The following is a 56,658-nucleotide window of genomic DNA, read 5'->3' as shown; positions in this document are numbered from 1 at the left end:
CCGCTGACCATCAGCGCCTCGGCCTCGGCACTGGAGGGCCAGGGGCCGATGAGCTGCACGTCACGGGGCACGAACAGCGTCGAGCTGCTCAGGCGGTAGGTGCCGCCGCGTGCGCTGGCCCGCACCACGCAGGCGGCGTCCAGGCCACCCAGCGCCACGGTGGCGGTGTTCTCGGCGCCCGCCGCATCACGCCAGCCCAGCCCCCGGTTCCTGACTTGCGGATCGAAGCCCACCAGCGCCGCCTGGGCGCTTTGCTGACTCAGCAGCGCCGCCGTGACGGCGACCAGCACCGGCAGCAGCGCCGCGAACAGCCACAGCGTCAATGGACGCACCGAGCCGGGCCGCAGCAGCAGCCCCAGCAACGCCAGCGCCATCAGCGCCGTGATGAGCAGATACAGGGAGGTCATGGCGCTGATGGTATCCCGCCCGGACGTGACCGCAGCGAACCCAGCAGCCACCGGAGGTAAAAGCGGACGTACATTGGCCTCGGCTCCGGCCAGGCCCGGAAACGGGCGTCGTAGACCACCGCCCGGTGCCACAGTGCCAGCGTCTCGGCGCTGTCCAGTTCGGTGTGGGCGCCGGGAATCCCCAGAGTGCTGAGATACACGTCGGCCAGGCGGGCGCGGAGGTCGGGCACCGCCGCCGAAATCGGCCAGGTCCGGTCTGCCGAATGGGAGAACAGCCAGCCGATATCGGTGAATGGATGCGCCACGCCCGCTTCACTCCAGTCGAACCAGCGGGCCTGTTGACCGTCCCACAAGGCGTTCATCCCGTGGCTGTCGCCGTGGACCGGGCCGTCTGGGAGTCCCAGGGCGCTTACCAGCCGGTGTTGCCGCCTCAACTCCGGCAGGGCGGCGGCCAGCTCTTTGATATTGGCGTCACTCAGCCCCCAGCCGCTCAAGGCCGCCTCATCGCGCAGCAGCGCCTCGCCCCGCTCCGGCAGGTCTGCAAAGCGGTGATGCGCCGCGTCCGGCACGCCCGCCGAGCGGTGATACTTCGCCAGCAACGCCGCCGCCCCGGTCCAGGCCCGCCACTCGCCCACCTTCTCCAGCGTCTGCCCACCGCTGCGAGTGATGATCTCGCCGCGCTCCAGGTCGGTGCTCAACACGGCTGGAAGCCATCTCGGTTGCGTGGCCCACAGCGCCGCCGTGACGGCTGCCTCGCGCCCGGCGCCGACTTTCAGAAACACCTGCGCTGCCTCCTCGCCCACGCTCAGCACCGCGCCGAGGTCGGAGGTGCTGATGAGCCGGGCCGAACCCGTCGCCGAATGTGCTCCCAACCGCGCCCAGGCGCCCGCGAACCAGCCGGGCCGTTGCCAGGGCCGGGCGTCCGGAAGCGGTAGTGGCGGCTCATTCGTCCACATCCAGCCGGGCGGCAGCGCCTTCGAGCGGGCCTCGAAGCTCAACAGTGCATTCCGGGCGCCGAACATCAGCCCGCCGTCATGCAGCAAGTCGGCGTTCAGGCCCAGCGCGGCGCTAAGTTGCCAGGGGGCGCGGTGAATGTCGCCCAGCACCATCTCTCGCCAGGCGAAGCGGCGCTGCCCAGGATGATATACGGCGACGCGCACGGCGACGGAACTCACCCGTCCAGCTCACGTGAAACGCCGCCGCTGGCCCGCCCCAACCACCCCTGCTTCAAAACGTGGCTTTCGGCTTGCCCTTCCAGGCCAGGCGCATGCGCTGACCGATACGCTTGTGCAGCCTGGGAGCGTACTTCTTGCTGAAATCCAGCGTCGCCATCTCGCTGCCCACGTCGTGCCCGTATTTCTGGCTCAGGAAGTAGCGGTGATCCATCACCCACAGGTACAGGTCGGCCTCGGTGCGGCCCGGAAAACGGTGCATCACGTCGTGGGCCTCGATGCTGTCCACGATGCGCGAATACAGGCGCCGGTACCAGCTCTCGGCGGCCTCTTCCCAGGTGACAGGCCGCTCCCGGCCCGGCTTGAGATCGAGGTAGTAGCGCCGGGCGTTGATGTGCTCGATCAGCTTGGCGTAGCGTCCCGGCTTGGAGAACATGATTTCGCGGTGGCCCGGTGAGACCTCGCTGAGGCTGGTCGAGCGCAGAAACTGGGCGTACTCGCCTTTGATAATCATGTCTTTGAGGGTGTCGCCCGCTTCCGGCGCTACGGTCACCTGCAACTCGATGACGTAGGCGTCGATGTAGAACTGGCCCAGCCGCCGCGCCACGCTGACCCGGTGGTTGCCGTCCTTGACGAAATACAGCTCGCCGACCTTGTAGACCTCGATGGGCGGCAGCTCCTTGCCTTCGAGCTGGGCGGCGCGTACCCCCACCCAGCGGTCATCGAGGTGAGACTCTTTGGGCAGGTAGTAGCGGTCGAATTCCTTGTACCGGTCCACCGAGCCGATGATGTGGTCGACCGGAATCGACTGCAAGCCGCGCTGAAATTCGCCTTCGGGCGAGAGGTGACGCACCCAGTCAAAGGGCGTGAGCTGGTTGTCCATGCCGCGCAGCACGCTGAGGAAATCGTGGACATCGGCCAGCAGCCGGGCACGCTCGACCTCGCCTCTGGCCTGATTGGTGGTTTGGACATAGGCGCACATACAACTCCTGCGGCGACCAGTGACGGGGCGGTCCAATAACGGGGGGGTCCAGTAACGGGGCGGTCCAGCGACGGGGCGGTGAGGGAGAGGGTCGCCTTGCCCTCCAGTCTACCCCAGGCCACCGACGGAAGAATGACCCGGCGCGGTGAGGCCGGAGTCAGCCGCCGGACTGGCTGGATAGACTCCGGATGTGGCGCGTGCCGCGCGGCGCTGGCAAGCCTGCTCGGAGGCGTTGCTGGCGAGGTCGCTGAGGAAACCGGAGCTGCGGACGCTCACGGCCCGGTATCCCGCCAGTCCTGATAAACTCCCCACCTATGGATCTCAAGGCCCAACTCAAACTCGCCGTGGAGCAGGCCGCCGCCGCCCTCGTACCCAATGCAGGAGCCGCGCCCCATACTCCACTTCCCGAAGTGGTCATTCAGGAGACGCCCCCGAACAAGCCCGGCGACTACGGCACGCCCGCCGCCTTCGCGCTGGCCAAGGCGCTGGGCCAGAATCCAGCGCAACTCGCCAGTACCCTGGCCCAGACCGTCGTCCTCCCGCGCGGCGTCGCCCGCGCCCAGACGGCAGGCCCCTTCCTGAACTTCTTCGTGGACGCGCCCGCCTTCGTGCAGGGCGTGGTGAGCGACCCGGCCACGCCGCAGCAAGCCGAAACCGAGACGACTGGCGGCAAGGTCGTCATCGAGCACACCTCGGTCAACCCCAACAAGGAACTGCACGTCGGGCACGTCCGCAACGTCGTGCTGGGCGACAGCATGGGCCGCATCTTCCGCGCCGCCGGGCATCAGGTCGAGATCCACAACTACATCGACGACACCGGGCGCCAGGCCGCCGAGTCGCTGTTCGCCGTGCGGCACTATAACCTCGTCTGGGACGGCGCGGTGAAGTACGATCAGTTCATGGGCGAGGGCTACGTGCGCCTCAACGCCGACCCCGCAAAACCAGGTCTGGAAGAGGGCATCTCCGCCATGCTCCACCGCCTTGAGGCCGGGGAACTCAGAGGCGAGGTCGAGCAGATCGTCAAGGCCCACCTGGACACCTGTTTTCGTCTGGGCGCCCGCTACGACCTGCTCAACTGGGAATCCGACGTGGTGGGCGGCGGCCTGCTGAGTCAGGCCATGACCATCCTGGAGGCCAGCCCGTTCACCGCCCGCCCCACCGAGGGCAAATTCGCCGGGGCCTTGGTGATGGACGTCTCCTCCTTCATGCCCAACCTGGAAGAGAACAACGTCGTGCTGATGCGGACCGGGGGCACGGCCATGTACACCGCCAAGGACATCGGCTACCAGTTCTGGAAGTTCGGGCTGCTGGAGGGCATGAAATTCAGGCCCTTCCAGACCGACCCTGGCGGACACGAAGTCTGGACCTCGGCCCCCGACGGCCAACCCGACACCGAGCGGCGCTTCGGTCACGCCGCAGAAGTTATCAACGTGATCGACTCGCGCCAGGAGCACCCCCAGAAGGTCGTGAGGGCCAGCCTGGGCGTGGCAGGGCACCCCGCCGAGGAGGCCCGCAGCATCCACCTCTCCTACGCCTTCGTCACCTACGAGGGCCAGACCATCTCCGGGCGCAAGGGCATCGGGGTCAGCGCCGACGCCGTGCTGGACGAAGCGCAGACGCTGGTCACCGAGCTGATGAACAGCCTCAAGCCGGACATCATCGGCACCGAGGAGGGCCGCGAGATCGTGCGCCGGATCGCGGTGGGGGCGGTGCGCTTCGCCATGCTCAAGGCCGAGCCGACCCGCCAGATCGACTTTCGCTGGGACCAGGCGCTGGCCCTGACCGGCGACACCGCGCCGTATGTCCAGTACGCGGCGGTGCGGGCGGGCAACATTCTCAAGAAAGCCGCCGAGGCCGGGTACGCCACAGACGGCAGCGGCGCCGACTGGTCGCAGGTCACCGAACTCGATCTGACGCTGGCCAAAGCCGTCGCCCGTTTTCCCGAAGCCGTCGCCGCCTCGGTGCGGATCCACAGCCCGCATGTGGTCGCCCAGTACTCGCTCGATCTGGCCAGCGCCTTCAACGGCTGGTACAACGCCAAGACGCCGGAAGGCAGGCCCGCCACCAACGTTCTTGCCAGCGCCCCCGGCCTGCGTGAAGCGAGGTTGGCGCTGGTGGGTCGTCTGCAACGCGCCTTCGTCCAGACGCTCGATCTGATCGGCATCGAGGTGCCGAGCGCGATGTGACGAAGAGCGATTTGAGCCTACGTGAAGGGGGGCAAGAAAGCTGAGACGCCGCCCCCGAAGCTACGGCCACCAGCTCTCGACGGCCAAAACCTCACGCAGTTTGGGTCAGTCGTGCAGCTTCATATCCAAGCCCAGACTCGAACTCTTCGACACCGAATTTCCCCCGACGCTGACGTTCTCGTCCACCGATGCGTCGCTGGGATCGGTGCCCTGCTCCCCCTTGGCGCCCCGGCCAGCGACGGAATGCATCTTGGCGGCCTCGCTGCTCGACAACTGCTCGGTGTCGGCGGTCATTTCGGGCTGCTCGGCGGGCTGGTCGCTCTTGGCACTGTCATTTCGGGTCATGGGTCAAGTCTAGAAACCCGCGTCGCCCGGCTGTCCCGAACGCCTTTATTCGGCGCCCCTTCAACCTCTACCCAGCCTTCATACTACTCGTGTTCAAGCTGTACGTGGCCCCAGTCCCTGCACCAGCAGCCGGACCAGGGCGCTCGCCAGGTCGGGGCGGCCCACCTGCACCGGGCTCTCGGCGAACTCGGAGAGCAGGCCCATGAAGGCCCAGGCGCTGAAACCCGGTGCGTGCGGCGCAAATTCCCCGCGTTCGATGCCCGCGCTCATGACCGCTTCCACCGGGGCGTACATCCGGCTCAGAAAAATCTGCCCGATGCGTCCGGCGTGCTCCGGGGCCAGAAAGCGCAGGGTGTCGCGCAGCATCCGCTCGGTGTGGCGCCGCTGCGAGAACATCCAGTCGGCCAGCGCCTCAAGCTGCCCGGTGGCCGTCGGCGCCGAGGCGATGGCCTGGGCCATGCCCGCCGCGTCGCGCTCGATCATCCGCTCGGCCACGCCCAAGAACAGCGCCTCCTTGGTGGGAAAGTGGTGGTAGAGGCTGGCCTTGCTAATACCCACGCCCTTGGCCACGTCGCTCATCGAGGCCGCCACGTAGCCGTGCGATTCCAGCAGCACCTCGGCCATGTCGAGGGCTCGCCCGGCGGTAGCCTGCTCACCTCCCTGCCTCAAGGGACGCCCGGCGCCGCGCCTGAAAGCAGGTTCCGTTCCGGTCATGTCCGCGATTCCCATTCGGCCTGAGTATAGACGCCCACTGTGAGCCCTCTGAAGCCGGTCACGTCGTAATCTACCGAGCGGTCGGTAGATTATGTCCACTGAAATTTTTGGCGGAGAGAACCCTCATCATGTCTGAATACCTCGCGGAGTGACCGGAATCGTTGCGAGCGCCGACACTCGCCTCAGCCGCCCTGTTTCAGACTGTCGCGTTCGCTCAGGTTCAGACTGTCGCGCTCGCTCAGGACACGCTGGCCCGGCGCCTCCTCATCTGGTCGCAGCGCTGGAACCGGTGCTTGCCTCACCCCCTCGGCGCCGTAGACCGCCAGTCCGGCCAGAATGCCCCAGAACGCCGCGCCGACGTGCAGAAAACTCACCCCCGAAAGCGTCACCACCACGACCACGGCGGCGGCCAGGTTGCTGCCAGCGGGCCTGAAGGCCGTTTGCAGCGAACTGCTCATGGCGCCCAGCAGGGCCAGCCCGGCCAGCGCGGCGGCGGCCTCGGCGGGCAGCAGGGCCAGCAGGCCCAGGAAGGTGCCCGCGAATAGCCCGAAGGCGATGTAGAACACCCCAGCCCAGACGGCAGCCGCGTAGCGCCGCGCCGGGTCGGGGTGCGCCTCCGGCCCGCTGACGATGTTGGCCAGCAGCGCCGCCAGCGTCAGGTTATGCACGCCGAACAGCGCCGCGAAGGCCGCCACGCCCCCGGTCAGCCGCACGATGGGCGCAGGCCGGGGCAGATAGCCGTTGACCTTGAGGATTGCGAAGCCCGGCAGATACTGGCCGGTGAAGGCCAGCAAGGTGAGCGGCAGGCTGATGCTGACGACGCTGCTCAGCGAGAACTCCGGCATGGTCAGAACCCAGGGCGTCAGCCCCAGCGGCACGGCGGCGCTGTGCGTCAGGCCCAAGGCCAGGCTGAAGACCACACCCGCGAAGAGTGCCCCGGTCACCGCCCACAGCGGCGCGAATTTCCGCAGCGCGAAGTAGCCCAGCACCATCATCCCGACCAGCAGCGGCTGGGTGCCCATGCCCGTGACCAGATGAAAGCCGAACGGCAGCAAGATGGCCGCGTTCAGCGCCGCCGCCAGGTGCCCCGGAATGCGCTGCACCAGGCCGAGCCACTTCTCAGAACTGCTCAGCATGACCACCAGCAGGTTCGAGACGATAAAGGCGCCCACCGCTTCCGGGAACGGTACGCCGATCAGCGCCGTCGCCAGGTAAGCCAGCCCCGGCGTGGACCAGGTGATGATGATCGGCACACGCGTGCGCAGACTCAGGAGGATACCGACCACGCCGCACAGCACCATGTCGGCGGCCACCCAGGAGAGCACCACCGCCTGCGGCAACCCCGCCGCCCTCGCCGCCGCGTAGATCAGCACGGTGGGGCCTGCCAGCCCGACCAGAATGGCGATCAGGCCGCTGAGGACCGTCTGCGGCGAGGAGTCCTGCCAGAACGTCGGGCGCTGGCCAGCCGAAGGTGGGAGGGGCGGGAGTGTCAAGAGGTGGACCTCATACGGCTCAGTCTGGACCCGAACTGGACTGCTTTCCAGGGTCAATCTGTGTACAGGTGGACTGGTCCAGTCCGGCACGACTTTGCTAAAGTGGCTTATATGGCACCGGTCCAGCCCTCGTCCGATCCGCTCAAATGGGCGGCGCTGCTCGCCGACTGGCGCTTGGGCAACGGCGCCCTGTACCGGCAGCTTGCCCGCACCGTCCAGAATCACATTCGCAGCGGTCACCTCGCTCCCTGGGAACGCCTGCCCGCCGAGCGCACGCTGGCCGCGCAACTGGGCGTCAGCCGCAGCACGGTGGTCGCCGCCTACGACGAGCTGGTCAGCGGGGGCTGGACCGTCCGGCAGCGCGGCAGCGGCAGCCGGGTGGCCCGCAGCGCCCCGCGCACCGCCACGCTGCTGACCCTGCGCAGCCCCCCCTCCGCCGGTGGGGTGATCGGCGAGATCGACCTGACGATTGCCGTGCCGTACCTGTCGCCCTCCCACCAGCAGCGGCTCCAGGCGGCCTCGGCCCACGCCTTTACGCAGTCCCAGTACCACCCGCCCGGCCTGCCGGAGCTGCGCGCTTACCTGGCGCAGATGTACAGCGCCCAGGGTTTGCCGACCACTTACGAGCAGGTGATCGTCACCAGCGGCGCCCAGCAGGCCATCTCGCTGGTCGCCACGGCCCTGCTGCGGCCCGGCGACGTGGTGGTCATGGAAACGCCGACCTACTTCGGCGCCATCGACGTATTCCGGGCTGCCGGGGCCGAGCTGTGCGGCGTGCCGGTGGGTGAGCGCGGCGTGGATCCCGACGTCTTCGCCGCCGCGCTGCGTTTCTCCCCCCGGCTGGCTTTCCTGACGCCCAGCTTTCAGAATCCCACCGGCCTGGTGATGCCCGCCCGTGCCCGCCAGCGCGTCGCCCGGCTGGTGGCTGACCACAGGCTGCCGCTGATCGAGGACGATTCCCTGATCGACCTGACCTTCTCGGAAGACGGTCTGCCGCCCCGGCTGGCGCAGTACGAGCCCGGCGCCCAGATTCTGAACGTCGGCTCGCTCAGCAAGGTTTTCTGGGCCGGGCTGCGCGTCGGCTGGCTGCGGATGCCGCATACGCTATGCGCCCAGCTCACCCAGCACAAGACCCTGGCCGACTTCGGCTCCTCGCTGCCCGGTCAGGCGATGGCCCTGGCGCTGCTGCGCGACCTGGGCAGCATTCGCCGCGAGCGCCGCGCGGCGCTGAGCCCGGAGCGCGACCGGCTGGCGAGCCTGCTGAGCACCCACCTGCCCAACTGGCGATTTACCATCCCGTCCGGCGGTCAGTTCCTGTGGCTGACGCTGCCCACCGAGCAGGCCACCGCCTACACGCATCTGGCCCGGCGCCACGGGGTGCGCCTGTTTCCCGGCGCCGCCATGAGCGTCGGCGCGGCGCCCGACAACACCTTGCGCCTGCCCTTCACCCTGCCCCCGGAGCAGCTCGAAGAAGCCGTGCTGCGCCTGGCGCGGGCCTGGGCCGAGTTCGTGGAGAGGGTGCCGGTGGAGCGGCTGGCGTGAGGGCGCTATGCGCCGGGCTTGTGGCGCGTGGCTTGTGGGAAGGGTATGAGCTGGTGCTCACTTCCCCTCACCCCGCTGCTGCGCAGCGCCCCTCTCCCAGAGATAGAGGGGTCAGAAATTCGCGCCCAGTAAGCGTTTTTGACTGAAGTAAACCACTCCCCTCCAGCGAGGTCAGTTATGGGCAGATGCGGCGCACGGGCGCCCTACGGAAGCGGCCACGATGTGGAGAACGCGGCGAAAGATAGTGCGGCTGGCACGAATGGGAAGTACCATCCTCAGCGGAGCGCCAACTCCCTCGCCCCACCGGGGCGGGGGCGTCTTGTTCAGAACGGCACCTATCGGGCCTTCTTGGCCAGAACGGACTGTCGTCGTGAACGGAGCGGGCAGGCGTCCCCAGGGGCGTCCGTTCTGCCCAAGAACGCGCCTGGGCACGCCACTCCTCCCCATGAGGACGCCTGGCCGCTGCCCGCTGGGGGGTGGGGGTGCATTCGCATCAGCGACGCGCTAAAGCCTAACAACGCCGCGTCCCCGCCAACACCAAAACCAACTGCACAGACGTAAAGCCACAGCCATCAACGCGAACGCCTGACAACGCCGCGCCACCGCCCCAGTCCCATCAACAACCAATCAGTCCACCACCGCCCCGCTCGCCTCCAGTTTCTCCAGGTACGCCGTGCCCCCCTCCACCGCCGCGCTGAAGCCCGCAGCCTCCCCGAACACCAGCGTCTCCGCCAGGGTCTCGGATTGCAGGTACTCCTGCCACGCCTGCGCCGCCTCACGGGCCAGACCTGTCAGCGACAGGTGCAGCGAGATTCGGTCCTGCACCTCGAAGCCTGCCTTCTTGCGGGCGTCCTGCACGCCGCGCACCAGGTCACGGGCCAGGCCCTCCAGTTCCAGCTCGCGGCTCAGCGTGGTGTCGAAGGCCACCAGGTAGCCGCCCTCCTCGCTGGCCGCGAAGCCCTCCGGCGACTGGGCGTCGACCAGCACCTCGTCCGGCCCCAGCTCGAAGCGGTCCTCGCCGTGCGTCACCTCGAACTGCCGTCCATCGCGCACGGCGCGGGCGACCTCGGCGGCGTCGGCGGCGCTCAATGCAGCCCGGACCTGCGGCACCGCCTTACCGAACTTCTTGCCCAGCAGCGGCAGGTTGGGGCGCAGCGCATAGCGCACCAGCTCGGCGTACTGATCGAGAAGCTGGACTTCCTTGACGTTCAACTCTTCTTTGATTTGCTCCTCGAACCGCCCCAATGCGGCAGTCATCTCGCTCGAACGAGCCCGAAGCAGCACGCGGGGCAGCGGCTGGCGCTGGCGTATCCCGGTCTGAGCCCGCACGGCCCGGCCCAGCGACACCAGCCGCAGCACCGCGTCCATCTCCCCGACCAGAGAAGGGGCGCTCAACGCCGCGTCCATCACCGGCCAGTGTGAGAGGTGGACACTTTCGGGCGCATCAGGTTCCACATTCCGCACCAGATTCTGATACAGCGTCTCGGCCAGGAACGGTGTGAACGGCGCCGTCAGCAGCGTCACCGTCTTCAGCGCGGCGTGCAGCGTGGCGTAGGCGCTGGTGTCCACCTTTCCGTCGCCCGACCAGAAGCGGCGGCGGTTGCGCCTCACGTACCAGTTGCTCAGGTCCTCGGTGACGAATTCCTGGATGGCCCGGCTCGATCCGGTGGGATCGTAATGCTCCAGCCGCTCGGTGACGGTGCCGATCAGGGTTTGCAGCTTCGCCATCAGCCAGCGGTCCACTTCCGGGCGCTCGGCAACCGGGGGCGCCGCGCTGAGGTCCGGTTTGTCCAGATTGGCGTACAGCACGAAGAAACTGTAGGTGTTCCACAGCGTCAGGAAGTAGCTGCGAAACGCCTCGCCCACCAGGTTCATGCCGAAGCGGCGGCTGAGTTCCGGCGGCGCCGAGACGTACATGTACCAGCGGGCCGCGTCGGCGCCGAAGCTGTTGAAAACTTCCCAGGGGTCGACGATGTTGCCCCTGCTCTTGCTCATCTTCAGGCCCTTCTCGTCCAGGATGTGCCCGGAGCAGATCACCGACTTGTACGCCACCGAGTCGAAGACCATCGCGGCGATCTGGTGCAGCGAGTTGAACCAGCCCCGCGTCTGGTCGATGGCCTCGGCGATGAAGTCGGCGGGAAAGCCGCCCTGCTCGAAGGTTTCTTTGTTCTCGAACGGGTAGTGGTGCTGGGCGAAGGGCATGCTGCCGGAGTCGTACCAGACGTCCATCACGTAGGGCACGCGCTTGAAGGTCTTGCCGCCCCTGGTGAAGGTCAGCTCGTCCACGCCGCCCGGTACGCCCCGGTGCGGATCGAAGTCGGCGCCTTGCACATGCGCCTTGCCGGTCAGCTCGGCCAGCTCGGCAAAGCTGCTCACCACCACGTACTCGCCGTCCTCGGCTTCCCAGATCGGCAGCGGCGTGCCCCAGTAGCGGCTCCTGCTGAGGTTCCAGTCCAGAAGGTTGTCCAGCCAGCCGCCGTAGCGCCCGTTTTTGATGTGCGGCGGGTGCCAGTCGATACTTTGATTGAGTTCGATCAGCCGCTCTTTGAGACTGGTGTTGCTCAGATACCAGCTCTCGGTGGCGTAGTACATCAGCGGCGTGCCGCAGCGCCAGCAGTGCGGGTAGGAGTGGACAAACGTGGTATCGCGCCACAGGTGGCCCCTGGCACGCAGATCACGGATGACCGGAGTACTGGCGTCTTTGAAAAACAGGTCTTTCCACGGACCGAAGCGGTGTTTGCCCTCCGGGTCCACACCGACCACCACCGGGAAATCGTATCTCAGGCCCACCCGCAGGTCGTCTTCACCGAAGGCAGGTGAGTTGGGCACGATACCACTGCCGTCGGTATCGGTGACGTAGCCGTCAAGCCCGGCAAACCAGACGGGCTTACCCTCGCCCTCGGCGTCGTAGCCCTCCCGGTATAGCGGTAGGTACGGTACTCGTTCCAGCTCCCGCGCCTGGAAACTCTTCACGACCAGAGCGTCTTCACCAAACAGGCTGGTTTTCAGGCGTTCGGCCACGATCAGCACCTTGCCGCCCTGCGGGTCTTTCACGGCCACATATTCGAAATCTGGGTTGAGCGTGATCCCGGCGTTGTACGGCACCGTCCAGGGCGTCGTGGTCCAGAACATAAAGGCGCTCCCGGCGGGCAGGCCCAGGGCGTCCGGATCGGCCAGATCAAGCGTGATGTACACGCTCGGATCCTGAATATCCCTGTAGCCCTCGCTGACCTCGGCGTTGCTGAGCGTCGTGCCGTCGCGGGGGCAGTACGGCGCGACCCGGAAGCCCTTGTAGAGCAGCCCCTTTTTCTGCAACTCGCCCACGCTCCACCACACCGACTCGATGTAGCTGGCGTTGAGCGTCATGTACGGATCGTCCAGATTGACCCAGTAGCCCATCCGCTCGGTGAACTTGCGCCACTCGCCCTCGTAGATAAAAACACTCTGGCGGCACTCGGCGTTGAATTTGTCGATGCCGTAGGCCTCCACCTCGCGCTTGGAATTCAGGCCGAGTTTTTTCTCCACGCCCAGCTCGACCGGCAGCCCGTGCGTGTCCCAGCCCGCCTTGCGCGGCACATGGTAGCCCTGCATGGTCCTGAAGCGCGGAAACAGGTCCTTGAAACTCCGCGCCTGGACGTGGTGGATGCCCGGCTGCCCGTTGGCGGTGGGCGGCCCCTCGTAGAAGGTGTAGCGCGGCCCGCCCTCGGTTTGCTTCAGGCTCCGCTCGAAAATCTGCTTGTCTTGCCACCAGGCGAGGGTCTGCTCCTCCAGCGCGGGGAAGTTCGGACTGGGCTGCACCGGGTTGAACATCGTCGTTTTCGGTTCGCTCGTCATGCTTTGCTCCAAGAATATATACAAGAAGTGATGGGGTAAGTGCAGGCCACACGCCCTAATCCACGATAAACAGCCTCGCCCCGCCCACCGTACTCGACCGATGCGCCTCGGCCCCGTCCGCCACCTGATAGCTCATGCCCGGCGTCAGCGTCACTGTTTGCCCGTCATCTAGCTCAGTCATCAACTCACCCTCCAGCACGAACAGGATGTGCCCCTTACTGCACCAGTGATCGGCGAGATAACCCGGCGAATACTCGACCTGCCTGACCCGGATCTCCCCAAAGTGGCGGGTTCGCCACGTCGCCTGCCCGTGCTCGCCTGGATGGAGTGTCGCCTCCACAGCGGCCCAGTCGGTCACGCTGAAGGGAATGTCGGTCATCTTCATACGCTCTCCCTGTTGCCGGGGAGCGCCAAAAACGCCCCAGCAAACCGTCTGCTGGGACGCCAAAAAGTCTTAGCGTGGTGCCACCCAACTTCATCAGGGGAGTCCCTGACCTCGCTGCGGCCCTCTGCCGGGGGGTGTCCGGGGCGGTCTAGTCAGCTAAACAGCGCAGCTTTTCTTCGCCCGGCGCGGGAGGTGATGTTCGGCTGGGGTGCTCGCTGCCGGGCTTCCACCGCCCCCGACTCGCTGCTTGCCGCCTGCCCCGCTTACTGTCCCCGCGTTCGCCTTGAGTTGTGGTGGCCCAGACCTGCGACCTCCCTTCATGCTAGGCGCCTGGCGGGGCTGGGTCAATCGCCCCCTTCACGCTTCACGGTCCTGGGCGCTAAACTTAGCTCAGATCCCGCAAAGCTGCCGTGCGCTGTTCAAGTTCTGCCCGCGTGGCTGCGGGACGAGCCATTCTATTTCAAACTCGCCACGAGGCAACCCTGTGAATGACCACCTGAGTACCGAGACCCTGCCTTACCACGAACTCCAGCAAAAAATACTGCCGGAACTGCATCTGATCGCGGCGCAGACCGGCATCGACAATTACCGCAAGCTCAAAAAAGATGCCCTGGCCCTGGCCATCATGGAGCGTCAGGCCGAGCGAGGGGGCCAGACCCTGGCGCGCGGCTTCCTGGAGATCAGCCCCGACGGCTACGGCTTCTTGCAGGGCGACCTGCTCGATCCGTCCTCGCGCACGGTGCTGGTCACGGCGGGGCTCATCAAGCAGTTTTTCCTGCGCAGCGGCGACGAGATCATTGGCCGCGCCCGCCACCCCCGCGAGAGCGAGCGCTACGGCACGCTGGTGCAGGTCGAGGCCGTCAACAACCTCTCGCCCGGCGAGGCCCGCAACCGCCCCCGTTTCGACGACCTGACCCCGACCTTCCCCGACCGGCAACTGGTCCTCGAAGAACCCGGCGTGGAGGGCGGCGTGAGCCTGCGCGTCGTCGACCTGCTGGTGCCCATCGGACGCGGCCAGCGGGCGCTGATCGTGGCGCCGCCCAAGGCTGGCAAGACCACTTTGCTCAAAAAGATCGCCAACTCGATTACCCGCAACTACCCCGACGTGACCGTCATCGTGCTGCTGGTCGACGAGCGCCCCGAAGAGGTCACCGACTTCCGCGAGAGCGTCCAGGGCGCCCAGGTGGTCGCTTCGACTTTCGACGAGCCGCCCCAGCATCACATCCGGGTCGCCGAGTTCGTGCATGAGCGCGCCCGCCGCCTGGTCGAGGACGGCGGCCATGTGGTCATCTTGCTCGACTCGATCACCCGGCTGGCCCGCGCCAACAACCTGGTCACGCCGCCCACCGGGCGCACCTTGTCCGGCGGTCTGGATTCCAACGCGCTGCACTGGCCCAAGCGGTTCCTGGGCGCCGCCCGCAACATCCGCGAGGGCGGCTCGCTGACCATCCTCGCCACCGCCCTGGTCGAGACCGGCTCGCGCATGGACGACGTGATCTTCGAGGAGTTCAAGGGCACCGGCAACGCCGAGCTGGTGCTGTCTCGCCGCCTGGAGGAGCGCCGCATCTTCCCGGCTATGGACATCACCAAGTCCAGTACCCGCCGCGACGAACTGCTGCTCGACCCCGCCGTGCTGCACAAGATGTGGCTGCTGCGCAAGGTGATTTCCGACATGGACCCCGCCGACGCCATGGAGATGCTGCTGGGCCGCCTGAACAAGACCCGCAACAACCAGGAGTTTTTGTCCGCGCTGGCGGGAAGCTGAGGGAGGGCTGGGGCAACAGCAGGTCTGTGTTTCCCGGCGAGCAGACATTGAATTGCAAGAGCGGTCCCGTTAGCATGGCGGAGTCTTGAGCGTTCATGAAGCTTCCCGCCGCTCCGCTCGCCAGTTTAGCCTGGCCGCTCTGTCCCTCCTGGGCAGCGGCCTGGCGGCGCCGGTCACGCTGCTCCCGGCGCTGAAGTTCTCCAGCCTGGAGTTTGCCAACCAACTGGCTCCCAACCAACTTGCTCCCAACCAACTGCTGCCCAACCAACAGCTCGCCCAGTTGCCGCGCCCGTTCGCGCCGCCCACGACGTTCGGGCGCACAGACCCGCCCCGGCCACGCAGCGAGGTGGCCTTCGCGCTCATCATCGCCCGCCGCGCCGAGCGCCCCATCCAGATCGCCGAGCGCTACGGCGTGGCGCCCATCGCCCTGCGGCTGCTCGGCGGTCCGGGGAACACCCGGCAGCAGCAGATTCCGCCCCGGTGGCCGCTGCGCGAGGGGCAACTGGTGCGCCTGGCCCTGCCGCTAGAGCGCGCCGGGCGCCGCCCCCTCAGCGTGCGCCGGGTCACGGTGCGGCCCGGCGACACGCTCAGCTCGCTGGGCGCCTTGCACAACCTCAGCGAGCGTGAGCTGATCAGCGCCAACCTGGAACTCGGCAGCCTGGACAAGCTTTCGGTGGGCACCGTCCTCAACATTCCCACCCGCGAAACGGGCCTGCTGATCCGCATCAAGCCCGGCCAGAGCGCCGCCGACCTGATCGAGGGCTACCGCGCCGATCCGCTGCGGGTGGCCCGCGCCAACGCCCTGATCTTGCCCACCGAACTCAGTGTCGGCGACGAGCTGCTGCTGCCCGGCATCTTCGCCGCCTCGCGGCAAGGCGAACTGCTGGCCCGGCGCCTGCGGGCCATTCAGCAGGCCCGCGCTGCCCGCTTGCTGGCCCAGTACCAGGCGTACCAGACCTGGAAAGCCGAGCGACTGCGCGAGCGACAGCAGCAGTTCGACAACTTCCAGGCCTGGCTGCGCAGCCCGGAGCGCCAGGCCGCCGTGGACCGCTACAAGCGCCAGGCCGAGTACGACGCCTGGCTCTCCACCCAGGCCGCCGAGGACGCCAGAGCCGCCGAGCAGATTCGCGCCGAGGTGGTGCAACTCGCCCGGACCGACCCCCGCCCCCAGATGCAGGCCGCGCTGAATGCCGAGCAGGCTGCTCCGAAGCTAGAATTGCGCTGGCCGCTGGATCATCCGCGCCTGACCAGCCGCTTCGGCGAGCAGGACATAGAATTTCACCAGGACGTCTTCCACGGCGGCCTGGACATGGCGCAGCCGACCGGCACCCCGGTCTACGCCGCCCACGCTGGAACCGTCACCCAGAGCGGCGACGGCGCCTACGGCACCAACGTCTATACCGTGGACGAGGCGAGTGGTCTGAGCGTCATCTACGGGCACCTGAGCGCGGTGTCGGTCACACTGGGCCAGGTCGTCAGGCCCGGCGACCCCATCGGCCAGGTCGGCTGCACGGGGGACTGCACCGGCCCGCACCTGCATTTCGAGCTGAGGTTGTCAGGCACCCCGGTCGATCCGCTGGTTTTTTTGCCGTGAAGCGCCCGCCCCAGATACGCCCGCCGCACCTGCCCGAACGGCTGCCTTACCTGCTCGAACGGCTGCCTTTGACCCTGCACCCGGCGGGCCTCGGTGTCGAGGCGGCCCTCAGTGGCGCGGCAGCTCCGCCGCTTTCCCAACGGTCCGCCGATCATCTTTCCGGGTGACGCGGCGAGCGAAAACCAGCCACCCGCCGCGCCCACCGAGGCCACGTTCGTGTCCCGTCTCCGGCCCAGCAGCTAAGCCAGCACCAGCAGCTAAGCCAGCATCTGAACTGGCTCCATTCAGCCTTCCGTTCTGGCCCTGTTCATAGAGCCAGTTTCGGTTTATGCTACCCCTCATGAGCGATCAACAGACCCAGCAGGGCACCACCGAAATCAAGTTCGGCTTTGCCGAGATGTTCAAGGGCGGCGTCATCATGGACGTGGTGACGCCGGATCAGGCCCGCGTGGCCGAGGCCGCCGGAGCCACCGCCGTGATGGCCCTGGAGCGCGTGCCCGCCGACATCCGCCGCGACGGTGGCGTGGCCCGCATGAGCGACCCGTCCATGATCAAGGAGATCATCGCGGCGGTCAGCATTCCGGTGATGGCCAAGGTCCGCATCGGGCATTTCGTGGAGGCGCAGATCTTGCAGGCCCTCGGCGTGGATTTCATCGACGAGTCCGAGGTGCTGACCCCCGCCGACGAGAGCTTTCACATCGACAAGCTGAAATTCAAGGTGCCCTTTGTCAACGGCGCCAAGAACCTCGGTGAAGCGCTGCGCCGCGTCGCCGAGGGTGCCAGCATGATCCGCACCAAGGGCGAGGCCGGAACCGGCGACGTGGTGGAGGCGGTGCGCCACGCCCGCGCCATCCTGGGCGAGATTCGCGCCATCCGGGTGCGCCCCTTCGAGGAGCTGATGAGCGTCGCCCGCGACCTGGGCACGCCCTATCACCTGGTCCAGTACGTTCACGCGCACGGCAAGCTGCCGGTGGTCAACTTTGCCGCAGGTGGCATCGCCACGCCCGCCGACGCGGCCCTGATGATGCAGCTCGGCCTGGACGGGGTCTTCGTCGGCAGCGGCATCTTCAAGAGCGGCGGGGGTGATTTGCAAAAAATCGAGCAGCGCGCCCGCGCCATCGTCAGGGCGACCACCCATTTCGATAACCCCGACATTCTGGCGGAGGTCAGCGAGAACCTGGGTCTGCCGATGACCGGCATCAACATCGATTCGCTGATTCCCGAAGAGCGCCTGGCCAGCCGGGGCTGGTAAGTACCAGTCAGGTGAGTACCAGTCAGAGTCTCAGAATCGGCGTGCTGGCCCTCCAGGGCGCCTTCCGCGAACATAAACGCCTGCTGGAGAGCCTGGGCGCCTGGGTCACCGAAGTCCGGCTCCCCCAGCAACTCGAAGGGCTGTCCGGCCTGATCCTGCCCGGCGGCGAGAGCACCACTATCGGCAACCTGATGGTCGAGTACCACCTCGACACCGCCATACAGGATTTTCACGCGGCGGGCGGCGCCATCTTCGGCACCTGCGCAGGCGCCATCCTGCTGGCCCGCACCATCCACGGCACGCCGCCGCAGTTCGGCGTGCAGCCCAGCCTGAATCTGATGGACATCACCGTCCAGCGCAACGCCTTCGGGCGTCAGCTCGATTCGTTCCGCACCCTGCTGGACGTATCCGGCTTCGGTGCTCCCTTTCCCGCCGTCTTCATCCGTGCCCCGGTTTTTAAAGCGGTGGGGGAGGGCGTGCAGGTGCTGGCTGAGCACGCCGGGCAGATCGTCCTGGCCCGCTGTGGCCGCCTGCTGGCCGGAAGTTTCCACCCGGAGCTGACCGGCGACGCCCGTATCCACGAGCTGTTTTTGAGCATGAGCCGGGAGGCGCAGGCGGCGGCAGCGGTCTGAGGCTAAGTATGTCCTTGCTCACGTCCCTGGCTTCCGCTTCCTGGGCACAGCGGCATTTGCATGGCTTTGCCTCGCCTCGCCTCGCCGCCTGCCCGCAAACAGCGCTCCATCCCTCTCCCTCGGAGCTTTGCGAGTCCACTCCCGCCAGGACATACGTGGTGGTCTACTTCAGTCAAAAACGCTTACTGGGCGCGTGCTGTTGACCCCTCTACCTCTGGGAGAGTCGAAGACCTGAGGAGTGGCGTGCCCAGGCGCGTTCTTGTCCAGAACGGCACTGTCTTGAGCACAACGGCACTATCTTGAGCACAACGGCACCTACCGGGCCTGCTCGCCTATCGGGCTTTCTTGGGTAAAACGCATTTGCGGCGTACTCGCCAGTCCACCGACCCTGCGCCGCGCTATGCTCGCGGCCATGCGCCCGACATCCTGCACTTTCACCGACGGCACGCGCACGCTGCGCTATACCCGGCAGGGCAGGGGTGAGCCGGTGATTCTGATTCATGGGCTGAGCGGTTCGGGGCGCTGGTGGCGCTCGAACGCCCCGGTGCTGGCCGCCACGCACGAGGTGCTGACCCTGGAGCTGCTCGGCGGCGTGGGCGTGCAGGACGCGGCCCGGCTGATCGTGGCCTGGATGGTGGCCCTGGAGTTGCCGCCCGCCGCCGTGGTGGGTCACAGCATGGGCGGTCAGATCGCCATGTACGTGGCGGCGCAGGCACCCACGCGGGTGCGCAAGCTGGTGCTGGCCTGCGCGTCGGGGCTGCTGCACGCCAAATGGTGGAAGGTGGCGCTCAATTTGCCGCGAGCCGGGTTTTCCAGCCGCCGCCGCTTCGTGCCGGTGGTGGTCCGCGATTCGCTGCGCACCGGGCTACCCAACCTCTACCGCGCCGCCCGCGACCTGCTGCGTGACGATGTGGCCTCGCTGCTGCCGGGCATCCGGGTGCCGACGCTGGTGATCTGGGGCTCGCGCGACCCGCTGGTGCCGCCGCAACTGGGCAGGGTTATCGCCCGGAGCATTCCCGGCGCCCGCTACATCGAAATCGCGCACGCCGGACACGTGGTGATGGTCGACGAGCCCGCCGCCTTTAACCGGGCGGTTGTGAAATTTCTGGAGATGCCGGTTCCGGATTCGGTTCCGGATTCAGTGCCGGATTCGGCGCAGACTGCGCGCTCCAGTTGCCCTGGCAGCCCGCCGTGAGCATGCCCCCGCGCCGCAGCAACGCCCACGCCTCGCGCCCGACCTCGCCCGGCAGGTCCGTGTTCTGCACGCTGGCCGGGCTGCGCACCCACGCCCGCGTCTACGGTAAGGAGCACAGCGAGCACATCGTCATCGTGCCGGGGCTGGGCTGCGCCTCGTGGATGTACCGGAGACTGGCCCGCACGCTGGCCCGCTGGCGCCGCGTGTGGGTCTACGATCCGCCGGGCCACGGCTTCTCGGCGGGGCGGCTGGACTACCCGGTGCGCATCGAGCAGCTCACCGACCACCTGGCGCTGTGGCTGGTCGCCAACAACCTCGGCGGCGTTGCACTCCTGGGCCACTCGCTGGGCGGCGAGGTCATCATCGACCTGGCGGTGCGGCGCCCGGACCTGGCCGGGCCACTGATCGCCTGCGCCCCCACCGGTATTCCGGAAAACCCCAGCGTGGCCCGGCAGTTCTGGCGACTGCTCAGCGACCTGCCCCGCGAGCGCCCCGGCCTGTGGCCTTTCGGGCTGGCCGCCTACTGCCGCGCCGGGCCGCTGCGCTTTTTTCAGCTCGCCCGCGACCAGGACGCCCACAACACCGGCCCGCTGCTGCCCCGCGTGGGTTGCCCGGTGCTGGTCATCGACGGCACCGCCGACCCCGTGATCCGCACCTGGACCCTGGAGGAGCTGACCCAGGCCATTCCCGGCGCCCGCACGGTGCAGGTGGTCGGCGGCGGCCACGCCCTGACCGATTCACACCCCACCGAGGTGGCGATGCATACGCTGGATTTTTTGCAGGACCTGGCGGGGCGCTGAGCGTTCGCCGCACCACCGCTCAAACCGGTCCATGACCCCACCCGGCGGCGAGGTCTCATACGGACTCTGCTAAATTCCTTAACTTCCGAAAAGGCGCCGGAAGTTAATCCATACCGCAGAGTCCGTAGTTGCTCCTACTCCCGTTGCCCCGGTTTCATCGTTTTTACAAAACGATTCAATCGGAGTCCGTATCACCTGTCCCTGGTGCGCTGCCCACTGCGCTGGCCTAGTTCGTGCCGCTGCTCGCTCAGCCACGACTGGGCCGCCACGACTGAGGCTGTGGTCTTCCCCTCATAAGCCCGCCTGCTAGAATGCGGCCCGTGTACATCAACCGCCGCGCAAATTTTGAATATGAACTGCTGGAGCGGTTCGAGGCGGGCATCAGCTTGACTGGCAGCGAGGTCAAGAGCATCCGCGCCGGGGGCATCGATTTCCGCGACGCCTTCGCCCGGCTCCAGGGCCACAACGTCGATCTCGAAGGGCTGTATATCCCCGAATACAAGGACGCCAGCTACAACAACCACACCCCCCGCCGCGTGCGCAGGTTGCTGCTGGGCCGCACTGAAATCGAGAAGATCGAGCGCCAGCTCAGGGTCAAGGGCCTGACGCTGATTCCCACCCGGCTGTATCAGAAGGGGCGGTTTTTCAAGGTGGAGGTGGCGCTGGCACGCGGCAAGAAGCTGCACGACAAGCGCCGCGCCGAGGCCGAAAAGGAAGCCCGCCGCGAGATCCGCAGCGCGTGAATGGTCCCCGCCTGATTTCTCGCCGCCGCTTGCCCCCCCGCGTCCGGACGGCCCTGCTGGCCGCGCTGCTGCCGGGCCTGCTGATGATCGGTGCCGCCGGGGCGCAGTACGCCTACAGCAAGCTCAAGTTGGCGGGCCGTGACGCCCAGGCCACCCTGCTCGGCGGCGCCGAATACGCCTCGGAGACCGAGCTTCGGGGGACCCTGCGCATCATCCGCGAGTCTCCCTACGTGCGGGTCCAGGGGCTGGGCCACGATCTGCTGCTGCCCATCGACCAGGACCCGGAACGCGCCGCTTCCACCTACAACACCGTCCAGCTCGACACCGTGCGGCTCCAGGCCCGCACCGCCACACTCCTGAACGGCGAACTCTACCTGCCGCTCGACACGCTGGCACGCGGCCTGGGCGCCCAGTACAAGACCGGCAGCTTTTCCCTGCCCGCCGCCGCCATCGCCAACGTGTCCTCGCGCTCCGGCAAGGACACCGACCGGATCGTGCTGGACCTGACCCGCGACGCCGAGGTGAGCGCTGCCCTCAGCGGCGACGTGCTGAAACTGCTGCTGCGCGGCGTGACTACCCAGGCCAGCAGCTACGCCACACGCGGCGCCTTCGTGCCCAAGTTCTCGGTCTCCGGGGGCCAGGGCGGCGCGACGCTCAGGGTGCCGCTGGGCGCCGGAGCCGGTTACCGCTACTTCAAGGTGGTGCGCCCCGGCAGCGTCCGGCTGGTGATCGACGTGGGGCCGGGCTTGCCGCGCAACGTGGCCAGACTGGTCGACGAGCCGCGCAGCCCGCTGATCGTGCTCGATCCGGCGCCCGCGCTCGGCGGCAGCGACCTGCCGCTGGAAGTCGCCCGCACCACCGGCGAGCTGCTGAGCAAGGCCGGGTGGCAGGTCAAGCTGACCCGCAGCGCCGCCGGACGCCTGAGCATCGCCGAGCGCGAGCAGATGGCCCGGCAAAGCCAGGTGTTCGTGACGCTGAGCCTGGGCCGCTTTCCCGGCACGCCCCGGCGCGGCCTGACGCTGTACCAGCCGTCCGGTGAGCCGGACGCCCTGATCGTCAGCGCCCTGCGCGAGGCCCAGAGCGACCCGCTGGCCGCCGCCGCCGTGGGCAACGGCGGCGAGACCAAGCGGCTCTCGGAGTTGCTGCTGGGCGAACTCGGCACGCGGGGGCTCAAGGTCGCCACCCAGGCGCTGCCCAGGCTGTATCTGAGCGGTGAGGCGCCGCACGCCGCCTTCGAGCTGGAACTTGGCTGGCCCCAGAACGCCGCCGACCTGGCCAATCTGCTCACGCCCCAGCGCACCGCCAAGGTCTCCGAGGCGTTGGCCCTGAGCGTGGCGACGTTTCTCAAGGCCCGGCTCTCCAATACGGTCGGGTCGGACGGCGCCAGCACCGGAGGCGGGCCGTAATGCGGCGCCTGATGACGCCCATCAACATCCTGGGTCTGCTGCTGCTGGCCATCACCATCGGCGTGCGCGAGGTCGTCTCCCGGCCCCCCACCGCGCCCAGCTTACCGCCCCTGCAACTCGAAGCCGTGCAGCCCCAGAGCGTCACGCTGTACTTTTCCAACGCCCAGGTCGACGGCTACGTCAAAGAGCAGCGCACCCTCCAGGTCGAGGGCAAGTCGCCCGGCAAGGTGGCCCAGGCCCAGCTCGGCGCCTGGGTGCGCGGCCCGCTGTCGGGTAAGGGCCTGCGGGTGGTGCCCCAGGGCAGTACCGAGCCCGACGTGTGGGTGCGCGGCCCGCATTTCGTGGTCAATCTGCCCCGCAGCTACGCCGCGCTGAGCTACGGTCTGGGCGGCGAGCGCCTGATTATCTGCACCCTGACCCGCACCCTGCTGGAAACCGGCGGCAAGGACGTGCTGTTCCTGGTCGGCGGACAGGGCGCCCCCACCCTGCTCGGCCACCTCGACCTGCGCCGCCCCTGGGACAAGGTGGACTGCGCCGAGTAAGCCCCCTGGCCGTTGACGAGGCCAAGCGGCAGGGCGCCCAGTCTCTGTTGAGAAGCAGTTTCTCATTGAGAAGGCCAGCGTGAGAAGGCCAGCGTGAAGCTTGCCCAGGCCATCTGGGGCCTCACCACCGACCGCAGCGGCGCCTGACCCACCCTGAGTACCCGTCAGGGCGAGCACGGCTGAGCAGGGCAGACAGGGATATAAATAAGAAGTCGACGGGGCCGTGGGACTGCTCGAAGGCTGCTTTCCCTGGACCGATCAGCACCCCGTCCCAGCCGTAACCCACGCCACCGACTCCATTCCGAGAACCTGCCGCGAGAACGCCCGGTCCGGCGTCCGGGGACGCTCAGGGGCGGGTCAGGTGTACCTGGGACAACCAGCAGGCCGATCTGCCGCGCCGGATCAATCTCGACTACGTTCGGCTCGACTATGTTCGAAACGTCGCGGGCCTGAAACGTCGCGGCTTGAAATATTGCGTGGCCGTCGCCCTGAACACCGCGAAGTACCCCATCAGGAAGACGCTCGAACTAGAATATATACATTAAATCAGGACCGCTGCTACAGCGCCGCCGCCATAGCCACCACCGAGGCGACGTCTAGGCTGGCGCCGCCGACCAGCGCCCCGTTGACGTTCGGCTGGGCGCAGATCTCGGCGATGTTGCCGGGCTTGACACTGCCGCCGTACAGAATACGGACGCCGCTGGCGTACTCGCGGTACAGCCCGTCCAGGGCGCCCCGGATCGCGGCGGCCAATTCTTCAGCGTCGGCAGCGGTGGCCGCCAAGCCTGTCCCAATGGCCCAAACCGGTTCGTAGGCGATCACCAGGGCGCCTGCGTTGTCGATAGAAACCTGTGAGAGCGATTCGCGAAGCTGGTCGAGGGTGTACTCGATCTGTCCGCCGCGCTCGCGCACCTCCAGACCCTCACCGACACAGACAATCGGCACCAGACCCGCCGTGAGAGCGGCCCGCGCCTTGGCGGCCACGACTCCGCTCGTTTCCGCGTGGTACTCGCGCCGCTCGCTGTGCCCGACCACGGCGTAGCGGGCGCCGACGTTCAGTAGCATGCCCGCACTGATCTCGCCGGTATGGGCACCCGATTCGTGCTGCGAAACGTCCTGACCGCCGAGGGCGACCGCTGTGTCTCTAAGAGCCCAGGCCAGGGCTGACAGATCGACGGCAGGCGCCATGATCGCCAGCTCAGCACCTGTCCGGGGTAAGTGAGAGGCCAGTTCGGTGGCCCAGGTCGTCGCCTCGGCGGGCGTCTTGTTCATCTTCCAGTTGAGGGCGAGCAGGGGAGCGGGTTTGGACATGGAGACTCCTTCTGAGAGGCTGTGGGCTGTAGGGTGTGAGAAAGGCTTGGGACGGCTGGGACGAGCCATATCAGCTTGACCCTACGCCATCGCCTCCACACCCGGCAAAGTCTTGCCTTCCAGCAGCTCTAGGCTGGCGCCGCCGCCGGTGCTGACAAAGCTGACCCGCCCGGCCTGACCGGACTTGTTGATGGCGCTCACCGAGTCGCCGCCGCCGATGACGGTGTAGGCGCCGCTGCCCAGATCGGCCACGCCTTTGGCCACCGCATTGGTGCCGCCCGCGAACTTCCCGAATTCAAAGACGCCCATCGGACCGTTCCAGAAGACCGTTTTGGCGCCCTGGAGCGCGGCTACGAAGGCGCGTTGGCTGTCCGGGCCGATGTCCATGCCCTCCCAGTCGCCTGGGACGGCATTCGTGGGCACGACTCTGGTGTTGGCCTCGTTGGAAAAGGCGTCCCCGACCAGCGTATCGGTGGGCAGCACGATCTTGCCCGCGTACTTGGCCAGCAGTTCACGCGCCTTGTCTAAAAAGTCGTCCTCGTGGATGCTTTTGCCGATCTGGCCGCCCTGGGCCTTGACGAAGGTGTAGGCCATGCCGCCGCCGATCAGCATCCGGTCCACCACGGGCAGCAGGTTCTCGATGACCTTTAGTTTGTCGCTGACCTTGGCGCCGCCGATGATGACCACGTAGGGCTTGGCCGGGTCGCGCAGCAGCTTGCCCAGCGCCGTGACCTCGGCCTCCAGCAGCAGCCCGCCCGCGTGGGGCAGCAGTCCCGCCACACCGCTGACGCTGGAGTGCGCCCGGTGGGCACTGCCGAAGGCGTCGAGCACGAAGGCGTCGCCCAGCCGGGCGAGTTTGGCGTTCAGCTCGGCGTTATTATTTTCCTCACCCGGCTCGAAGCGCACGTTCTCGATCAGCGCGACCTCGCCGGGCCGCAGCGCCTGCACCGCCTGGAGGGTCTCGCCCGAACTTGGCAGGCTGCCGAAAAAGCGCACCGACTGGCCCAGCAGCTCGCTCAGCCGCATGGCGACCGGATAGAGGCTGTATTTGGGGTTCGGCCCGCCTTTGGGGCGCCCCAGGTGGCTCATCAGGACGACGCTGGCGCCGTCCGCGAGCAGCCGTTTAATCGTCGGCAAACTGGCCTGGATGCGGGTATCGTCCTGAATCACGCCGTCCTTGATCGGCACGTTGTAATCGACGCGAACCAGCACGCGTTTGCCTTTGGTGTCGAGGGTATCGAGGGTCTGCATGGGGTAACTCCTTGGGAGATGGGCTTGTGGGAAGTGGGGTGTGGGGAGGTGGGAAGTGGGAAGTGGGCTTGATCTTTTCCCACTTCCCACCTCCCACGACCTGCTTCCGGTTTTAGATGCCTTTCTGATCCACGAACTGCACCAGATCGGCGATGCGGCTGCTGTAGCCGGTCTCGTTGTCGTACCAGCTAAAGAACTTGACCAGCGAGCCCATCGCCATGGTCAGGCCGCCGTCGATGATGGCGCTGTGGGTGTCGCCCACGATGTCCTGGAGGACGATGGGGTCTTCGGTGTAGCTGATGATGCCCTTGTGGGAACCCTCGGCGGCGTCTTTGAAGACCTTGTTGACCTCGGCCACCGTGACCTCGCGGCCCAGGATCACCACCACGTCGCTGATGGAGCCCACCGGGGTCGGCACGCGCAGGCTGGTGCCGTCGAAGCGGCCCTTGAGTTTGGGGTAGACCTGCGAGACGGCCTTGGCGGCGCCGGTGCTGGTCGGGATGATGTTGATGGCGGCGGCCCGCGAGCGGCGCAGGTCGGGGTGCGGCAAGTCGAGCACGCGCTGGTCGTTGGTGTAGCTGTGGACGGTGGTCATGATGGCCTTCTCAATGCCGAAGGCCTCGTCGAGCAGCTTCATGGGGGCGCCGAGGCTGTTGGTGGTGCAGCTCGCGTTGGAGATGATGTGGTGGCTGGCCGCGTCGTAGTCCTGATCGTTGACGCCCATGACGATGGAGAAGTCCTCGTTCTTGGCAGGCGCGGTGATGATGACTTTCTTGGCGCCGCCCGCCAGGTGCTTGCTGACGCTCTCACGGTCGGTGAAGATGCCGGTGGACTCGATTACCAGGTCCACGCCCATCTCGCCCCACTTCAGGTTAGCGGGGTCGCGTTCGGCCAGGGCTTTAATGGCTTTGCCGTTCACATGCAGGTTGTCCGCGTCGTAGGTGACGGTGCCGCTGAACTTACCGGCGGTTGAGTCGTACTTGAGCAGATTGGCCAGCGTCTTGTTGTCGGTCAGGTCGTTGATGGCGACCACATCGACGCCGCGCTCGGTCAGGATGCGGAACACCAGACGGCCAATCCGGCCAAACCCGTTAATGCCTACTTTCATATCTTCCCCTTTGCGCCGCCGCCGAAGCTCACGGCGCCTGTGCCTTGCGAACTCGCGCCAGCAGTGTAGCTCACCGCTGTCAGGCTACGCCTTGCCCGAATCGTCAGACGAGTAGACAGGGACGAATCAGACAGGGACGAGTTAGCGGTCGCCCGGCTTTCCTTTAACCGCAGGTTCAAGCCGCTCTCAGCCCATCCTGCCGGTTTTAATCACGTCCGCGATGACCGGCGGCAGGTTCCAGGCCATGATGTCGAAGGCCGCCGAGGAGTAGTCGTACGGCACTTTGTGCAGGCTCACGCGCGGGCGGCGACCGGCGCAGTCGACGATGGTCACGTCGGCGCCGGGTTCGTGGTTCAGCGTCAGGCCCACCGAGCCGGGGTCCACGAAGATGGTGTCGCCGATGGTGCGGATAAACGGGACATGGGTGCCAGCGGCGATCACCACGCGGGCATTGAGCCCTTCGGCCAGGCTCTGCATCTGCTCCTCTTGGTCCATCAGGTCGAGTCTGATCTCCGGGTCGTGCGGGGCGCCGTGAAAGTAGCGCACCCGCCCCACCGGGGTCATGATCCGGCCCCCGATGGGCAGGCGGCGCAGGTATTCGAGCTGTTCGGGCGCCAGCGTCTGACGGGTCCAGTCGAGCACCTGATCGGCCACGCCGCGCCGCGACTCGCGCCCGCCGAGTTCCATTGAGACCCGCAGGTCGCTGCTGCCCAGGCCGACCTTCCAGCCCTCGTGCTGCACGAAGTCGATCACCGGTCCAGGGCTGGCGCCGTAGCCGACCAGATCGCCGACGACCACCACCTGATTGACGATGTGCTCGCCCAGAAAGCGTTTGACGGCGCTGAGCGCGTGAATGTTGCCGTGAAGGTCACTGAGAAAAGCAATTCGCAAGGTCTGTTCAGCCTAGCGCACCGTGCCCCGCGTCGCAGCGTATGCCCCCACCGGAGCCACCCACCGCCGCAGATTCGCCTCACACCCGCGCTTGCTACACTCCCGGCGATATGTCTCGCCTGAATTCGTCACGCCCAGGTCTGTCCATCACCTTGACCAGTCTGCTGCTCGGTGTGCTTCTGGCCCTGTGCGGTCTGCCGACGCCCTGGAGCGTCCTCACGCCGTTGCCGCTGGCGCTGCTACTGGCTCACCTGAGTCGCCAGGCCAGCCCCCGTGAGGTCGCGGCGCAGACCTGGTGGGCCATCTTCGCCTACTTCGCCGCGCAACTGTCGTGGCTGGTCGCCTTCATGCACAACCTGATGCTGGAGGGCGGGCTGCCCAGCCTGCTGGCCTGGCCGCTGGCGGCTCTGGCCCTGAGCGTCCTCTTCGCGCTGGAGGGCGCCTTCTGGGCCGTGATGGCCTGGCCGCTGGCGCGGCTGTTGCACACTCCGGGGGGGCGGTTGTGGGGCCTGGCGGGCGGCTGGGTGATTCTGGAGTGGACCCGGACGCTGGGCGCCCTGGCCTTTCCCTGGGCCGGGCTGGGCTACGCGGCCATCGACACGCCGCTGATGCAACTCGCCGAGCTGGGCGGGGTGCTGCTGCTCTCGCTGGTGATGGCCGCCACGGCGGCGGCGCTGGTGAGTGCCGTGCGTGAGCGCCACCCGCGTCCCTTGCTGCTGGTGGCCGTGGTCTGGGCCGCTGGCTCCGGCTACGGCCTGACGCGCACACCTGGAGCGGGGCCGAAAGGGCAGGCGCTGCTGCTGCGCACCGATGAGGACTCGTTCGGCAAGGCGACGGGCAACACTTTTGGTGACCAGTGGGCCGCCAAGCTGCGCCTGAGCGCCCAGCGCCGCCCCGGCGAGATCGTCATCTGGAGTGAGACCGCCGTCGCCCGCCCCGAAGACCTGACGGGCCGCGACCTGACAGGTGACCGGGATACCCGCGACCCGGCGCAGCTCCGCCGCCTGCCCGGCGTCCCGGCGCCCGGCATCTACGGCCTGTACCAGCAGCCCCGCAACACGGCCATCGGCTGGGACGGCGCGGGGATCACCGGCAGTTTCGACAAGGCCCACCCGGTTCCGATGGGCGAGTATTTTCCGCTCTCAGGTGCGCTGCGGCCCGTCTACGAGCAGATCTTCACGGCGCTCAACTTCGGCTTCTACCCCCAGTTCCCGGCCCAGTCGTACCCGCCGATTGCCCTGGGGGGCGTGCTGTACGGCGTCTACATCTGCTACGACAGCATCGTCGGTCAGGTGGCCCGCCAGCTCACGCGGCGGGGTGCCCAGGTGCTGGTCAACATCAGTAACGACGGCTGGTACACCGGCTGGGGTGTCTGGCAGCATTTCGACATGGGCCGCGTCCGCGCCATCGAAAACCGCCGCTGGGTGCTGCGCAGCGTCAACAAAGGCGTCGCCGCCGTCGTCGACGACCTGGGCCGAAGTGTCCAGACCCTGACGGCGGGGGAAGGCGTCCTCCACGCCGAATATATACACCTAAGTGGGCAGACCCTCTACGCCCGACTCGGCGACCTCCCCGCTCTCCTGCTCGCCGTATTGCTGATCGGCTACGGTTTCAGACTGGACCGGCGCGGGCCGAATCACCGCCCCTTAGCGCCTCCGCTGCCTCCAGCGCCTCGCGCCTGACCTCGGAATCCATCTTGGCGTAGATGGCGCTGGTGTTCACGCTGGCGTGGCCCAGCACGTCGGCGACCACGTGCAGGTCGCGGGTGGCCCGGTAAAGCTGGGTGCCCGCCGTGCGCCGCAGGGTATGCAGGCCCCACAGCTCCGGCGGCAGCCCCAGCGCGGCGTAGTAGCGGCCTGCGATGTCACGCGCCCCCTTGGTGCTCAGCCGCCCAGCAACATTGCGGTGGCTGAGCGAGAGCAGCAATGCCGGGCTGACCGAGGCGGGCCGCAGCGAAAGCCAGCGCCTCAGCGCCGCCGCGACGGTGCAGGTCAGCGGGAGGCGCCGGGTTTTGCCCCCCTTGCCGCGCACGGTGAGCTGGCCCTGGGTGAGTTCGGTATCGGCCAGGTCCAGCCCGACGAGTTCCGCCGCCCGCAGGCCCAGCACAGCGCCCAGCAGCAGTAGCGCCGCGTCCCGGCTGGCCCGCACCGGATCGTCCGGGTGAAGCTGGTCGGGCAGGGCCAGCAACCGAGTCAGGGTCGCCGCGCTCAGGGCCGACTTGCGGGTGTGGGCCGCCTGGGCCTCCGCTGGAGGCCGCACGCCCACCGACGGATCGTGGCCCAGCACCCCCGCCCAGACCAGTGAGCGCATCAGGTTGCGCACGCCGTAGAGGTGCCGCTTGACGCTGGAGGCCGACAGACCCTGAGCCTGCAACACCAGCAACCAGACCTCGAAGACCTCGGCCTGGAGCTGGTTGAGCGCGTACTGGGGTGAGTCTGGTGGGCCGGTGAAGGCCAGGAACTTGCGCAGCGACTCGGCATAGTGCTCCAGCGTGAGTGGGCTGATGCGCCCGCCCTTGCTGGATTTCAGCCGCAGGTAGGTGTGCAGCAACTCGGTGAGGCTGTGCGCGTCCTGGGCGTGGGCGGCCCGCAGCCCCTCACGGCGCCGGTTGGCCGGGTTGGCCCAGCGCGAGGCGAGGACCAGCGCCTGACCCTGAATGCCCGTCATAGCGGTCTCGAACGGCTTTTAGGTTTCATAAGTGAAATTATAGAACATAAAACATAGAATACAAAATAGGGCCATGCAGGTAGTGTCTAGCCCCCAGAGGTAACTCATTCGCACCTGCTTCCCTTCGTCGTTCCCACCAGCCGCAAGCCGCCCTCAAGTATTCAACTCCTCGACCCCCAGCGCACTCAGAAAGCAGGCCGCGCCCGGCAAAATGCGCGCCGTGAAGGGCGTGGTTTCCTGGTGCATCTCACCGTCGTACTGCACCGGGAACGGCTGGGCACTCTTGACCGTCACCTGCCTGGCCGTGAAGGTCTCCATAGTGTTACGGCCAGGTCCGGTGGACAGGAAGCTGAACACCGGCTCGCCCAGATGCAGCCTGGCCCGCAGCGAGTCCGCCAGGTGCGGCACCAGGGTCAGCAGCGATCCCGGCTTGAGCACCAGCACACTCAGCAGGCCGTCGCTGGGGCTCACGCCTGCGGCGATGGGCAGCCGGAAATTGGCCATCCCGAAGTTGGCGACCATCACCGCCATCGCCTCGACCTGGCGCCTTTCACCGTCGAGTTCGAGCGTGAAGGTGGTCGACTGCGGGTTGAGCTGCTTCATGGCGCTGACCACGTAGGCCATGGCGCCGAGCTTGTCTTTGAGACCCTCGGCGCCTTTGATCATGGCGGCGTCGATCCCGGCCCCGACGGTCATCACGAAACCGCGCCTCTCTCCGGCGACCTCCAGCTCGCCCAGATCCAGCCGGACGCTGTGCCCCGCCTCGACGACGGCGGCCAGTTGAGCCGGGTCTTCGGGCAGCCTCAGGTTCTGGGCGATCAGGTTGGCGGTGCCCGCCGGGTAGGCCAGCAGCGGCGTGCCGGTGCCGCGCAGCGCGTAGGCCAGGGCGCTGACGGTCCCGTCGCCACCGGCAGCGATGACGACCCGGTGGCGCCCCCCGGCCACCAGCGCGTCGAGGTCGGTGTCGGGCTGGAGTTCGGTGGCCTCGACCATCCAGCCCAGGGCGCCCAGGGCAGCGACAAACTGCGGCAACGAGCTGTCGCCCCGGCCCGACCTGGGGTTGAAGATCAGCAGGGCCTGTTTTGTGGGCACAGTGGTCGGTACAGTGGTCGGTGCGGTGGTGGGCACAGTGGGGGGGGTGGTTTCGGAGGTCACCTAACCATTAGACTGTGCTCACGGAGGCTTTGTCATGCGCATAATCTTGCTTGGTTCTTTACTGTTGGTCGGTACGCTGGCCTCGTGTGCTCCCCGCGTCGGCACGGTCGCGGGCGTCACCCAGACCCCGGTGCTCGTCAAGGTGTCGTCCGGCGCGGCCAAGGGCGAGGCCGTCACGGTCCAGGGCCGTTACCTGGGTGGCCCGACCACCGGGCGCATTCGGCTGGGCGCCGATGAGAACGGTCAGGGTGGTTACCTGATTCCCAGCGATTCGGTCAGGTCGTGGACCGATTCCGAGATCGTCTTCAGCGTGCCGGTCACCGCCGCAGCGGGTGGAAGTTGGTTGTACATCGAGGTGAACGGACGCCAGAGCACCGGTTTACCGTTTAGCGTCAGCGGTCAGTAAGCTGAGGGGATTTCTCGTGTGGGAGGGCACCTGTGTGGGTGACCCTCCCCTTTTTGTTGTAATTTTGGGATTGGTTTATGTCGGTGGGTGTCGGTGGGTGTGCTGAAGCCTGAGCGGGGGTTTGGGCACTGAACTGGTAAGAGGGTTGAAGAATGCGCCATTGGTCTCGATCACCTATCAACTGCTAGAATATGAGTATATATTCTCTACTCTTGCAATCGAGTTGCACGGCGCGGCACACGCCCGCCCTGCTAGACTCGCGCTCATGGCATTACAGCGGCCCAAGGGCACTTCAGACCACCTACCGGACGGCAGCCCCAAACTGTCGCTCGACACCCAGGCCCGCGCTTTCCAGCGCGTCACCGACGTCGCCAGGGGCGTACTGGAGCGTTCGGGCGCCCAGTTTATCGCCACACCGATCTTCGAGGAACCCGAACTGGTCCGGCGAGGCGTGGGCGAGACCAGCGACATCGTGACCAAGGAGATGTTCACGGTCTATTATTTCGGCGAGCACGGAGGCTTTATCTTGCGGCCCGAAGGCACCGCCAGCGTGATGCGGGCCTACCTCCAGAACGGGCTCAAACAGTTGCCGAGCCCGCTTAAACTGTGGACCCAGGGGCCGATGTTCCGGGCCGAAAACGTCCAGAAAGGTCGGCTGCGCCAGTTTCACCAGCTCGACTACGAGGTGATCGGCGGTGACGACCCGCTGATCGACGCCGAGGCCGTCGCCGTGATGATGAGCGTGGTGGAGGCACTGGGGCTGCGGCAGGTCACGCTCAAGCTCGGCTCCGTCGGTGATCCGGCGGACCGGGAGCGCTACAACGCCTACCTGCGCGAGCAGTTCGGGAGGCGGCGGGCTGACCTGTCGCCGGAATCGCTGCTGAGGCTCGATCGCAACCCGATGCGGATTCTGGATTCCAAAAGCGCCGAGGATCAGGCCGTGGTCCGTGAACTGGCCGTGCGCCCGATGCTGGATTTTCTGGGCGAGCAGGCGCAGGCACATTTTGCCTCGGTGCGGCGCTATCTGGACGCCTGGGGCGTGTCCTACCAACTCGATCCCGGCCTGGTACGCGGGCTGGATTACTACCGGCGCAGCGCCTGGGAGCTGCACCACGCGGGCGTCGGCGCCAAGTCGGCGCTGGGCGGCGGCGGGCGCTACGACGGCCTGGCCGAGCAGCTCGGCGGGCCAGCGACGCCGGGCATCGGCTGGGCGCTGGGCATCGAGCGCCTGCTGATCGCCATGACGGCGGAGGGTCTGGAGTTGCCTCTTTCTCCGGGGCCACACGTCTACCTGGCGGCGCTGGATGGGGCGCTGGTCGGGCAGGTCGCCGAGCTGGGGCTCCAGTTGCGCTCAGTCGTGCGAGCGGAATTCGCGTACCGGGCACTGAAACCGGCTGTCGCCCTTCGGGACGCGGGGCGGCGAGGCGCGGTCTACGCGGCGCTGATCGGCCCGGAGGAGGCCGGGCGGGGTGTGGTGGCCCTCAAGCACCTGAGTAGCGGCGTTCAGCGCAACATCGGGTTAGATGAACTCAGGGACGTACTGGGTGGTCCGGACTTCGTGAATCCGGACTTCGTGAATCCAGACGCTGACGACCGTACAACCCACCCTCAACCTTCCACCAATCAGGAGCAAGCATGAAGCGCAGCTCTTACGTCGGCGACCTGCGGGCCGAGCACGCCGGGCAGCGCGTCACGCTGCAAGGCTGGGTCAACCGGGTCCGCGATTTTCCGGAGCAGTATTTCGTGATCCTGCGCGACAGAAGCGGCCTGGCGCAGCTCACCGTCGAGGCGGACAGTCCGGTGTATCAGGTCGCCGGGACGCTCAAAAGTGAGTACGTGATCGAGGTGAGCGGCACCGTCCGGCTGCGCGGCGAGGGCCAGCGCACGGGGGCGTACCCGACGGGCGAGATCGAGGTCATCCCCGACAGCCTGGTTATTCTGAACAGGGCCACCGCCCCGGCCTTTCCGGTGGACGGCTCACCGCTCACGGCCTCCGAGGAGCTGCGGCTCAAGTACCGCTACCTTGATCTGCGGCGCCCGGAGATGTTCCAGCGGCTGAAACTCAGGTCACAGGTGCAGGCGACCATCACCGCCTTCCTGAACGCCGAGGGCTTCCTGAACGTCGAGACCCCGCTGCTGACCCGCTCGACCCCGGAGGGTGCCCGCGATTTCCTGGTGCCGTCCAGGTTGACGCCCGGCGAGTTCTACGCGCTGCCGCAAAGCCCGCAACTGTTCAAACAACTGCTGATGATCGCCGGGGTCGACCGCTATTACCAGTTCGCCCGCTGTTTTCGGGACGAGGATCTCAGATCGGACCGCCAGCCGGATTTCACCCAGCTCGACCTGGAGATGAGCTTCGTGACCCAGGAGGAGCTGCTGACGCTCAACGAGCGCCTGATGCGTGAGGTGTTCACGCAGGTGCTCGGCGAGGCGCTGCCCGACCCCTTTCCCAGATTGACCTACCGGCAGGCGATGGACACCTACGGTTCGGACAAACCGGATCTGCGCTACGGGTTGCCCCTGGTGGACGTGACCGACCTGTTCGCCGAGACCGGCTTTGCGGCGTTCGCCGGAGCACACACCGTCAAGGTGCTGGCGACCTCGGCGCTGAGTCGCAAACAGATCGACGAGCTCGAACGCCTCGCCCGGCAAAACGGCGCGGGCGGCCTGGCCTGGACCCGGCGCGAGGGCCAGGCGCTGACGGGCGGTATCGGCAAGTTTCTGGAGGCGCAGACCGCCGAGCTGATCGCCCGGACTGGAGTCGTCGAGGGCGGCACGCTGCTGTTGACGGCGGGGCCGTGGAAGAAGGCGGTCTCAGCGCTGGGGGCGGTGCGAACGGCCCTGCGCGACCTGTTCGGTCTGGCGGCGAACGGGGCGAAGTTCAGTGTTGCCTGGATCACCGAGTTTCCACAACTCGAACGCATTGAAGGGGACACCGAACAGGGCGGGGAGCGCTGGACCTTCATGCACCATCCCTTCACCGGCCCGCATCCGGACGACATCAAGCTGTTCGGCACCAGCCAGATGGGCGAGATCAGGGCGCAGGCGTACGACCTGGTGCTCAACGGCTTCGAGGTCGGCGGCGGCTCCGTGCGCATCCATGACCCGGCAATCCAGGCGCAGATGTTTCAGGCCATCGGCTTTAGCCAGGCCGCCGCCCGCGACAAGTTCGGCTTTTTTCTGGACGCGCTGGCCTCCGGCACGCCCCCGCACGCCGGGATCGCCTGGGGTTTTGACCGCCTGCTGATGGTCATGAGCAATGCTGCGAGCATCCGCGAGGTCATCGCCTTTCCCAAAAACAACCGGGGCGCCGATCTGATGGCGCTGGCCCCGTCGGGCGTGGACGCCGCACAGCTCGCGGAGCTGGGTGTGGCGCTCGTCGGCGAAGCGGATAGGCAGTGATACGGCCTCCGACCAAATCCCGCACAACCTGCGGCTTCGATCCGACAAAATGCGGATTCTGCGGTGTGAACGCGCAGGCGGCGCTTTTCCGACTGTGCTGGAATGGAGCAAAGTCCGTATGAGGTGGGCCTGGTGGGGACGGGCGTGGCGCTAGACCGGCGGACGCAGGCCTACGACGAGGCCGGGCGGGTCGCGGAGGTGGCGCTGCTGGGGCAACTCGACGGGTCGTTCAGCTTCATCGGGCCGCTGCGGGCCTGGAACGGGGGCGGGCGCTTCACACTGCACGCCAGGCCGGATGCGCTCAGCCCGCAGGTCAGCGAGGTGCTGCCGGGCGAGGCGCTGGAGACAGTCCTTCGGCGGCCCGACGGCTGGGTCTGGCTGCGGACGCTGGCCGACGGCTACCTGGGTTACGGCTACCTGGCTCACGGGCGTGCCGGGTGGCTGCTGGATACGCCGCCAGGGCAGAATACGCCGCCAGGGCAGACCTGGGCTGTCACGGCGCTGCGGGGGCACGTCTATGCCGGGCCGAGCATCCAGTCGGCGCGGCTGGGAGAGGTCGGTCTGGGGGCCATCGTGTGGCCGCTGGAACCGGCAGGGACTGTACCGGGTTGGCGGCGGGTGGCCTGGGCGGGCGACGGCGGCTACGTCGCCGAGGTCATCCTCTCTCCCCTGCCGGACGACGGCCCGGCTGACCTGGCGCTGCGGCTGGTGGGCACACCGTATGTCTGGGGCGGGCGCAGCGGCTGGGGCCTGGACTGTTCGGGGCTGACTCAGTTGGTCTACGGGGCCTTCGGACAGGCCCTGCCGCGTGACAGCGACCAGCAGCTCGCGGCCCTGACGCCGGTTGAGCGGCCCAGGCGCGGCGACCTGGCTTTTTTTCCGGGGCACGTCGGCCTGATGCTCTCGGCGGTGCAGATGGTGCATGCCAACACCGCCGCGATGGCGGTCTCGGTCCAGACGCTGGGTGAGGGTGAGGACGGAGACCGGTTGCAAACCGAGTTGCTGGGGTTCGGACGATGGGACCGGTGACGCCCCGCCCGGTGATCTCCTGGGAAACCCTGGAGTTGCGCACCGCCCAGCCCTTCGGTATCGCCCGCTGGACGGCCAGCAGCTACGCCCGGACCATCGTGGAGTTCAGGCAAGGCGAGTTTAGCGGACGCGGCGAGGCGGCGCCCAACGCCTACTACGGCGAGACGGCGGCCACGGTGGCGGCAATCTTGCCGCTGCTGAGCGGGGCGCTGGTCGATGCCTGGGACTGGCAGGGGCTGGAGGCGAATCTGAAGCGCCTGTTGCCGCAGGGCCACCCCAGCGTGCGCTGCGCCCTGGAGATGGCGGCGCTGGAGTGGTGCGCCGTCTCGGTGGGACGCCCGGTCTGGGGGCTGCTGGGGCTCTCACCAGTGGCGCTGCCAGAGACGAGTTTCAGCGTGGGCCTGGCCGAGCCGGAGGTGATGCGTGCCCAGCTCAAGGCTGCCCTGGGGCGCGGCCACCGGATCCTGAAGGTCAAGCTGGGCGGCCAGCGGGATCAGGCGGTCATCGAGTTGCTGCGCACCGAGGCGCCGCAGGCCGCCATCCGGGTCGACGCCAACGCAAGCTGGACCAGGGCACAGGCGCGGCGGATGCTGGGCGTGCTCCAGGCCGCCGACATCGAGTTGCTGGAGCAGCCGCTGGCGGCCTGCGACCTGGATGGGCACGCCGAGCTGCGGCGCATCAGCCGCGTGCCGATCATCGCCGACGAGAGCCTGCACCACCTGGGCGATCTTCGGGGGCTGGCCGGGGCGTTCGATGGCGTGAATTTCAAGACCGCCAAACTGGGCGGGCCGCTTCAGGTGCTGCGCGGCATTCACCAGGCCCGCGCCCTGGGGCTGGGCGTGATGCTCGGCTGCATGATCGAGTCCTCGCTGGGCGTCGCCGGGGCGGCGCACCTGGGCGGCCTGGCCGACTGGCTGGACCTCGACGGTGCGCTGCTGCTCGAACACGATCCCTTCGGGGGGCTGGAGTGGCAGGCCGGGGTGCTGGAGCGGCCCAGCGCGCCCGGCTGGGGCGTGCACCGGGTCAGCTCCTGACGCGCCTGGGTACCATCTGATGCGCGTCGCGGTGATCGGCTGCGGCAACCGGGGCGCGGACGTCTACGCCCGGCTGCTCTCGGCGCGGGGTGCACAGATCAGCCATCTGGTCGAGGCCCGGCCTCAGCGGCTGAGCGAGGTGGCGGCGCGGCATCCGGGGGCGCAGACCTTTGCGGATTGGCCTGCGTTTTTTAAGCGGGGTAAGCTGGCCGACGCACTGGTCATCGCCACGCCGGACGATCAGCATGTTCAGCCGTGCCTGGCGGCCCTGGCGCTGGGCTATCCGGTGCTGCTGGAAAAGCCGGTCTGCCTGGACGAAGGCGAGCTGGACCTGCTGATAAGCGCCGAGACGCACAGCGCGGGCTCTGTCACGGTCTGCCAGGTGCTGCGTTTCGCGCCGATGTTCCGGGCCTCGGCGGCGCTCGTGCATGGCGGGCGACTGGGGCAGGTCATGGCGGTGGAGGTGCAGGAAAACGTGGCCTGGTGGCACTACGCGCATTCCTACGTGCGCGGCAACTGGCGGGCCACCCCGCTGGCGGCGCCGTTTATTCTGGCCAAGAGCTGCCACGACCTCGACCTCCTGCACTGGCTGGCAGGCAGTGCGCCTGTACGGGTGCAGTCGCAGGGCGGGCTGCGGCACTTCAGGCCCGATCAGCGGCCAGCCGGGGCGGCGCGGCGCTGCCTGGACTGTTCGGTGCCTTGCGCCTACGACGCCCGGCGCATCTACGGTTCGCGTTCGCCGCAGACCTGGCCGGTGACGGTCCTGACGGCAGGCGGGCAGACGCTGGAGGAAGCGCTGCGCAGCGGCCCCTACGGCGAGTGCGTCTACCTGGGCCTGAATAACGTGGCCGACCACCAGAGCGTGACCGTCACCTTTGGGAACGGCGTCACCGGCGGGCTGGTCAGCAGCGCCTTCACCGCCGAGAATACCCGGCATCTGCGGGTGCTGGGTTCGGCGGGCGAGCTGCGCGGCGAGCTGAACAGTGGACGGATTGAAGTGACTCATTTTTTGAGTGGCGACACTGAGGTCATCGACCAGGGGGTGACCGACCAGGGGGTGATCGGCAACCACGGCGGGGGCGACGCCGGGCTGATCGACGCCTGGCTGCGCCACCTGAATGGAGAGACCGGGGCGGTGGCCAGCCTGGCCGAGTCGCTAGAGTCGCACCGGATGGCCTTCGCGGCGGAGCGCTCACGGCTGGGAGTGTGAGGAGCTGGGTCGCCGCCCGGTCGAGAAGGGTTGGGGTCGAGAAGGGTTGGGGTTGTTGGGCAGGGTAAAGCGACCTAAGTATATATTCTCTCAAACGAACGGGCGGCAGGTGGCGGGGCGGGCGGTCCCCCGCTCAGCCGCCAGACTGGGCCGCCAGACTGGGCCGCTAGACTGGGCCGCCAGACTGGGCCGCTAGACTGGGCGGATGCTTGGAATGATCGCGGTGGATGTGGACGGAACGCTGGTGGGAACGGGCAATATCGTGCTGCCGGAGGTCTGGGCGGCGCTGGCGCGGGCGCGGGACGCCGGGATGCGGGTGGTGCTGTGTTCGGGGCGCCCGGCGGTCGGGCACGCGCTGAAGTACGCCCGGCGGCTCGACCCGGACGGCTGGCACGTCTTTCAGAACGGGGCCAGCATCGTCAAGGTGGACACGGGCGAGTCGGTTAGTGAAGAGTTGCCGCCTGAGCTGCTGCTGAAGCTGGTGGAGGATGCACGCCGCAGCGGGCGCATTCTGGAGGTCTACACCGATACCAAGTACGCCGTCGAGGACACCTCTGCCCCGTCGGTAGACCACGCGGCGCTGCTGGGCGTACCGTTCGCGCCGCGTGACCTGCTGAGCCTGCCGGGCACCGTCGTGCGGGCGCAGTGGCTCGTGCCCGCCGGGGACAAGGCCGCCGTGATGGCCGAGGCTACACCGGGCCTGCAACGGCATCCGGCGCTGAGTCCGGTGATGCCGGGCATTCTGTTCGTCAGCATCACCCGTGACGGCGTGAACAAGGGCAGTGCGCTGCGGCGGGTGGCGGCGCTCTACAACCTGACCCTGGACCGGGTGATGATGGTCGGGGACGGGCACAACGACGTGACGGCGATGGAGGTCGTCGGTTATCCGGTGGCGATGGGCAACGCCGATCCCGAAGCCCTGGCCGCCTCGCGCTTTCAGGTCGGCCATGTCGATGCGGGCGGGCTCGCCCAGGCTGCCCAGATGGCGATGGAACTGTAGCTTGGGCACCGCACTTCGCTTGGGATCTGGACCGGGTGCGACGACACGATTATGTCTTGACCGTAACGCAATTATGTTATAGACTAAATGCATGAAACTGAGCGATGTCCAGAGACGACTCCAGGCCCCGTTTCCCGCGCATCAGGTGAACTGGAAGCCCCAGGCCTTCACGCAGGGTCGCCAGCGGGCATTGTTGCTGGCGCACATCGACGCCCGCGCCGTGCAAGACCGGCTCGACGCCATCTGCCCCGACGATTGGCGCTTTGAGATGGAGCCGGTGGCGGGCACGGCTGCGCCCACCATCAAGGGCCGCCTGACCATCCTGGGCGTCACCCGCGAGGATATCGGCGAGGCGCAATCTGAGACCGGCATGGGCGGCGGCACCTTCAAGGCGGCGGCCAGCGACGCCCTCAAGAGATGCGCGGTGCAGTTCGGCGTCGGGCGCTACCTCTACGACCTGCCCAAGCTGTGGGCCGACTGGGACGACGAGAAACGTGCCCCGGTCAGTGCACCTGAGCTGCCCCAGTGGGCCAGGCCCGACCACGAGCGCAGCCCCGGCGGCGCCCATCTGGTGCAGGCCATCGAGCAGCTCCGCTACGAGTTGCCCGAAGACCTGGAGTTGCAGCGCGAGGTCTACAAGCACCTCAAGGCCGCCCTGCACAGCCTCCAGCCTGCCGGTGCCGGGCGGGCCGCGTGACCACCCGGCGGGAGATGGTTCAGGCCCGGCGCACGGCTCAGGAGGGCGATCCCGGCGTCTGGTTGCTGGCACTGATCTTGCCGCTGATGATTCTGGGCGGCTGGCTGGCACAGTTTATTTGAGCAGCACCGAAAGCGGTGCTGGCCTGTGGCGCGTGGCTTGTGGCGTGAGGGAACAGATGAAAATGCGAAACGAGGTTACCTGGCGGGTCAACGCGAACAACGCGGCGTGACCTGATCTCAGGCCCTTCGCCCTTCCCACAGGCCGCAAGCCTCCCCTACTTCCGGCACCCGCTCACGATCTTTGCCGCCAAGGCCCCCAGATCGTCCCCCGCTTTCAGGGCGTTGATAAAGGCGCTGCCGACCACCACGCCGTCGGCGCCCGCGTCCACGGCCACGATGCGGGCGGTGGCGGCGTCCTTGACGCCAAAACCCACAGCCACCGGCAGGTCGGTGTGGGCGCGGGCCAGGGCGATCAGGGCGGGCACCTCGCTCAAGGCGCCGCCGTCGCGGGCACCCGTCACGCCGGTCACGCTCACGGCGTAGACGAAACCGGTGCAGGCGCTGGTCACGACCCGGACGCGCTCCGGGGTGCTGGTCGGCGCGATCAGGAAGGTCAGGGCCAGCCCGGCCTCGGCGGCCAGGAAACGGATGCCCAGGTCCTCGTCAGGGGGCAGGTCAGGGAGAATCAGGCCGTCCACGCCCGCGTCGACGCACAGGCGCATGAATTCCTTGGGGCCGGTGGCGTAGACCGGGTTGATGTAGGTCATGACGACGATGGGCTTGTCGGTGCGCGCCCTGAGCGCCTTGACGGCTTGCAGCGTGGCGCGGGTGCTGGTGCCGTGTTCGATGGCCTCCTCGCTGGCGCGCTGGATGGTCGGGCCGTCGCCGAGCGGGTCGGAGTAGGGCAGGCCGACTTCGAGCAGATCGGCGTGCTCCAGCAGTTGCAGGGCCACTGCGGGGAAGCGTTCGGGGGTCGGGTAGCCCGCCGTCATGAAGGGGATGAAGGCGGCGCGGCCTTCCGAGGCGGCGTGCTCGAAGGCGGCCCAGATGCGCTCTGGGCGCTCGGCGAGGCGACGGGCGGTGTCGGCGACATCGTTGTTCAACGTGCTGGTCATGCCTGGTCACCCAGTTCAGAACCGGTCAAACCAGGGCCAGTCAAACCAGGACCGAGCAGGCGCATCACCTCGGCCACGTCCTTGTCGCCGCGACCCGACAGATTGACCACGATGACCTTGCCCTCACCCAGTTCGCGGGCGGTAATCACCGCCTGGTGGATGGCGTGGGCGGTTTCCAGCGCGGCGATGATGCCCTCGGTGCGGGCCAGCAGTTGTAGGGCGCTCAGCGCCTGGGCGTCGGTGACCGGCACGTAGCGGGCCACGTTGTGGTCGCTGTAGTAGCAGTGCTCCGGGCCGATGCCGGGGTAGTCGAGTCCGGCGCTGATCGAGTGGGCGGCCTGAATCTGGCCCTCGTCGTCGTGGAGCAGGTACATCATCGAGCCGTGGAGCACGCCGACCTTGCCCCCGGCGACGCTGGCGGCGTGGAAACCGGTGTCCACGCCCTGCCCGGCGGCCTCGGTGCCGATCAGTTGGGGGCGCTGGTGTTCGGGCAGGTAGGCGAACGGCGCGAAGATACCGATAGCGTTACTTCCGCCGCCCACGCAGGCGATGATGGCGTCGGGGACAGCGCGGCCCTCGGCGGCCTGGAGCTGCCACTTGGTTTCCTCGCCGATCACGCTCTGGAAATCGCGGACCATCGCCGGATACGGGTGCGGGCCGACCACGCTGCCGAGGATATAGAAGGTGCCCCGCACGTTGGTCACCCAGTCGCGGATGGCCTCGTTGGTGGCGTCTTTGAGGGTGGCGGTGCCGGAGGTGACTTCCCGGACCTCGGCGCCGAGCAGCTTCATCCGGAAGACATTCAGGGCCTGGCGGCGGATGTCCTCACGGCCCATGTAGACCACGCACTCTAGCCCCAGCAGCGCGGCGGCGGTGGCGGTGGCGACGCCGTGCTGCCCGGCGCCGGTCTCGGCCACCACCCGCTTCTTGCCCATCCGCACGGCCAGCAGCGCCTGACCCAAACAGTTGTTGATCTTGTGGGCGCCGGTGTGGTTCATGTCCTCGCGCTTGAGGTAGATTCTGGCGCCCCCGGCGTGGCGGGTCAGGTTCTCGGCCAGGTACAGACGGCTGGGGCGGCCCACGTACTCGCGCAGCAGGGTCTCGAAGCTGCTCAGAAACGCCGGGTCGGTCTTGGCCTCGGCGTAGGCGTCACGCAGGGTATCCAGGGCCGGAATCAGCGTTTCGGGCACGTAGCGGCCACCGAAGACGCCGTAGCGCCCGCGTGCGTCCGGCAGCGGATAAGTAGGCAGTTGCATGTGAAAATGGTAGGACTGAAACGAGGGGGTTGAATGTGAAACTTAGACAACTTGTATAACTGTGTCTAGGTTACGTTACGGGGCGGGTGGAGGTGACCTGTTGGGAAGTGGGCGGAGGGAAGTGGGAAGTGGGCTTGATCTTTCCCTACTTCCCACTCCCCACTTCCCGGTACACCGGAATTAATTCCGCCGCGCTGACCTCCTGCGGCACGTTCCAGCCGAGGCTGCGGGCCAGGTCGGAGAGAACGCGCTTCGGGGACAGGCCGCTGTCTCGCAAGGCCTGGATGCTGGGGGCGCCGCTGCGCTTGGCGAGGCGCACTCCGCCGAAGTCGGTCATCAGGGGCGTGTGGAAGTAACGCGGCAGCCGGTAGCCCAGGGCGCCTTGCAGGGCGATCTGGCGCGGCGCACTACTGAGCAAATCAGCCCCGCGCACGATGTCGGTCACGCCCATCTCGGCGTCGTCCACCACGGCGGCCAGGTGGTAGGCGTAGACGCCGTCGCCGCGTTGCAGCGCAAAGTCACCGACCTCGGTCGGCAGGTGCTGGCAGAGGGTCTCACCGCTCCAGCCGTCGCTCAGGCAGATGGTGGTGTCGGGGACGACCCAGCGCCGGGCGGCGGGGCTGCCGGTGGAGGTCCGGTGGCGACAGGTGCCGGGGTAGACGGGCTCACTGCCGTGTGGGGCGCCCGCGCTGGCCTGGATGGCCTCCTGAATCTCGCGGCGGGTGCAGGTGCAGGGGTAGGTTCGCAGGCGGGCGAGGGCGGCGGCGTAGTGGTCCAGCCGCTCAGATTGGCTATATTCAGCGTCCCAGTCGAGGCCGAGCCAGGTGAGATCGGTTCGGATCAGGTCGCTCATGCCGGGGCGGATTCTGCCGGTGTCGAGGTCCTCGATGCGCAGGAGGTGCCGCCCACAATGTAAGCGGGTGTGCAGCCAGGCCAGCAGGGCCGTGCGGGCGTTGCCGGGGTGCATCGGGCCGGTGGGGCTGGGGGCAGTGCGGCCTGTGAACATGCTACCTGTGACCATACTGCCTGTGACCATACTGCCTGTGACCATATTGAGGCGAGCGTGGTGCATCGGGCCAGCGCTGAGGCTGACAGGCGCACTTTCACGGTTAGTGAAGTGCCTATCGGGTGACAGGCGCTTCAACGCCGCTCGCGGCAAAATGGCACGCCGCTTGCGGCAGAATGGGGGACATGACGACATCTCCCCTGGTGCTGACGCTGGCACTGCTCTCCCCCGCTGCCGGAGCCGTATCCAGCCCAGCCGCGTTATCCAGCCCAGCCGCGTTATCCAACCCAGCCGCGTTATCCAGCCCAGCCGCGTTATCCAACCCAGCCGCGTTATCCAACCCAGCCGCGTTCGCCGGTCAGGTGATCTACCAGGTGATGCCGGACCGCTTTTATGACGGGGATTACACCAACAATGCCGGGGCCGATCCCAAAAATCCGCGCGCCTGGCACGGCGGCGACCTGGCCGGGCTGACCCAGAAACTGGACTACATCGGCAAACTCGGCGCCAGCGCCATCTGGCTGACGCCCCTCTATCAGCAGCAGCCGGGGCGCAGCTTCGAGACCGACGGCTATCACGGCTACTGGCCCGCCGATTTCCAAGGCGTCGATCCGCATTTTGGCGACCTGGAGGGGTTTAAAAAGCTGCTGGACGCCGCGCACGGGCGCAAGCTGAAGGTCGTGCTCGACCAGGTCATCAACCACTTCGGCTACACGGCGCCTGCCGTCAGGCAGCATCCGGAGTGGTTTCATAGCCAGGCCGACTGCGACGCGGCCAGTGGCACCGACAGGGAGATCGTCTGCCCGCTGGCCGGATTGCCGGACCTGAAAGTCGAGGACAAACCCGTGCAGGACCTGCTGTTTGCCAACGCCGACTTCTGGCGCGGGGTGGACGGCTTCCGCTACGACGCCATCAAACATGTGCCGCAAAGCTTCCTGGGGGCGCTGCTGGCGCGTGACCAGAAAGCCGGGACGTGGACGCTGGGCGAGTCCTTCGGGGCAGGCGCGGACGTCATCGCCGCGCAGCAGCGGGCGGGCTTCAGCAGTCTGTTCGACTTCGAGTTGCAGGCCGCCATGCGGGCCGCCGTGATGGGCGGCAGCGGGCTGGGGCAGGTGCGCAGTGCGCTGGAGAATTTGGCCAGCGTGCCGCGTCCGGACGAGGTGGCCCTGTTTTTAGACAACCACGACCTGCCCAGATTCGCCCAGGGCAGCCTGTTCGAGGATCAGGGCCAACTGGGGGTGCGCTACGGCCTGCGGGCGCTGATGACCTTGCGGGGCGTGCCGATCATCTGGCAGGGCACCGAGATCGCCATGCGCGGCGGGGCCGATCCCGACAACCGGCGCGACATGCGCTTTGAAGGCCAGTGGACGCCCGGCGAGCGGGCGGTGTTCGAGACGGCTGCCGACGCCATCCGGGTGCGGCGCGAGCATCCGGCGCTGTCGGTGGGCAATCAGACGTTGCAAAGCGTGCCGGGCAAGCTGGAGGGCGATCTGCTGCTGCTGGTGCGGGCCGACCAGGTGAGCGGCGAGCAGGTGCTGGTGGCCTGGAACAACGCCGCCAGACGGACGACCTACTCGCTGCCGAGCAAGCTGGGGGCACAGGGGCTGACGGCGGGGCTGTTCGGTGATCCAGCCGGGGAAGCGCCGCAGAGGGCGGGGATGAGCGTCTCAGGGGGCTACCTGCACCTGAGCCTGCCGCCGAAGACGGCGACGGCCTTCGTACTTAAGTGACACGTGATAAAGTGACACGAAGAATCCGGGCCGTTTTATTTGACCGCGACGATACCCTGAGCGTCACCGACCCGGCGGTCTACCAGGCGGCGGCGGACTGGGTGGCCGGGCGGTTCGGGCTGGACGCGGGCCTGGTCCACCGAGCCCTGCTGCGGCAGTGGCACGAGGCCTTCGGCAACTGGTGGGCGCTGCGGACCCTGGAGGACGAGCGGGTGTTCTGGCGGCGCTACGGGCGTGAGCTGGGCGGGGCGCTGGGCCTCAGTGACGTCCAGGGCGAGGCCATCGTGGCGCAGTTTCCGTACCAGGCGTTCATGAAGGCGGCGCCGGGGGCGCGTGAGCTGCTGCGAACACTGCGCTCACGGGGGCTGAAAATCGGGGTGCTGAGCAACACCCTGCCCGACATCTGGCCCACGCTGCACGCCACCGCGCTGGGCGAATACGTCGACGTGGCGCTGAGCAGTTGCGCCCTGGGCATTCACAAGCCCGACCCCGCCGCCTTCGAGCTGGCGGCCCAGGCGCTGGGTGTCGGCGCGGACGCGGTGCTGTTTTTGGACGATAAACAGGAGAACGTGGACGCGGCCAGACAGGTCGGCATGACGGCGGCGCTGGTCGATCTGGAGGGCCGGGCGCCGGGCGCCATCAGCGACTTGGGGGACGTTGTGGCGCTGCTGGACGGGCTGGAGGCGGCGGCAGGTGAGCCGGGGTAACTGGTGGTGGGAGTAGCTTCGGAGCCTGCAAATATATATTCCTTGGGAGGGCCGGTCAGGCGGCTACCGGGCGGCGGCAAGTGCGCTAGAATCTTCGGGCATCATCATCCCAGGAGGAAGCCCCACATGACCGAAACTGCACTGCTCACGCTGGAAACCGTCGCCAAGTACTTAAAAGAGCGCGAGGTCCAGTTGGATATGGAAGAGAACAACGGCCAGCGGTTCATCCGCATGGGCTGGCGCTTTGAGATGGGCGACGCCGCCGTGCTGGTGAGCGTCAACGACGGCCCCAACAACACCAGTCGCCTGGAAGTCACCTGCGTGACCCAGAAGACCTACGTGGCCCGCAAAACGGAGATCATGGGCATTCTCAACGAGCGCAACCGCGAGCGTGCCTTTGCCCGCAGCATCGACGCCGACGGCAACGTCTGGCTGGAGTACGTCGGCTTTTACCCGACCCTGGCCGAGATGCCCCAGGAGACCTTCGACACGCTCTTCGGCGGCGTGCTGATGCACTTTCAAGACGATTACGCTTTTCTGGAAGGCGTGCAGATCATCCAGCCCCAGCCGCAGGCGTAAATGGGGAAATAAGAAGAGGCGGAATGACTCCGCCTCTTTTTGTGGGGTGAGTCAGCGAAAGAAATCACGAGTAGGACTATTTGTGATCGAGAGGTCGAGATTGGAGTGTTGAGAATGGTCGTTCAGCTCCGGGTGGCGCTCACCCCGCTCAGGGCCGGGCGCCGGGGACTCAGGCCAGGCTGAGTGTGGCGGCGGCCAGTGTGCCTTGGTCGCTCAGGCACAGCCCGGTGCCGCTAGGCTGGCCTCCCCCCTCTTCTACACCGCACCCGCTGGACTGGCCCTCTCTATACTGTCGGGCATGGCTTCCACCCAGACTCCGATTTCCAAGCTCAGTGAGCACATCGGCCAGGACGTGACCCTCAGCGCCTGGCTGACCGACAAATCCGGCAAGGGCAAGCTGATATTTCTCAAGCTGCGCGACGGCAGCGGCTTCGTACAGGGCGTGCTGAGCAAAAACGACGTCAGCGAGGACGTCTTCGAGGCCGCCAGACACCTGACCCAGGAAAGCAGCCTAAAGTTGACTGGCACGGTGCGGGCCGACGAGCGGGCGCCCGGCGGGGTCGAGTTGTCGCTGAGCCACGTCGAGGTGGTGGGCGGCTCCGGCGAGTACCCGATCACGCCCAAGGAACACGGCATCGACTTTTTGCAAGACCACCGGCACCTGTGGTTGCGCCACCGCCGTCCCTGGGCGGTGCTGCGGCTGCGGGACGCCGTTCAGCGGGGGCTGGCCGACTTTTTTCACGGGCGCGGGTTTATCCGCTTTGACTCGCCGCTGTTTACTACCAACGCCGCCGAGGACACCACCGAGCTGTTCGAGATCGATCTGTTCGGCGAAAATAGCGCCTACCTCTCTCAGACCGGGCAACTGCACGCCGAGGCCGGGGCGCTGGCCTTCGGCAAGGTCTACACCTTCGGGCCGACCTTCCGGGCGGAGAAGAGTAAAACACGGCGGCATCTGCTCGAATTCTGGATGATCGAGCCGGAGGTGGCGCCCAGCGACCACGCCGCCAACATGCAGCTTCAGGAAGACATGGTGGCCTTCGTGGTGCGCCGGGTGCTGGAGACCTGCGCCGAGGAGCTGGGCATTCTGGGCCGCGATCTGGATAAGCTGCGCCCGGCTGCGTCAGGCCACTTTCCCCGCGTGACCTACACCGAGGCGCTGGAGATCATCCGCAGCCGGATCGAGTCGGGCGACCTGCCGCCGAACGTGGCACCGGATACGCAGCCGGTGGCGTGGGGCGAGGATCTGGGGGCGCCGCACGAGACCATCGTGGGTTCCCAGTTCGACCGGCCCGTGATGATCGAGCGCTACCCGGCGGCCATCAAGGCCTTCTACATGCAGCCGGACCCACTCGATCCCCGCGTGGCGCTGTGCGACGACATGATCGCGCCCGAAGGCTACGGCGAGATCATCGGCGGCTCGCAGCGCATCCACGATTACCACCTGCTGAAAAACAGAATCGAGGAGCAGGGCCTGCCGTTAGAGCCCTTCGAGTGGTATCTGGACCTGCGGAGATTCGGCAGCGTGCCGCACGCGGGCTTCGGCATGGGCCTGGAGCGCTTCGTGGCCTGGATCAGCGGCATCGACCACATTCGGGAAGCGGTCGCCTTTCCCCGGATGCTGACGCGGATGTACCCGTAAGCCTGTAAATGTGAACGCAAGCGAGCGGCGAACCCTGGGTGGTGGGGTTCGCCGCGTGTGGGTGGGCAGTGCGGAACATCAGGCGGGGGCGGGCTGGTCGCGGTGGGCCTTGCCGGTCAGGCGCTGCCAGAGGCGCACGATCAGGCTGGGGGCCTTGGCGGCGTTCAGCAGGCGCAGCGTTCTGCGCACACTCGCCTCGTCGCGCAGGCTGTCGATGCGGGCCTGGGCCGCCCACTCGCAGGTATGGAAATCGGTGATCATGGGGGCTTTCTCCTGCCAGCGGAGGGAGCGGTTTCCGGCTGGTAGGAGTATGGTGCGCCGGGCGAGGCACTCGGCGCGTCGGCCAGGCGGCGCAGCGGACGGCTGGCCAGGTGGCTTAGCGGCGGCGCACCAACTTAAGTTGCAAGGTCTGATCCGAAGGTCCTGATCTGACTCGGCCTGCTCCACTCTGTCCATACTTGATCCATACTTGACTTGTTGTATATATTCTAGAGAGATAGTGAAGTGCTCGGTGCCGAACGGGCCATGCCTGCCCGGTCAGCTCGCCACAACCGCCGCGTCGAGCCCGAAGGCCGTATGCACCGTGCGGGTGGCGCCGTCCACGTCGCGGCCCTCGATGGCGACGCTGATGTTCAGCTCGCTGCTGCCCTGCGAGATCATCAGGATGTTGATGTCGTCACCGGCCAGGGCGCCGAACAGCTTGGCCGAAACGCCCTTGGTGCCGCGCATGCCCGCGCCGACGATGGCCAGCACGGCGACCTCACGCTGCACGTCGAGCTGCATGGGCCGCCCACCCATCGGCCTGCCCAGCGCCTCCAGGGTGCGCTCCTCGTCGCTGCTCAAGATGGCCAGCGAGACGTTGCTCATGCTGCTCGACTGCGAGACCATCAGCAGGGTGATGTTCTCGCGGGCCAGCGCGGCGAACAGATCGGCCACCACGTCGGGCACGCCCAGAAACCCGGCGCCCGACACGTTGATGATGCTCACGCCCCGGATGGCCGTCACCGCCTTGACCGGGTGGGCGCTGTCGGTGTCGGGGCTCGCCGTGACCAACGTGCCGGGAAAGTCGGGGTCGGCGGCGCTCTTGACCCGCAGCGGAATTCCGGCGTCTTGCAGCGGCGTCACGGCCAGCGGGTGCAGCACCTTGGCGCCGAAGTAGGCCAGCTCCATGACCTCGCCGTAGCTGAGCTGGGCGATGTTCTGGGCGCCCTGCACGGCGCGGGGATCGGCGGACATCACGCCGTCCACGTCCTTCCAGGCCCACACCTCGCTGGCGTGCAGGGCCGCGCCCACGATGGTCGCCGAGTAGTCGGTGCCGCCGCGCCCCAACGTTGTCGTAGCGCCCTTCTCGGTTTCGCCCATGAACCCGGCGATCACGGGGGTCAGTCCGGCGTCGAGCAGGCCGCCCAGGCGGTCACGGATGCGGCCTGCGGTGCTACTCAGGGGCCGGGCGCTGCCGAAATGAGCGTCGGTGACGATGCCCGCCTGGCCGCCGGTCAGGTGGTGGGGACGGTGGCCGCTGGCTTCGAGCGCCAGGCTCATCAGCGGGGCCGAGAGGCGCTCACCGAAGGCCACGATCAGGTCGCGGCTCCGGGCGGTCAGCTCGCGCAGCAGGTACACGCCGTAGACCGCCTGGCGCAGCGTTTCGAGCAGTTCGCGCAGCTCGCGCACGGTGGCCGAGTCGGGCGCGGCGCCGAGTTCCTGGGCCGCCGTGAAATGGCGGGTGCGCAGCGCGGCGATCATGTCGTTGGCCCCGGCGATGTCGCCCTTTTCACCGGCCTCGGCGACGCCCAGCAGCAGGTTGGTGACGCCGGACATGGCCGAGACGACCACCACCACGCGCACCTCGGCGTTCAGGCTGCGGGCGACCAGGCTGGCCGAATGACGGATGGCGGCGGCGCCCTGCATGTTGGTGCCGCCGAATTTCATGACCAGGAGGGTGGGGGTGTCAACCATGCCTGCCAGTCTACGCGGGCCGCCAGGTCGGGGGCCGGGGCGTGTCTGGACGTGGGCGCGGCGGGCTTTACCTGGCCTCCTGCACTCAGGTGTTGCGAGACAGTGACCAGGCTGACCCGAATCGGCGGCCTTTGTGTAAGCCAGGCCCGCTTCGGGCCGAACCTGAGACGGCAGATTACCGTTTTGCTCATCAAGCCGTTTCACAATGAACCATGAAGACGACTTTCTGGTCCGCCGCGCTGCTCAGTTCGCTGCTGGGCGCCTCGCTCGCCGCCCCCTACACCGCCGCTGGTGGCCAGGCGGTGTTCGACTACCGGGTGACCTTCATCGGCGTGCGCGGCACCACCCCGGACGTCAAAGCCTCGATGAACATCGACCCCGACAATCTGGCCAAGGTGAGCGGCACGGTCAACGTCACGGTGGCGACCTTCAAGACCGGCAACGGCGTGCGCGACGGCCATATGCGGGGCGCCCTGGGCGCCGACGAGTTCAAGGACGCCGTGTTCACATTGAGCGCCGTGCAGGGCCTGGGCAAGCTGCCGGAAGGCCAGCAGGTCAGCAGCACGGTGGTCGGGCAGCTCAGCCTCAAAGGGGTGGCGAGGACGCTGAGCGCTCCGGTGAAGCTCAAACGGGTCGGCAACACCATCGAGGTGGCGACCCAGTTCAAGTTCAACCCGCACGACTTCGGCGTGGACTACTTCGGCGGCGCCAACGACATCGCCATCAACGTGAGCTTCAAACTGGGCGGAAGCTGAACTCAGGCCGTCGCCAGCACGTCCCACTCCTGCGCCAAGGCGGCCTCGAAGGCGCGGCCCAGGCCACGGAAGCCCAGGATGTCTTCCAGCGCGCTCATCAGCACCCGGTAGGGCGCCGGGCGGGCGGCCTCGCCCATCAGGCCCAGGCGCCAGATCAGACCCGCCGTCGGGCCGAGGCCGCCGGTGATGCTGATTTCGCGGCGGCGCAACTCGGCCCGCACGCCCGCGTCGTCTAAGCCTTCGGGGAGGCGCAGCGCCAGCACGGTGGGCAGCCGGTGTTCGGGGCTCCGGACATAGTGCGAGAAGCCGTGGGGCGTCAACGCCGCCGTGATCGCCCGGCCCATCGCCGCCACGCGGGCCTGACGGGCTTCAAGGCCCTCTTCCAGCGCGGCCCGCAGCGCCTGCTCGAAGGCGAAGTGCAGGTTGACCGGGACGGTGTGGTGGTAGGTGTGATCGGTCCAGTAGTCGCGCAGGCCGCCAAAATCGCAGTACCACAGCGGCGTGGGCGTGCGCCGGGCGGCGTAGCGGGCAAAGGCCCGTTCACTGATGGCGATGGGCGCCAGGCCGGGCGGGGCCGAGAGGCACTTCTGGGCGCCGGTGTAGGCGTAATCCACGCCCCACTGCGCCATCTGGAAAGGTTCCATGCCCGCCGTGGTCACGGCGTCGACGGTCAGCAGGGCGCCGCTGGAGCGGACCAGCTCGGCGATGGCGGGCACCGGGTTGAGCACGCCGGTACTGGTCTCGCCGTGGACGACGGCGACCATCGCGGCGCCGGGCAGGTGCTCGGCCAGGTCGGCGGGGTTGATCGCCTCACCCAGCGGCGCGGTGACCAGCCGGACGTGTCCGCCGTAGCGCGTGACCATCTCGGCCATGCGGCGCCCGAACGAGCCGTTGGCGCAGACCACCACCTCGTCGCCGCTCTCGACCAGGTTGGCGAATCCGGCCTCCATGCCCAGCGAGCCGGTGCCCGCCAGCAGCGCGGTGAAGGCCCCCGGCGCGGTGCCGTACATCTGGCGCAGATCACGCTGAATGGCTTCGTTGACCTTGAACACCTCGGCGTCCATGTGGCCCAGCATCGGGCGGGTCAGGGCCTTCATGGCACGCGGATGAATAGGAGTAGGGCCGGGCGTCAGCAGGGTGTGCTCCGGGTAGTCGGACTGTTGGAGCTGGATTTTGGTGGGGGCATCTAGCAACTTCATGGAGGCAGTATAGGGGATGAGCGAGGATCATTGCGCCCGAAGTCGCCTGGCTGACGGTTGACGCAATAAAATTGCTCGAAGTTCCAGATTCGCCGAATGATCGGGCACGCTCTGGGGGAGGGAGACGCACACAAGTCAGCCCGCACAAGTCAGCCCACACAAATTAGCCCAGCAGCAGGCCCAGCCACCAGACGCACAGCCCGGCTCGCACAGTCCAAGCCAGGGTCCGAACCCAGTTGGTCGAGACGAGGCGGGCGTGCAAGCCTGCGTCGAAAGCGGGCGAGAGCCGCCCGTGGAGTGGCGACTGGATTAATCCGGTAGAAATCCAGATGGCGAGGGTCAGCGCCAGGCCCAGCCACAGGCTCCACAGCGGCAGGCCAGCGACGGGGCGGTACACCAGCCAGGCGGCGCTCAGCAGCTCGGCAAGCATCAGCGGGCCGACGAGGAACGCGATGCGGGACTGGTGTTCGCGTTCGTAGACCGACCAACCTGCTTCTCCGACTTTTGAAAACAGCGGGTAATGCACGAACTGGATGGTCAGAATCAGGCCGAGCAGCGCCCAGGTCACGGCGGCGTGCAGGATCAGGAGCATGTGTGGGCCACGATCTGACGGGCGGTTTCTTCCGGCGACCAATGATCGGTGTGGAGCATCAGCGCGTCCGGTGGCGGGGACAGCAGGGCGCCGTACTGCTCCAGCATGCGGGTCAGACCGGCCTCGTCGCGCATCTTAAGTCGGGCGCGGCGGTCGTCGAGGGGAATACGGCGGCGGAGTTCAGGTTCACTGCACAGCAGCCAGACGGGGACGAAGCGGGCATTTCGGGCGTCAGCCAGACGGCGGCGACTCTCGAAGGTGTCCAGCTCGCCGGGCCGCTGCACCAGGACGTTGGTGAAGATGAAACTCAGCTCCGGCGGCGCCAGCATCACGGCTTCGAGCACCGCCGCTTCGACCCGCCCGACCAGCGGCCAGGTGCCTTCGGGGAGCGGGCCGACGCCGGTAGCGCCGACCGCCTGGAAAATCGGGTCATTGATGAGGTGGTTGTCGAGCAGCCGCGCCCCGGTGAGTGCGGCGAGCGCCAGGCCCACCGTCCGTTTGCCGGAGCCGGGCCACCCGATCAGGTAATAGACGGTGCTCAACTCAGCACCTGCCGGGTCTGCCGGGCGATCTCGCCCTCCTCGTCGGTGGGAATGACCAGGGCGGGTTTGCTGCCGGGGGTGGATATTCGGCGTTCCTGGCCGCGCACGTCGTTGGCGGACACATCCAGCTCAAAGCCCAGCCAGGCTAGGCCCGCGAGTACGTCGGCACGGAGCTGAATGTCATTTTCACCCGCGCCTCCCGTGAACACCAGGGCGTCCAGGCCGCCCAGCGCCGCCGCGTAGGCGCCGACCTGTTTAATCAGGCGGTAGGTCATGACCGCCAGGGCCAGTTCACTGTGCTCCGTTCCGGCTGAGCGCACGTCGCGCAGGTCGTTGGAGACGCCGGATAGACCCCTCAGGCCGCTGCGGCGGTTGAGCAGGGCATTCGTCTCGTCCAGCCCGTACCTGTTCGCCAGCCACAGCACCGCGCCGGGGTCGAGGTCGCCGCTGCGACTTCCCATGACGAGCCCTTCGAGCGGGGTCAGGCCCATGCTGGTGTCGATGCTGAGGCCGTTTCGAATCGCCGCCGCACTCGCCCCGTTGCCGAGGTGGAGCGTCACCAGCTTTTCGACCCCGCCCAGGAGTTCATTGGCCCGCCGCGAGACGCAGGCGTGCGAGGTGCCGTGGAAACCGTAGCGGCGCACGCCTTCGGTGGCGTACAGCTCGTGGGGCAGCGCGTAGTGGTAGGCGTGGGGCGGCAGCGTGGCGTGGAAGGCGGTGTCGAACACTGCTACGTTGGGCACGCCCGGCAGGGCCTTGAGGGCGGCCTGGATGCCCTGGACGGCGGGCGGGTTATGCAGCGGCGCCAGGCTGGAGAGGTCCTGAATGGCCTGGATGACCTTCGGCGTGATGACGGTAGCCTCGCGGAACGCCTCGCCGCCGTGGACGACCCGGTGGCCGACGGCCTGCACGGTGACGGTGGCGGGCAATTCGGCCAGCACCCGCACCAGGGCGGCGGCGTGGTCAGGATCACTGCCGCCCTCACCGATGCGCTCGATCAGGCCGCTGGCGTGTCTGGCGCCGCCCGCACCGTAAAGCTGGTATTTGAGGCTGCTGGAACCGGCGTTGAGGACGAGCACGGCTTGGATGGTCATGCGGCCATGCTAGCGGCTGGGGGCTGGATGACTGTCCGTAAGTCGTGATGAGATTCACGAGCAGTTTGTAAAAGATTTTCCGCCCAAGCTCGGAGCCCCGTTCGCCTCCGCTTTTCTCCAGCGCGATCTGAGCTACCCTACGGAAATGGAAGAGCATTACAAGGGTTACCGCATCAACATCGAACGCCCCGCCCTGCCCCAGTTCAACAACGGGCCGCTGCGTGGCGCCGTCGCCCAGACCTGGAAAGTCCGTATCGACGGCAAGGACATGGCCCGCCATATCGTCAAGCGCAAGATGGACACCACCGACACCGTGCTGGACGCCGCCAAAAAGTACGTGGATAGGCTGCCGGTGCGCGAGGAGAAGGTGGCGCAAGCGGCGAGCTGAGGGCCAGCGGGGAAATGAGATCAGCGGTCAGCTCAGAGCTCCGCTGATTTTTCGTTGATCCAGGTCGAGGAACGCCGTCTACTTCGCCCGCTGGTGCGGGGACGCCGCCCGGAGGCCTCGCCGCTTCGCAGCACCCTGCAAGGGGCGAGGGGTCAACCGCGTTTCGGCATGCTTGCTGAACATCACGCTCAACTCAAGACTTCTCGCCGCTCAGCGCCACGATTCCGGCCCGCCCGGCGCACTAAACTGTGTCAATGCATTTCGACGACCTTCCGGTGTTGCCGACCACGCCCGGCGTGTACCTCTTCCGGGGCAAGGGCGGCACGCCGATCTATATCGGCAAGGCCAACAACCTGCGCAGCCGGGTGGGCCAGCATTTCAAGGCGGGCGGCAAGAGTGGCCGCTTTACCCGCGAGGCGCTGGAACTCGAATTCATCTCGGCCCGCAACGAGGTCGAGGCGCTGGTGCTGGAAGCCAACCTCATCAAGCAGCACCGGCCCCATTACAACGTGCTGCTCAAAGACGACAAGCACTACCCGTTTCTGAAGCTGACGCACGAGACCTACCCGATGCTGATCGTCACGCGGCGGGTCATCAAGGACGGCGCGAGCTACTACGGGCCGTACCCGGACGCCTCCGCCGTGCGGCGGGTCAAACATTTGATCGACACCATGTATCCGCTGCGAAAGAACTCCGGACTGCCGATGCAGCGCAAGCCGAGGCCCTGCCTGAACTACCACATGGGCCGCTGCCTGGGGCCGTGCGTGGGCGCCGCCGATGTGACCGAGTACGCCAAAGTCGTGGACGACGTGAAGGCGCTGCTCGAAGGCCGGGCGGCGGGCGTGCTGGCGCAACTGGGCGCCGACATGAAGGTGGCCGCCCGGTTGCAGGACTTCGAGCAGGCGGGGCGGCTGCGCGACCGACTGCAAGCCGTGGAAAAGCTGTTCGGGACCGAGCAGGCCGCCATGCAGACCGGCACCGAAGACCTTGACTTTTTAGGCTACGCCCAGGCCGGGGCCTTCGCGATGGTGCAACTGTTCCGGATGCGCAGCGGGCGGGTGGTCGGGCGCGACAAGCGCTTTCTGACCGGCGCCGAGGAATCCGAGCCCAGCGAGATCATCGGGGCCTTCGTGCAGGATTATTACGCGCTGGCGACGCATGTGCCGCCGCTCATTTTGCTGCCCGCCGAGTACCCGGACGCCGCGCTGTGGACGCAGCTCCTGAGTGAGCGGGCCGGACACAAGATCGAGATGCGGCTGCCTAAACGCGGCGACAAGACCGAGCTGACCGAGATGGCGCTGCGCAACGCCCAGACCGGCCTGGACTCCGAGCTGGCGCTGCTGGAGCGCCGGGGCGACCACCCTGGCCTCGACGCCATGCGCGAGGTGCTGGCCCTGCCGGAGCGGCCCTGGCGCATCGAGGGCTACGACAACTCCAACCTGTTCGGCACCAATATCGTGTCCGGCATGGTCGTGTTCGAGGGCGGGCGGTCCAGACGCAGCGAGCATCGCCGCTTCAAAGTAAAAGGGCTCGACAAGCCCGACGATTACCTCTCGATGCGCCAGACCATCACCCGCAGGTTTGCAGGCAGCCTGGCCGACAAGTTGCCGCTGCCGGACCTGATGCTGATCGACGGCGGGCGCGGGCAGGTCAACGCCGCGCTGGACGCCTTAAAAGAGGTCGGCGTGCAGGTGCCAGTCGTCGGGCTGGCCAAGCGCGAGGAGCGATTGATCTTGCCGGGCCGCTACGGCGCCCAGTGGTGGCTGAGCGGCGGCAGCGAGATCGGGGTGGACCGGGAGTTGCTGCTGCCGCACACGCATCCGGCGCTGCGGGTGCTGATCGGGGTGCGCGACGAGGTGCATAACTACGCCGTGACCTACCACCGCAAGCTGCGCGGGCAAGACATGCTCCGCAGCGTCTTCGACGACCTGCCCGGCATCGGCGA

The 56,658-nt window shown here is 67.4% G+C and carries 52 protein-coding genes (1 of these 52 only partly in view); 29 read left to right on the top strand and 23 right to left on the bottom strand.

Going from position 1 to position 56,658, the window contains the following annotated elements; all coding sequences use genetic code 11:
• The 3 genes in view from Q0R23_RS07275 to Q0R23_RS07265 are tightly spaced (at most 52 nt apart) and all read right to left on the bottom strand, a layout consistent with a single transcriptional unit that may run on beyond the window.
• Positions 1-407, bottom strand: the 5' portion of a protein-coding gene (locus tag Q0R23_RS07275; RefSeq protein WP_293911784.1) for a hypothetical protein. It extends 40 nt beyond the left edge of the window; 407 of the gene's 447 nt are visible here — the first part of the coding sequence; its start codon is at positions 405-407; its stop codon lies off the left edge, out of view.
• On the bottom strand, positions 404-1,582 hold the full coding sequence (locus tag Q0R23_RS07270; RefSeq protein WP_293911783.1) for a phosphotransferase: 1,179 nt from the start codon (positions 1,580-1,582) through the stop codon (positions 404-406). Before Q0R23_RS07270 ends, Q0R23_RS07275 begins: the two co-directional genes overlap by 4 nt.
• A gap of 52 nt (positions 1,583-1,634) precedes the next feature.
• Positions 1,635-2,561, bottom strand: coding sequence for a DUF4032 domain-containing protein (locus Q0R23_RS07265; RefSeq protein ID WP_293911782.1), 927 nt, complete (start codon positions 2,559-2,561; stop codon positions 1,635-1,637).
• A gap of 314 nt (positions 2,562-2,875) precedes the next feature.
• On the opposite strand from Q0R23_RS07265, the gene Q0R23_RS07260 reads away from it, so the two are divergent.
• Positions 2,876-4,747 carry an arginine--tRNA ligase gene (locus Q0R23_RS07260; protein ID WP_293911781.1) on the top strand — a complete coding sequence of 624 codons (1,872 nt, stop codon included), beginning with the start codon at positions 2,876-2,878 and terminating at the stop codon, positions 4,745-4,747.
• 105 nt (positions 4,748-4,852) lie between these two features.
• On the opposite strand, the gene Q0R23_RS07255 is transcribed toward Q0R23_RS07260, so the two are convergent.
• The 3 genes from Q0R23_RS07255 to Q0R23_RS07245 all read right to left on the bottom strand — a co-directional run bounded on the left by Q0R23_RS07255 (position 4,853) and on the right by Q0R23_RS07245 (position 7,299).
• Positions 4,853-5,092, bottom strand: coding sequence for a hypothetical protein (locus tag Q0R23_RS07255; protein WP_293911780.1), 240 nt, complete (start codon positions 5,090-5,092; stop codon positions 4,853-4,855).
• A gap of 93 nt (positions 5,093-5,185) precedes the next feature.
• Entirely contained in the window at positions 5,186-5,821 is a 636-nt protein-coding gene (locus Q0R23_RS07250; protein ID WP_293911779.1) for a TetR/AcrR family transcriptional regulator, read from the bottom strand.
• A gap of 167 nt (positions 5,822-5,988) precedes the next feature.
• Positions 5,989-7,299, bottom strand: coding sequence for a benzoate/H(+) symporter BenE family transporter (locus Q0R23_RS07245; protein WP_293911778.1), 1,311 nt, complete (start codon positions 7,297-7,299; stop codon positions 5,989-5,991).
• Between the two features lie 111 nt (positions 7,300-7,410).
• Here Q0R23_RS07245 and Q0R23_RS07240 point away from each other — a divergent pair, with 111 nt between their 5' ends.
• On the top strand, positions 7,411-8,841 hold the full coding sequence (locus Q0R23_RS07240) for a PLP-dependent aminotransferase family protein (RefSeq protein WP_293911777.1): 1,431 nt from the start codon (positions 7,411-7,413) through the stop codon (positions 8,839-8,841).
• 627 nt (positions 8,842-9,468) lie between these two features.
• Here Q0R23_RS07240 and ileS read toward each other — a convergent pair.
• On the bottom strand, positions 9,469-12,675 hold the full coding sequence (ileS, locus tag Q0R23_RS07235) for an isoleucine--tRNA ligase (RefSeq protein WP_293911776.1): 3,207 nt from the start codon (positions 12,673-12,675) through the stop codon (positions 9,469-9,471).
• 55 nt (positions 12,676-12,730) lie between these two features.
• Entirely contained in the window at positions 12,731-13,060 is a 330-nt protein-coding gene (locus tag Q0R23_RS07230) for a DHCW motif cupin fold protein (protein ID WP_293911775.1), read from the bottom strand.
• A 484-nt stretch (positions 13,061-13,544) separates the two neighbouring features.
• Between Q0R23_RS07230 and rho the strand changes: the two genes are divergently transcribed.
• From rho to Q0R23_RS07180, 10 genes are all read left to right on the top strand, one after another.
• On the top strand, positions 13,545-14,825 hold the full coding sequence (rho, locus tag Q0R23_RS07225) for a transcription termination factor Rho (protein ID WP_366520399.1): 1,281 nt from the start codon (positions 13,545-13,547) through the stop codon (positions 14,823-14,825).
• Between the two features lie 85 nt (positions 14,826-14,910).
• Complete coding sequence (locus Q0R23_RS07220) at positions 14,911-16,419, top strand: peptidoglycan DD-metalloendopeptidase family protein (RefSeq protein WP_293911774.1); 1,509 nt, start codon at positions 14,911-14,913, stop codon at positions 16,417-16,419.
• 111 nt (positions 16,420-16,530) lie between these two features.
• Entirely contained in the window at positions 16,531-16,662 is a 132-nt protein-coding gene (locus tag Q0R23_RS07215) for a hypothetical protein (protein WP_293911773.1), read from the top strand.
• 97 nt (positions 16,663-16,759) lie between these two features.
• Complete coding sequence (gene pdxS / locus Q0R23_RS07210; protein WP_293911772.1) at positions 16,760-17,671, top strand: pyridoxal 5'-phosphate synthase lyase subunit PdxS; 912 nt, start codon at positions 16,760-16,762, stop codon at positions 17,669-17,671.
• An 11-nt stretch (positions 17,672-17,682) separates the two neighbouring features.
• Positions 17,683-18,303 (top strand): pyridoxal 5'-phosphate synthase glutaminase subunit PdxT, encoded by a 621-nt coding sequence (pdxT, locus tag Q0R23_RS07205; RefSeq protein WP_293911771.1) that lies wholly within the window; start codon positions 17,683-17,685, stop codon positions 18,301-18,303.
• A gap of 412 nt (positions 18,304-18,715) precedes the next feature.
• Positions 18,716-19,498 carry an alpha/beta hydrolase gene (locus tag Q0R23_RS07200; RefSeq protein ID WP_293911770.1) on the top strand — a complete coding sequence of 261 codons (783 nt, stop codon included), beginning with the start codon at positions 18,716-18,718 and terminating at the stop codon, positions 19,496-19,498.
• Positions 19,477-20,298 carry an alpha/beta hydrolase gene (locus tag Q0R23_RS07195; RefSeq protein WP_293911769.1) on the top strand — a complete coding sequence of 274 codons (822 nt, stop codon included), beginning with the start codon at positions 19,477-19,479 and terminating at the stop codon, positions 20,296-20,298. The genes Q0R23_RS07200 and Q0R23_RS07195 overlap by 22 nt, the downstream gene beginning before the upstream one ends.
• A gap of 311 nt (positions 20,299-20,609) precedes the next feature.
• Entirely contained in the window at positions 20,610-21,041 is a 432-nt protein-coding gene (smpB, locus tag Q0R23_RS07190) for an SsrA-binding protein SmpB (protein WP_293911768.1), read from the top strand.
• Positions 21,038-22,447, top strand: a complete 1,410-nt coding sequence (locus Q0R23_RS07185; RefSeq protein WP_293911767.1) for an N-acetylmuramoyl-L-alanine amidase — start codon at positions 21,038-21,040, stop codon at positions 22,445-22,447. Before smpB ends, Q0R23_RS07185 begins: the two co-directional genes overlap by 4 nt.
• The gene (locus Q0R23_RS07180) at positions 22,447-22,989 is read left to right on the top strand and encodes a GerMN domain-containing protein (RefSeq protein WP_293911766.1); all 543 of its coding nucleotides are present in this window, start codon (positions 22,447-22,449) and stop codon (positions 22,987-22,989) included. The genes Q0R23_RS07185 and Q0R23_RS07180 overlap by 1 nt, the downstream gene beginning before the upstream one ends.
• Before the next feature lie 558 nt (positions 22,990-23,547).
• Here the strand turns inward: Q0R23_RS07180 and tpiA are convergent.
• The 4 genes from tpiA to Q0R23_RS07160 form a co-directional block, all read right to left on the bottom strand.
• Entirely contained in the window at positions 23,548-24,300 is a 753-nt protein-coding gene (gene tpiA, locus Q0R23_RS07175) for a triose-phosphate isomerase (protein ID WP_293911765.1), read from the bottom strand.
• An 81-nt stretch (positions 24,301-24,381) separates the two neighbouring features.
• Positions 24,382-25,551: a phosphoglycerate kinase gene (locus tag Q0R23_RS07170; RefSeq protein WP_293911764.1), complete on the bottom strand. Its 1,170-nt coding sequence runs from the start codon at positions 25,549-25,551 to the stop codon at positions 24,382-24,384.
• Positions 25,552-25,663: 112 nt separating this feature from the next.
• Entirely contained in the window at positions 25,664-26,659 is a 996-nt protein-coding gene (gap, locus tag Q0R23_RS07165) for a type I glyceraldehyde-3-phosphate dehydrogenase (protein WP_293911763.1), read from the bottom strand.
• A 186-nt stretch (positions 26,660-26,845) separates the two neighbouring features.
• Positions 26,846-27,550, bottom strand: a complete 705-nt coding sequence (locus Q0R23_RS07160) for a metallophosphoesterase family protein (RefSeq protein ID WP_293911762.1) — start codon at positions 27,548-27,550, stop codon at positions 26,846-26,848.
• 110 nt (positions 27,551-27,660) lie between these two features.
• Here Q0R23_RS07160 and lnt point away from each other — a divergent pair, with 110 nt between their 5' ends.
• Positions 27,661-29,232: an apolipoprotein N-acyltransferase gene (lnt, locus tag Q0R23_RS07155; RefSeq protein WP_293911761.1), complete on the top strand. Its 1,572-nt coding sequence runs from the start codon at positions 27,661-27,663 to the stop codon at positions 29,230-29,232.
• Here the strand turns inward: lnt and Q0R23_RS07150 are convergent.
• Both Q0R23_RS07150 and Q0R23_RS07145 read right to left on the bottom strand, forming a co-directional pair.
• Entirely contained in the window at positions 29,162-30,217 is a 1,056-nt protein-coding gene (locus Q0R23_RS07150; protein WP_293911760.1) for a tyrosine-type recombinase/integrase, read from the bottom strand. The two genes, lnt and Q0R23_RS07150, sit on opposite strands and share 71 nt — an antisense overlap.
• Positions 30,218-30,370: 153 nt before the next feature.
• Positions 30,371-31,372, bottom strand: a complete 1,002-nt coding sequence (locus Q0R23_RS07145) for a diacylglycerol kinase family protein (RefSeq protein WP_293911759.1) — start codon at positions 31,370-31,372, stop codon at positions 30,371-30,373.
• Between the two features lie 46 nt (positions 31,373-31,418).
• Here Q0R23_RS07145 and Q0R23_RS07140 point away from each other — a divergent pair, with 46 nt between their 5' ends.
• The 9 genes from Q0R23_RS07140 (at position 31,419) to Q0R23_RS07100 (ending at position 40,272) form a co-directional block, all read left to right on the top strand.
• Positions 31,419-31,778: a cell surface protein gene (locus Q0R23_RS07140; protein ID WP_293911758.1), complete on the top strand. Its 360-nt coding sequence runs from the start codon at positions 31,419-31,421 to the stop codon at positions 31,776-31,778.
• A 265-nt stretch (positions 31,779-32,043) separates the two neighbouring features.
• A complete protein-coding gene (gene hisS / locus Q0R23_RS07135; RefSeq protein WP_293911757.1) occupies positions 32,044-33,417 on the top strand; it encodes a histidine--tRNA ligase in 1,374 nt (457 codons plus the stop codon).
• Entirely contained in the window at positions 33,414-35,180 is a 1,767-nt protein-coding gene (gene aspS / locus Q0R23_RS07130) for an aspartate--tRNA ligase (protein WP_293911756.1), read from the top strand. The genes hisS and aspS overlap by 4 nt, the downstream gene beginning before the upstream one ends.
• Before the next feature lie 102 nt (positions 35,181-35,282).
• Positions 35,283-36,209 (top strand): C40 family peptidase, encoded by a 927-nt coding sequence (locus Q0R23_RS07125; RefSeq protein WP_293911755.1) that lies wholly within the window; start codon positions 35,283-35,285, stop codon positions 36,207-36,209.
• On the top strand, positions 36,197-37,243 hold the full coding sequence (locus Q0R23_RS07120) for a dipeptide epimerase (protein ID WP_293911754.1): 1,047 nt from the start codon (positions 36,197-36,199) through the stop codon (positions 37,241-37,243). The genes Q0R23_RS07125 and Q0R23_RS07120 overlap by 13 nt, the downstream gene beginning before the upstream one ends.
• Before the next feature lie 19 nt (positions 37,244-37,262).
• Positions 37,263-38,453, top strand: a complete 1,191-nt coding sequence (locus Q0R23_RS07115) for a Gfo/Idh/MocA family oxidoreductase (RefSeq protein WP_293911753.1) — start codon at positions 37,263-37,265, stop codon at positions 38,451-38,453.
• A 205-nt stretch (positions 38,454-38,658) separates the two neighbouring features.
• The gene (locus Q0R23_RS07110) at positions 38,659-39,453 is read left to right on the top strand and encodes a Cof-type HAD-IIB family hydrolase (RefSeq protein WP_293911751.1); all 795 of its coding nucleotides are present in this window, start codon (positions 38,659-38,661) and stop codon (positions 39,451-39,453) included.
• 91 nt (positions 39,454-39,544) lie between these two features.
• Positions 39,545-40,150 (top strand): Rad52/Rad22 family DNA repair protein, encoded by a 606-nt coding sequence (locus tag Q0R23_RS07105; protein ID WP_293911749.1) that lies wholly within the window; start codon positions 39,545-39,547, stop codon positions 40,148-40,150.
• Positions 40,147-40,272, top strand: coding sequence for a hypothetical protein (locus tag Q0R23_RS07100; RefSeq protein ID WP_293911747.1), 126 nt, complete (start codon positions 40,147-40,149; stop codon positions 40,270-40,272). The genes Q0R23_RS07105 and Q0R23_RS07100 overlap by 4 nt, the downstream gene beginning before the upstream one ends.
• Positions 40,273-40,427: 155 nt before the next feature.
• On the opposite strand, the gene trpA is transcribed toward Q0R23_RS07100, so the two are convergent.
• From trpA to gluQRS, 3 genes are all read right to left on the bottom strand, one after another.
• Positions 40,428-41,267, bottom strand: coding sequence for a tryptophan synthase subunit alpha (trpA, locus tag Q0R23_RS07095; protein WP_293911745.1), 840 nt, complete (start codon positions 41,265-41,267; stop codon positions 40,428-40,430).
• Positions 41,264-42,523 (bottom strand): tryptophan synthase subunit beta, encoded by a 1,260-nt coding sequence (gene trpB / locus Q0R23_RS07090; RefSeq protein WP_293911743.1) that lies wholly within the window; start codon positions 42,521-42,523, stop codon positions 41,264-41,266. The genes trpA and trpB overlap by 4 nt, the downstream gene beginning before the upstream one ends.
• Before the next feature lie 145 nt (positions 42,524-42,668).
• Positions 42,669-43,529 carry a tRNA glutamyl-Q(34) synthetase GluQRS gene (gene gluQRS / locus Q0R23_RS07085; RefSeq protein WP_293911742.1) on the bottom strand — a complete coding sequence of 287 codons (861 nt, stop codon included), beginning with the start codon at positions 43,527-43,529 and terminating at the stop codon, positions 42,669-42,671.
• A gap of 185 nt (positions 43,530-43,714) precedes the next feature.
• Between gluQRS and Q0R23_RS07080 the strand changes: the two genes are divergently transcribed.
• From Q0R23_RS07080 to asnS, 4 genes are all read left to right on the top strand, one after another.
• A complete protein-coding gene (locus tag Q0R23_RS07080; RefSeq protein WP_293911740.1) occupies positions 43,715-45,259 on the top strand; it encodes an alpha-amylase family glycosyl hydrolase in 1,545 nt (514 codons plus the stop codon).
• Positions 45,260-45,270: 11 nt separating this feature from the next.
• Entirely contained in the window at positions 45,271-45,966 is a 696-nt protein-coding gene (locus Q0R23_RS07075) for an HAD family phosphatase (protein WP_293911739.1), read from the top strand.
• A gap of 126 nt (positions 45,967-46,092) precedes the next feature.
• Complete coding sequence (locus tag Q0R23_RS07070; RefSeq protein ID WP_293911738.1) at positions 46,093-46,545, top strand: YbjN domain-containing protein; 453 nt, start codon at positions 46,093-46,095, stop codon at positions 46,543-46,545.
• 298 nt (positions 46,546-46,843) lie between these two features.
• The gene (gene asnS, locus Q0R23_RS07065) at positions 46,844-48,187 is read left to right on the top strand and encodes an asparagine--tRNA ligase (RefSeq protein ID WP_293911737.1); all 1,344 of its coding nucleotides are present in this window, start codon (positions 46,844-46,846) and stop codon (positions 48,185-48,187) included.
• A 78-nt stretch (positions 48,188-48,265) separates the two neighbouring features.
• Here the strand turns inward: asnS and Q0R23_RS07060 are convergent, their stop codons facing one another.
• The gene (locus tag Q0R23_RS07060) at positions 48,266-48,448 is read right to left on the bottom strand and encodes a hypothetical protein (protein ID WP_293911736.1); all 183 of its coding nucleotides are present in this window, start codon (positions 48,446-48,448) and stop codon (positions 48,266-48,268) included.
• 276 nt (positions 48,449-48,724) lie between these two features.
• Positions 48,725-50,143 (bottom strand): aspartate kinase, encoded by a 1,419-nt coding sequence (locus tag Q0R23_RS07055; protein ID WP_293911735.1) that lies wholly within the window; start codon positions 50,141-50,143, stop codon positions 48,725-48,727.
• Between the two features lie 212 nt (positions 50,144-50,355).
• On the opposite strand from Q0R23_RS07055, the gene Q0R23_RS07050 reads away from it, so the two are divergent.
• Positions 50,356-50,898, top strand: a complete 543-nt coding sequence (locus Q0R23_RS07050; RefSeq protein ID WP_293911734.1) for a YceI family protein — start codon at positions 50,356-50,358, stop codon at positions 50,896-50,898.
• Between the two features lie 2 nt (positions 50,899-50,900).
• On the opposite strand, the gene Q0R23_RS07045 is transcribed toward Q0R23_RS07050, so the two are convergent.
• The 4 genes from Q0R23_RS07045 to Q0R23_RS07030 form a co-directional block, all read right to left on the bottom strand.
• Positions 50,901-52,097: an alanine--glyoxylate aminotransferase family protein gene (locus tag Q0R23_RS07045; protein WP_293911733.1), complete on the bottom strand. Its 1,197-nt coding sequence runs from the start codon at positions 52,095-52,097 to the stop codon at positions 50,901-50,903.
• Between the two features lie 163 nt (positions 52,098-52,260).
• Positions 52,261-52,689: a hypothetical protein gene (locus tag Q0R23_RS07040; protein ID WP_293911732.1), complete on the bottom strand. Its 429-nt coding sequence runs from the start codon at positions 52,687-52,689 to the stop codon at positions 52,261-52,263.
• Positions 52,680-53,231, bottom strand: coding sequence for a hypothetical protein (locus tag Q0R23_RS07035; protein WP_293911731.1), 552 nt, complete (start codon positions 53,229-53,231; stop codon positions 52,680-52,682). Before Q0R23_RS07035 ends, Q0R23_RS07040 begins: the two co-directional genes overlap by 10 nt.
• Positions 53,228-54,325: an acetate kinase gene (locus tag Q0R23_RS07030; RefSeq protein ID WP_293911730.1), complete on the bottom strand. Its 1,098-nt coding sequence runs from the start codon at positions 54,323-54,325 to the stop codon at positions 53,228-53,230. Before Q0R23_RS07030 ends, Q0R23_RS07035 begins: the two co-directional genes overlap by 4 nt.
• Before the next feature lie 145 nt (positions 54,326-54,470).
• Here Q0R23_RS07030 and Q0R23_RS07025 point away from each other — a divergent pair, with 145 nt between their 5' ends.
• On the top strand, positions 54,471-54,713 hold the full coding sequence (locus tag Q0R23_RS07025; protein WP_293911728.1) for a hypothetical protein: 243 nt from the start codon (positions 54,471-54,473) through the stop codon (positions 54,711-54,713).
• A gap of 254 nt (positions 54,714-54,967) precedes the next feature.
• Positions 54,968-56,658, top strand: a 1,691-nt coding sequence (gene uvrC, locus Q0R23_RS07020) for an excinuclease ABC subunit UvrC (protein ID WP_293911726.1), incomplete at its 3' end; no start/stop codon positions are given.

It is taken from the genome of Deinococcus sp. (assembly GCF_025362455.1).
Classification (GTDB): Bacteria; Deinococcota; Deinococci; order Deinococcales; family Deinococcaceae; genus Deinococcus.
The sequence above is the reverse complement of the archived record's forward strand: the minus strand, read 5'-3'. Positions and strand labels throughout refer to the sequence as shown.

What these genes read in the sequence shown, in the direction of transcription:
- Q0R23_RS07265 (WP_293911782.1), bottom strand. Translation starts at nt 2,561, where the DNA reads ATGTGCGCCTATGTCCAAACCACCAATCAGGCCAGAGGCGAGGTCGAG.
- Q0R23_RS07260 (WP_293911781.1), top strand. Translation starts at nt 2,876, where the DNA reads ATGGATCTCAAGGCCCAACTCAAACTCGCCGTGGAGCAGGCCGCCGCC.
- Q0R23_RS07255 (WP_293911780.1), bottom strand. Translation starts at nt 5,092, where the DNA reads ATGACCCGAAATGACAGTGCCAAGAGCGACCAGCCCGCCGAGCAGCCC.
- Q0R23_RS07250 (WP_293911779.1), bottom strand. Translation starts at nt 5,821, where the DNA reads ATGGGAATCGCGGACATGACCGGAACGGAACCTGCTTTCAGGCGCGGC.
- Q0R23_RS07240 (WP_293911777.1), top strand. Translation starts at nt 7,411, where the DNA reads ATGGCACCGGTCCAGCCCTCGTCCGATCCGCTCAAATGGGCGGCGCTG.
- ileS (WP_293911776.1), bottom strand. Translation starts at nt 12,675, where the DNA reads ATGACGAGCGAACCGAAAACGACGATGTTCAACCCGGTGCAGCCCAGT.
- Q0R23_RS07230 (WP_293911775.1), bottom strand. Translation starts at nt 13,060, where the DNA reads ATGAAGATGACCGACATTCCCTTCAGCGTGACCGACTGGGCCGCTGTG.
- pdxS (WP_293911772.1), top strand. Translation starts at nt 16,760, where the DNA reads ATGAGCGATCAACAGACCCAGCAGGGCACCACCGAAATCAAGTTCGGC.
- Q0R23_RS07200 (WP_293911770.1), top strand. Translation starts at nt 18,716, where the DNA reads ATGCGCCCGACATCCTGCACTTTCACCGACGGCACGCGCACGCTGCGC.
- smpB (WP_293911768.1), top strand. Translation starts at nt 20,610, where the DNA reads ATGCGGCCCGTGTACATCAACCGCCGCGCAAATTTTGAATATGAACTG.
- Q0R23_RS07180 (WP_293911766.1), top strand. Translation starts at nt 22,447, where the DNA reads ATGCGGCGCCTGATGACGCCCATCAACATCCTGGGTCTGCTGCTGCTG.
- tpiA (WP_293911765.1), bottom strand. Translation starts at nt 24,300, where the DNA reads ATGTCCAAACCCGCTCCCCTGCTCGCCCTCAACTGGAAGATGAACAAG.
- Q0R23_RS07170 (WP_293911764.1), bottom strand. Translation starts at nt 25,551, where the DNA reads ATGCAGACCCTCGATACCCTCGACACCAAAGGCAAACGCGTGCTGGTT.
- gap (WP_293911763.1), bottom strand. Translation starts at nt 26,659, where the DNA reads ATGAAAGTAGGCATTAACGGGTTTGGCCGGATTGGCCGTCTGGTGTTC.
- lnt (WP_293911761.1), top strand. Translation starts at nt 27,661, where the DNA reads ATGTCTCGCCTGAATTCGTCACGCCCAGGTCTGTCCATCACCTTGACC.
- Q0R23_RS07150 (WP_293911760.1), bottom strand. Translation starts at nt 30,217, where the DNA reads ATGACGGGCATTCAGGGTCAGGCGCTGGTCCTCGCCTCGCGCTGGGCC.
- hisS (WP_293911757.1), top strand. Translation starts at nt 32,044, where the DNA reads ATGGCATTACAGCGGCCCAAGGGCACTTCAGACCACCTACCGGACGGC.
- aspS (WP_293911756.1), top strand. Translation starts at nt 33,414, where the DNA reads ATGAAGCGCAGCTCTTACGTCGGCGACCTGCGGGCCGAGCACGCCGGG.
- Q0R23_RS07125 (WP_293911755.1), top strand. Translation starts at nt 35,283, where the DNA reads ATGGAGCAAAGTCCGTATGAGGTGGGCCTGGTGGGGACGGGCGTGGCG.
- Q0R23_RS07120 (WP_293911754.1), top strand. Translation starts at nt 36,197, where the DNA reads ATGGGACCGGTGACGCCCCGCCCGGTGATCTCCTGGGAAACCCTGGAG.
- Q0R23_RS07115 (WP_293911753.1), top strand. Translation starts at nt 37,263, where the DNA reads ATGCGCGTCGCGGTGATCGGCTGCGGCAACCGGGGCGCGGACGTCTAC.
- Q0R23_RS07110 (WP_293911751.1), top strand. Translation starts at nt 38,659, where the DNA reads ATGCTTGGAATGATCGCGGTGGATGTGGACGGAACGCTGGTGGGAACG.
- Q0R23_RS07105 (WP_293911749.1), top strand. Translation starts at nt 39,545, where the DNA reads ATGAAACTGAGCGATGTCCAGAGACGACTCCAGGCCCCGTTTCCCGCG.
- trpA (WP_293911745.1), bottom strand. Translation starts at nt 41,267, where the DNA reads ATGACCAGCACGTTGAACAACGATGTCGCCGACACCGCCCGTCGCCTC.
- trpB (WP_293911743.1), bottom strand. Translation starts at nt 42,523, where the DNA reads ATGCAACTGCCTACTTATCCGCTGCCGGACGCACGCGGGCGCTACGGC.
- gluQRS (WP_293911742.1), bottom strand. Translation starts at nt 43,529, where the DNA reads ATGTTCACAGGCCGCACTGCCCCCAGCCCCACCGGCCCGATGCACCCC.
- Q0R23_RS07080 (WP_293911740.1), top strand. Translation starts at nt 43,715, where the DNA reads ATGACGACATCTCCCCTGGTGCTGACGCTGGCACTGCTCTCCCCCGCT.
- Q0R23_RS07070 (WP_293911738.1), top strand. Translation starts at nt 46,093, where the DNA reads ATGACCGAAACTGCACTGCTCACGCTGGAAACCGTCGCCAAGTACTTA.
- asnS (WP_293911737.1), top strand. Translation starts at nt 46,844, where the DNA reads ATGGCTTCCACCCAGACTCCGATTTCCAAGCTCAGTGAGCACATCGGC.
- Q0R23_RS07060 (WP_293911736.1), bottom strand. Translation starts at nt 48,448, where the DNA reads ATGATCACCGATTTCCATACCTGCGAGTGGGCGGCCCAGGCCCGCATC.
- Q0R23_RS07055 (WP_293911735.1), bottom strand. Translation starts at nt 50,143, where the DNA reads ATGGTTGACACCCCCACCCTCCTGGTCATGAAATTCGGCGGCACCAAC.
- Q0R23_RS07050 (WP_293911734.1), top strand. Translation starts at nt 50,356, where the DNA reads ATGAAGACGACTTTCTGGTCCGCCGCGCTGCTCAGTTCGCTGCTGGGC.
- Q0R23_RS07045 (WP_293911733.1), bottom strand. Translation starts at nt 52,097, where the DNA reads ATGAAGTTGCTAGATGCCCCCACCAAAATCCAGCTCCAACAGTCCGAC.
- Q0R23_RS07040 (WP_293911732.1), bottom strand. Translation starts at nt 52,689, where the DNA reads ATGCTCCTGATCCTGCACGCCGCCGTGACCTGGGCGCTGCTCGGCCTG.
- Q0R23_RS07030 (WP_293911730.1), bottom strand. Translation starts at nt 54,325, where the DNA reads ATGACCATCCAAGCCGTGCTCGTCCTCAACGCCGGTTCCAGCAGCCTC.
- Q0R23_RS07025 (WP_293911728.1), top strand. Translation starts at nt 54,471, where the DNA reads ATGGAAGAGCATTACAAGGGTTACCGCATCAACATCGAACGCCCCGCC.